This window comes from Duganella sp. Dugasp56 (assembly GCF_047304105.1).
Lineage (GTDB): Bacteria > Pseudomonadota > Gammaproteobacteria > Burkholderiales > Burkholderiaceae_D > Rugamonas > Rugamonas hordei.
The window spans coordinates 57,672-112,726 of record NZ_JBGLYQ010000022.1; the positions used below are offsets into that span (position 1 = coordinate 57,672).

The window sequence follows — 55,055 nt, forward strand, 5'->3', positions numbered from 1 at the left end:
TTCTAGAAGTCCAGCTGCGCCGAGACGCGGAAGGTGCGCGATGCACCCGGCATCAGGTAGCCGCCCAGGTCCGGCGTGACGTCGCGCCAGTAGAACTTGTCCAGCGCATTGTCGATGCCGGCGCGGAAGGTGGTGGCCATGCCGGCCACGCGCGTCGCATACGAGCCGCTCAGGTTCAGCACATGGTAGGCCGGCACGAACACCGTGTTGGCCGCGTCGAACGCCTTCTTGCCCGAGTACTGCCAGTTGGCGCCCAGCTTCAGGCCCGCCAGTTGCGGTACGGCGTAATCCGCGTACACGGACGACTTGAAGGCGGCGACGTCGGTCACCCGCTTGCCGTCCATGTCTGCGTTGCCGGTGTCGCGCTGCTGCGTGTTGAGCGCGGTGGCCGATACGCCCACCGTCAGGTCGCGCGTCACTCGTCCGTTCAACGCCGCCTCCAGGCCGCGGTTCTGCGCCTGGCCGTTACGCACATAGAAGTTCTGCGCGTCGGTGTATTCCAGGCCTTTGCGGATCTGGAACAACGCCACGGTGGCGCTCAGGTCCTGACGGATGTCGGCCTTGATGCCCAGCTCCACCTGCTTGGATTTGCCCGGATCGAGCGCGCGGCGTTCGTTGCCGGTGCCGATAGGCGCCACGCCGCCATGCTCCAGGCCTTGCGCATACGATGCGTAGACGGAGACGTTGGGACGCACGCTGTATACCAGCGCCACGTTCGGCAGCCAGAAGCCGACGTCGGTGTGCGCGTACGGCAGCACCGCGCCGTTGTCGTCGGTGCCGACGTATTCGTCGCGCTTGACCTGCACGTAGCGCGCGCCCGCGTGCAGCTTGAGCTGCTCGGTCAGGCTCAGGATGTCTTGTGCGAACACGGCCCGTTCGTTGTCGCGGCGGCGTTCGGAAACCGGACCGCTGGTGCCGGGCGCCGGCGCGACCACCACAGGATGGTAGATATTGCTGGTGCCCGACAGGTCGTACAGGTAGTCGCCCCATTTTTCGCTGTTCTTGAACAGCGATGCGCCGCCAGTGAACTCATGCTTCAGCGAGCCGGTGGCGAAACGGCCCTGGACCAGCGCCTGCACCGTCAGCGGCGATTTTTTCTCGCCCAGGCTGATGTAGTTGTAGACGTCGTAGTCGCCGTTGCCGCAGAAGCCGGGATACAGGTCCTGGGCGCCGCAGCCGTAAGGGAAGGCGGTGTAGTCGTCGCGCTTGAAGGTGTGCTGGTTGGCGCTGAGCGTGGTGCTCCAGTCGGGCGTGAACTTGTATTCGAAGCGCGCGCCGACGTTGCTGCTGGTGGTCTCCACCGGACGGCTCCACGGCTGGTTGTTCAGCATGTTGTCCGCCTCGATATTGGGCAGGGTCAGGTTGTTCAGCAGCTGGAAGCCGGGAGCGGTGGTCTGCGATTTTTTCTGGTAGTCGGCATCGACCTGCAGCAGCGCCTGCGGCGAGATGCGCCAGTCGAAGGCGGCCGAGACGAACTTGCGGTTGCCGTCGGCGCCCTTGATGTAGGAGCGCAGGCGCTCGGCGGCGGCGTTGATGCGGTAGCCGAAGCGGGTGTCCTCGAAACGGCCGCCCAGGTCGACGGCGCCGTAGACGGTGCCGCGCTCGCGCTCTTCCAGCACCACCGTGCGCAGCGGCGTATCGGTCGGGCGCTTGGTGACGTAGTTGACGATGCCGCCGGGCGCGGCCACGCCTGCCTGCAGGCCGGACAGGCCTTTGAGCACTTCCAGACGCTCCTTGTTTTCCAGCGGGATCTGGGTGTCGCCGGGGATGGCCATGCCGTCCTTGCGGTAGCTGGAGGCGTTGTCGAGCTTGAAGCCGCGGATCGAGAACTGTTCCGAGTAGCCGACCGCGTTGTAGGCGTCGCTGATGCTGGCGTCGTATCGGGCGGCGTCGGTGGTGGAGCGGATCTGCAGGTCCAGCATCTGCTCGGCGGTCAGCACGCTGACCGAGGCCGGCGTTTCCAGCAGCGGCGCGTTGGAGAAGCCGGCGACGGAGGCGCGCGTGGCCTGCGCCTTGGCGGCGGTGATCACCACTTCCGTCATGGGCTGGTCGGCGGCGGTTTCGGCGATGGCGGCGCCAGGAAAAGCCTGCAACACCGCGAGGGCGATGGTGGATACTGCGAATTTTGGGTTGTACATTGTCTGCTCTCTTCTTGTTCGGCTGGGGCCGCGGAAGAGAGCCATCAAAGGAGGGGAGAACCACTTTGCGCTTTCCTTCGCTGGCATTATCCAGATCAGGTACGAAGGGTATCTCTCACCCGGAAACAATGTCCCAGGACCCCTAGCGAAGCGGTAGTTTAGCACAAACCTGGCGCGACCCCGGCCGTAGCGATGGCGTGCGACGTATTCCGCGCCGCGCCGCTACACTTGCGATTTGCGCCCCAGGGCGCCAACGAAGCAGTCACAGCCAATAGCGGAGGCGCCATCATGTCAGTGCATTTTGGTGAATCGTTACTGCATCGTGCAAGTGAAAGGGTAGGAATGAGGCAGTCGTATCAAGAGGGAAGCTGGTTTGCGGTGCCGCTGCTGGATGGCGGGTATGGCTGGGGACTGGTGGCGCGTTTGTCGCCGGGAAGTAAGATTATGCTGGCGTATCTGTTCGGCCCCAAGCTGACGCGCCTGCCGACGCTGGAGGAGCTGGGCACCCTGCAGCCTCAGGACGCGGTGAAGATATTGCGGGTGGGCGACATGGCGCTGGCCAGCGGCCACTGGCGCGTGCTGGGCGACGCGCCCGACTGGGATCCCGCGCGCTGGCCGGTGCCGCAGTTCCTGCGCCGCGCCGACGCCCTCAAGCGCGCCTGGCGCGTGACATATTCGGATGCCGACCCGAGCCGGTCGGAACGCGAGGAGTCCGTACCCTATGATACACAAGGGCTGGAAACGGATTCGCTGTACGGCTACGGTTCGGCGGAGTTATTGTTGACCAAGCTGCTCGAGCCGGCCGACCATCCGATCAACCGCAGCGTCAACCGCAGCTGACGTTCCAGGCCGTGTATTCGCCGCGGCTCTTGCGCACGGCGACGCGGGCCACGGTGTCGCGGTCGCTGCTGAACACCAGGCCGAACATCACCGGCGCACCGGGCGTCGGCGCCGCCGGTTCCAGCGCGCTGAGGCGGAAGGTCAGCGCGCGCTGGCGGGCGCATTGCGAGTTGCCGGCAAACAGCAGGCGTGCGCGCAGCAGCAACTCGCGGTGCTGGCGCAGCAGCGCCACCACGTCCGCCGGCGGCAAGGTCTTATCCATCAGCACGGTGTAGCGGGCGGCGGTGCAGGCGGTGGCCGGTTTCGCCAGCCACACATACCATTCCGGCGGCTGGGCCGACTCGGTCCAGCGCCGTCCCTTGGGCGCGCCGGCGTCATAGATGAAACTGGAGCGTATCTGCCGGCACAGGTCGACGGCCGAGTGGCGCGGCGCCGAATCGACGCGGGCGATCACCTGCCACGGCTTGCCGCGCTGGCGTTCGATGTCGAAGGCGGGCGCGAACAGCGGCAGCACCGGCTGCGCGCCGTGGGCTTCGGCGGCGGTTTTTTCGCGGAAATAGTCGTCGAAGGAATCGCGCTCCTCGGCCGTGGGCTGGCGCTGTTCGATGCGCGGCGGCGCGGCTGCGGTTGCGGTTGAGCTTGCCTGCGCGACGACCAGCAGCGCTGCGGCCATCGATAAAGCTGCGCGCATCATGCCGCCTTCATCACGATCTGGATCTGCAGGCCGCCGCCTTCGCGGTTGCGCACATGGAGCTCGGCGCCGTGGCGCAGCAGCACGCGGTCGACGATGGCCAGCCCGAGGCCGGCGCCGTTGGCCTGGCCGCGCGCCGTGTCCAGCCGCGTGAAGGGCTTGAGCAGCTGCTCGATCTGGTCGTCCGGCACGCCGGCGCCGTGGTCCTGCACTTCGATGGTCACCCGCTTCGACGTGTGCATGCCTTTGACGCTGCACTTGATGTCGATCTCGGTGAACTCGGCGTCGGGCGTCCTGCCGTAGCGGCGGGCGTTTTCGATCAGGTTGTTGATGACGCGCTTGAGGTCGGTGGGATTGCCCATCACGTGGGCGTTGGCGGCGATGTCGGTGCGGATGTGCACGTCGGGCAGGCGCTCCGCTTCGCGCGCGGTGTCGCTCAGCAGTTCGCTGATGTCGACGTTGGTGAAGCTCGACGCCTCGGTCGGCTTGGCATAGTCGAGGAACTGGCCGATGATGGCGTCCATCTGGCCGATGTCGGACTGGATGCCCTCGCGCGCGTCGTTGGACAGGTTGGCCATCTCCACTTCCAGCTGCATGCGCGCCAGCGGCGTGCGCAGGTCGTGCGAAATGCCGGCCAGGATCACGGCGCGGTCCGACTCCACCTGCTGCAGCTGGTCGACCATCTGGTTGAAGCTGCGGTTGGCCTCCATGATTTCCAGCGGGCCTTTTTCCGGCAGCGGATCGGGGCGCTTGCCCTGGGCGAAGGCGCGCGTGGCCTGCGTCAGCCGGCGCAGCGGCAGGTTGATCAGGCTGGAGATGAAGGCCGCACCCAGCAGCGACACCACCGACACCACGCTGGCCCAGCCCAGCCACTGGATGCCGGTCAGGCCGCGGATGCGTTCGCGCTCGAGCATCAGCCAGTAGGCGTCGTCGTCGATCTTGAAGCTGACCCAGAAGCCGGACACGCCGTTGACCTGGGCCGAGAAGCGCGTGTCCTCGCCCAGCTTGGCCTTGACCAGCTTCTGGATGTCGGGCATCAGCGCGTTGTCGGGCGGCGGCTCGACCTTGTCGTCTTCCTCCAGCGGGAACACGCGGATGCCTTCGTTCGACACCAGGTCGAACAGCAGCTCGCGCCGCAGTTCGGGCGCGGAGTGGGTCAGGGCGGCGTGGGTGATGGTGACCACCGAGATCACCTGCGAGGAGATCTGCTGCACCTGCGGCTCGTGCTGCACCACGCTGATCATGCCGACCCAGGCCGTCATGCTGGTGGTGGTCAGCGCCCCCAGCAGGAAGAAGGTACGCCAGAACAGGCCGCTTTTCAGGCTGGCCACGCGAAACGTGAAGGGGAACTTCGATGGAAACTTCATGTGCGCTTCCGCGCCTTAGCGCGGCTGCCCCTCCGGAATGAACACATAGCCCAGGCCCCAGACGGTCTGGATGTACAGCGGGCTCGACGGATCGGGCTCGATCAGCTTGCGCAGGCGCGAGATCTGCACGTCCAGGCTGCGGTCGAACACCTCGTATTCGCGGCCGCGCGCCAGTTCCATCAGCTTCTCGCGCGACAGCGGCTGGCGCGCGTGGCGGGCGAATACTTTCAGTACCGAAAACTCCCCCGTGGTCAGCGGCACGGTTTCGCCGTTCTTCTTCAGCGTGCGCGTGCCCAGGTCCAGCACGAACTGGCCGAACTCGAACGATTGCGGGGTTTCCGACGGCGCGCCGGGAATCTCGTCCGGACCGCGGCGGCGCAGCACGGCGCCGATGCGGGCCACCAGCTCGCGCGGGTTGAACGGCTTGGGCAGGTAGTCGTCGGCGCCCATTTCCAGGCCGACGATGCGGTCCACGTCCTCGCCCTTGGCGGTGAGCATGATGATCGGCGTCTGGTCGCCGGCGCCGCGCAGGCGGCGGCAGATCGACAGGCCGTCCTCGCCGGGCAGCATCAGGTCCAGTACCAGCAGGTCGTAGCGCTCGCGCAGCCACAGCTTGTTCATCGCCGTGGCGCTCTCGGCGGTGAAGACATTGAAGCCCTGTTCGGTCAGGTAGCGGCGCAGCAGGTCGCGCAGGCGGACGTCGTCGTCCACTACCATAATCTTGGCCTGGTGGCCATTTTGATTAACCGGGGTGTTGCCGGATTCTGTCGTTGTGCTAGTCATTTGCCTGCCAGATTTGTCATATTCATGTTGCTATGGTAACGTCATAATCGTCTTGCGAAAACGTCTGTGACCACCCATTACAAAGTGTTACAAACTTTACCCAATTCGTCTTACCCCCTCAGGTAAAGCATCATACACTCTGGGCATAGATTCAGCTTTTTAGGAACGCCATGGGCATCGATCACAAAAAAATACACGCGGCAGCAAGCGCATCTTTTTGCGTTCGATCCTCCATGGGCGCCGCGCTGTTGTGCTGCGGACTGCTGGGCGCATCGCTGGCCCAGGCCGATTCCGGTGAGGGTCCGCGCCGTGAAGAGCAGCGCAATGCCCCGGTCCGGGAGCATGTGCAGCAGCAGGCACAACCCCGCCAGCAGGCCGAGCGCCAGGCCGACCCGCGCCAGCTCGATCCGCGCAGCTACGAGGCGCGCGCCGAAGAGCAGCGCCGCGCGATGCAGGAAGCCGGCCGCAATGCGGAGATGAGCCGCCGCGTCGGCCGCCTGACTCCCGACGAGCGCCGCGACCTGCGCCGCCAGATCAATGAAGTGGGCCAGGACATCTACGCCAACCCGCCGCGTCATTAATGTTATTGATTCAATATTGATCTGTAGCAATAAGTTCACACTCACCCCGTTCACGACACGAATTTCGCTTCCATTCGGCCACTCTGCGTGTAATATTAATTAATTACACGTAATTGCCTTTTGGCATTCCTGTTGTCCGGAGGATAAGAGTGGCTCACGATGCGGTACCTGCCGTCCCAGTACCTGGACAGGAGTCCCCGGCTCCGGGACGCGGCTTGCCCGTCGGTTTGCTGAGCCGGCCGGACGGCATCTACATCGACCTGACGCTGTCGCCGCTGACGCTGACGGCGGCCATCAACGAAGTCTTCCACTCGCACTATTATTTTGTCGGCCTGAACTATCCGGTGCTGATCAAGGCGCTGTACGGCGTCGGCCCCGACTTCGGCAACGCCAAGGTGGTGCGGCTGGCGGCCGAGATGCGCGCGATCGACGAGCAGCGCATCCCGCTGTACAAGAATCCCAAGATGGGGCGCGGGTACGCCGAATACTATTTCGAGCCGCTGTTCCTGGACGAGATGGTGCTGCCCGACGGCACCGTGATACCGGAGCGCCAGACCCGGCTCGACGTCGACGAGTTTGTCGCCGAGATGTGGAACAAGGGCATCCTGTTCGGCATCGAGGTGGCGGCGGTGGCGGCGGCGATCGCCTCCACCAAGGCCGACCGCATCACCTTCGCCACCGACCTGGAACCGGCGGCCGGCCAGGACGCGACCGTGGTCGAGGTGTCGTCCGACCTGCACCGCAGCGACGCGCCCAAGGCCAAGGCCGACGGCCGCATCGACCTGCAGAGTTTCCAGAACCGCTTCCCGCAGATCAAGCCCAATGTGCGGCTGCTGAAAAAGCTGCCGCCGGTGCCGGGCCAGCCGGGCTTCGACCTGGCCGGCAAGGTCACGGCGCCGGAGCCGCCCAAGGACCTGACGCTGCGCTTCTACGCCGGCGACGGCACCGAGGCCAAGATGCTGGAGGACGGCGAGTACCTGGTGTCGACCCGCGAGGGTTTCCTGAGCGTCGATCCGAAGTCCAGCCGCATCTCCATCACCGACAAGATCGTCAGCACGGAAGGCGTCAGCGGGCGCACCACCGGCAACCTGCAGCTGGCCGGCGCCTACGAGGAATACGGCGACGTACAGGAGCAGAAGGAAGTCACCGGCAGCGACATCACGGTGCACGGCAACGTCTACGGCCATATCAATTCGCGCGGCGGCACCGTGGTGCTGGACCAGAACCTGGTCAGCGGCAGCGTCAACAACGTGGCCGGCGACGTGACCGTGACCGGCGTCGCCTCCAATTCGGTGATCCACACCCGCAGCGGCAAGATCGTCATCGGCCGCGCCGAGAACTGCGTCATCTCCGGCACCAGCGTGACGGTGGGCGAGGCCTCCAACTGCGAGATCGTCGCCGACGAGATCCGCATCGAGGTGGCCGAGGGCTGCGCGGTGGCCGGCCGCAATGTCGAAATCGAAAATGCCGGACCGCGCCGCCGCACCGAAATGGTGGTCTACGTGCTGGTGCGCGACGTCAGCAAATTCGACGAGGAGATCGCCGAACTGGATCAGCGGGTCGCCGCTTTCGCGCAGGCCAACCAAGGCTTCCAGGAAGAGATCGACCGCATCGCCGCCGTGCCGGACGTGCGCCGCTACCTGGCGCTGGCGGCCAAGCTGCGCAACCAGGAACTGCAGCTGACGCCGGAGCAGGGTCTGCATCTGCGCAAGATCGCGGCGGCGGTTGCGGCCGAGCTGCAGGCCATCGCCAAGCTGCGCGAGGATCTGCAGGCCGGCCAGACGCAGCAAAAGCTGCTGGCCGACCGCCTGGCCCGCGTGATCGAACAGAAGCAGGAGGCGTCCGGCCATGCGCGCTGCGGCCTGCACATGGTCAGCGGCGAGACCACCGTGCGCACCATGCCTTATCTGGCCGACAGCGCCTCGCTGGCGCTGCTGCCGCCCAAGGACATCAAGCAGCGCCTGCGCGGCACGCCCAACGGCGGCGAGGTGCTGTTCTGCGACAGCGACGGCTCGCTGGACTGGCACTTGAGCGCGCGTCCGCAATGAGGCGCGCACAAGTTTCATGGTTCATGCTAATCTAGAATTAACATTAAAAAAGTGAAGGCGCGCCTGCTTGTTCACGCAATGAGCATGCAATGCACCGACGTACATTATCCTGGGGACTACTGTGTCAGACGACGCTACGGCGCTGGAACAAATTGCTGATGGCGAGCTTCCGTCGGCCATCGTCAAGCGTGCGGACGGAGTGTATTTCGAGACCGGCGCTTCGGCGGTATCCTGCCTGTCGGCGGTGAGCCAGATTTTTCTCAGCAGCGCCTATTTCTCCAACCTGGACTACGCGGTCTTCACCAAGCTGCTGTACAACTGCGGACCCGACCTGCCGGAGAACGTGGTCAACAAGCCGCTGATACGCTTCGCCAGCAGCATCGAGCCGTTCTATCCGCAGCGCCGGGGGCTGTACAAGTCCGTCAAGATCATCAACGGCGAGGCCGAATACTATTTCGAACCGGTGTTCTTCGAGGTGCCGGACATGCCGTCGCAGCCGGCCCGGCTCAACTTCGACGAATTCGTTTCCGACATGTGGGTCAAGGGCATACGCTTCGGCATCGACGCGCCGGTGGTGCGCGACGTTATCGTCACCGGCCGCGTGGCCCGCGTCATCGTGGCGCGGCGGCTGAACGCCACGCCGGGGCGCGACGCCACCATCGTCGAGGTGTCGCAGGACATCCATCGCAGCAACGCGCCGCGCGAGAAATCGGACGGCAAGCTCGATCTGCAGGCTTTCCAGAACCGCTTCCCGCAGGTCAGGCCCAACGTCAAGCTGTTGCGCAAGGTGCCGCGCACGGCCGGCGTGCGCGGCTTCGAGCTGTCGGGCATCGTGCTGGAACCGCCGGTCTCCAGGGACATCGAACTGAGTTCGGTGGCCGGCGAGGGAACGGTGATCGAGAACCTGCGCGACGGCGAGTTCCTGGTGTCGGCGGTGGAGGGCTTCCTCAGCGTGGATCCGGGCACCAAGCGCATTTCCATCGGCCCCAAGATCATCAGCCGCGAAGGCGTGAGCGCGCGCACCACCGGCAACCTGCTGCTGACCGGCGAGTACGAGGAGTTCGGCGACGTGCAGGAGCAGCGCTCCGTCGACGGCGGCAACATCACCATTCACGGCGACGTGTTCGGCATCATCAATTCACGCGGCGGCGATATCGTCCTGAGCCGCAACCTGATGGGCGGCACCTGCACCAACGTCGACGGCGGCATACGGGTGCAGGGCGTGGCCTCCGGCGCCGTGCTGCAGACGAAGCGGGGCGAGGTGACGCTGGCGCGCGCGGAAAGCTGCATCATCTCCGGCACGCGGGTGGTCATCGGCGAAGCGAGCAACTGCGAGATCATGGCCGAGGAGGTGATCATCAAGATGGCCGAGGGCTGCGCCATCGCCGCGCGCAAGATCGAGATCACCAGCGCGGGGCCGCGCAAGCAGCACGAGATGCTGCTCTATACGCTGGTGCCCGATACGTCCAAGTTCGACAAGAAGATCGCCGAGCTGCAGCCCAGGGTGCAGCAGGCGGAGCGCGAGGCCAATCTGCGCAAGGCGGAGATCGACGCGATCACAGGCCAGACCGAGGTGCGCAACTACCTGACGCTGGCCACGCGCGTGCGCAAGCGCGAGGTCACGCTGACGCCGGAGCAGGAGCCTCTGTTCCAGAAGATGGCGGCGGCCGTGGGGCCTTCGCTGAAGGCGGTGGCGAAGATTTCGCTGGCGATGAAGGCGGCGCAGGTGCAGCAGGAGCAGGCGCAGGAAGAGGTCAACCAGGTGCAGCGGCAGAAGACGTCCGTGATGCGCGGTTCGCGCTGCGTGGTGCATATGCTGACCGGCGACGTGCTGCTGCGGACCATGGCCTTCGTGCCGGAAGGAGCGGCGGCGCACGACCGGCCCGCCAAGGAGGTCAAGGCCAAGGTGCGCACCACGGCGGCGGGCATGACGACGATCTTCTCCGGCAGCACCGGTCCGATCGAGTGGGCGCCGGAGACTGACTAAGGGGTGGCCTGCCGCAGCGCCGAGACCAGCTCGCGCGCATGGCGTGGCAGCGCGGCCAGGTCGCGCACGCAGACCAGCAGTTTGCGCTTCGCCCAATCATCGCTTACTTTCAACACCAGCAGCTTGTCGGCGGCGGCGTTCCTGCGCGCGGCCGTCTCCGGCATCAATGCCAGGCCAACGCCGCTGGCCGCCATGCGGCATACCGCCTCGAAGCTGCGCAGCCTGATTTTGCAATGCATGCGCAATCCCAGCCGGGAGGCCTGTTCCGCCGCGTAGCGCTGGAAGGCGCTGTCGCCGGCCAGGCCGATGAAGTCGTACGCCAGCGCGTCGGCGTAGTTGATGCTGCGCCGGTTCCTGTTCTGCTTTGCCAGCGGATGGCTGCGCGCCATCACCAGCGCCAGCGCATCGTCGCGGAAAGCGAAGGTTTGCAGCGCCGAGGCGTCGACCGCGTCGCTGACGATGCCGATGTCGGCTTCGCCATCGGTGACGGCCTGCACGATGTCGCGGCTGAGGCGTTCTTCCAGGTCGATGCCGAGTTGCGGATGCGCGGCGAGGAAGGCGGCCAGCGCGTCCGGCAGGAATTCGGTCATCGCCGAGGTGTTGCACAGGAGCCGGATGCGGCCCTTCAGGCCCGACGCGAATTCCGCCAGGTCGGCCTGCATGCCGTCCACCTGGCGGGCGATGGCGCGGGCGTGGTGCAGCAGCGCGCGGCCGGCTTCGGTCGGTTCGGCGCCGCGCCGTCCACGCCGCAGCAGCGGCACTGCCAGCGCTTCCTCCATGCCGCGTATGCGGGCGCTGGCCGAGGGCAGCGCCAGATGCGCCAGCCGGGCGCCGGCGGTGATGCTGCCGCTTTCGGCGATATGGACGAACAGCTTCAGGTCGGTCAGGTCGAAGCGCATGATGTCAGCCTATGGTTTTACCTAAGTCTGACTGAGTATATTCCAGATTTTCAGGCGCCGCGCGCAAGGGCAGAATGGTGCGCATGGATACTTCGCTTATATTTGTCGCACTGGTGTTTGTGTTGGCCGGCATGGTCAAAGGCGTGACCGGCATGGGCTTGCCGACGGTCGCCGTGGCCTTGCTGACGCTGAAGATGTCGCCGCTGGAGGCCGCCGGCCTGCTGATTGTGCCTTCGTCGATTACAAATGTCTGGCAGCTGGCTGCGGGGCCGGCGCTGTATCCGCTGTGGCTGCGCATGCGGACCCTGCTGCTGGCGGTGTGCGCGGGTACTGCCGCCGCGGCATGGATCGCCACAGCGGTCCCGGCTGCGGAGGCATGGAGCGGGGCGGTGCTGGGGCTGGCGCTGGTGGGCTACGGCGTGCTGGGTTTGACCGGCTGGCGCTGGCATGTGGCGCCGCGCGCGGAAGCGTGGGCCGGGCCGCTGGCGGGCGCGGCGACGGGTGTGATGGCCGGCGTCACCGGGGTGTTCGTCATGCCGGCGGCGCCGTATCTGCAGGCGCTGGCGCTGGAAAAGGATGAGCTGGTGCAGGCGATGGGATTGGCCTTCACCGTCTCGACGCTGGCACTGGCCGTCATGCTGGCTTGCCGCAGCGAGTGGCACGCGTCGGTGGCGGGCAGTTCCCTCCTGGCGCTGCTGCCGGCGGGCGGCGGCATGCTGCTGGGGCAGTGGTTGCGCGAGCGCCTGCCTCCCGCCTTGTTCCGCCGCTGTTTCTTCGTCAGCCTGCTGGCGCTGGGCGCCCATCAGTGCCTGCGGACTTTTACAAACTGACTTTGCCGCGCAGCTGTTTGCGCTCGCCGTCCTTGGTCTTGCCGTCGAGCCGCTTGCGCTGCGAGCTGCGGGTCGGCCTGGTGGCGCGGCGCACGGTTGGCAGCACGGCCACGCTGTCGACCAGCTCCTGCAGGCGGCGCAGCGCATCTTCCTTGTTGGCTTCCTGGCTGCGCGACTGCTGCGCCTTCAGCACCACCACGCCATCCTTGGTGATACGGCTGTCGCGCAAGGCCAGCAGGCGTTCCTTGATATGCTCGGGCAGCGACGACGACGTGATATCGAAGCGCACGTGCACCGCGTTCGACACCTTGTTGACGTTCTGACCGCCGGGACCCTGTGCGCGGATCGCGGTGAACTCCACTTCATTCACGTCGATCACGGCTGGAACCTCACCGGCTGCGCCAGCGCCCACGATTCGCCCTCGGTCTCGTGGCGATGGCGCGCCACCATGCCGCGCGCGGCGAACAGCGGATGCAGCAAAGCTTCTTCCGTGCGCAGCACCGGCGACACGCAGCAATCGGCCGGCGCGAACGCCTCGGTCCACTGCGCCAGCGTGCGGGTGGCGAAGATCGCCGACAATTCATCCTTGAGCGCCATCGCATCCTCGCCGCCGACCTGCTGGCCCAGTTGCCAGTGGCGCGTTTTCAAATCCGGCCGGCCCAGCACATCGCAGCAACCCTGCCAGAATTTCAGCTCCAGCGCGCCAACGGCCATGTAGCGGCCGTCGGCGGTGCGGTAGACGTTGTAGCAGGGGACGCCGCCGCTCAGCAGGTCGCGTCCGGGTTGCGCCGCGGCGCCATTGTTCACCGCCACCAGCGGCATCAGGTTGTGCGCCAGCACCGCGTCGGTCATCGAGACATCGACGAAGCGTCCGGCGCCGCCCATCTTCACCGCCACCAGCGCCGCCAGGATGCCCTGCAGCGCCGACTGCGCGCCGCCCAGCAGATCGCCCACCTGCAGGTTCGGCAGCACCGGCACGCCGTCCGCGCCGGCGTTCTGGTCCAGCATGCCGGCATAGCCGATGTAGTTGATGTCGTGTCCCGCCAGCTGGGCAAAGGGGCCGTCCTGGCCATAGCCGGAAATCGCGCACATCACCAGCTTCGGGTTGCGCTGTTTGAGCGTCTGCCAGCCCAGGCCCAGCTTGTCCATCACGCCGGGGCGGAAGCTCTCGACCAGCACGTCGGCGGTTTCCACCATCGCCAGCAGCTGCTCGCGATGGGCCGCGTCCTTCAGGTCCAGCCGCATCATCCGCTTGCCGCGATTGACGGCGACGAAGAACTGCGACACCTCGTTGCGCACCGGCCCCATGACGCGCGCGTAGTCGCCGGCGCCGGGATCTTCGATCTTGATCACCTCCGCGCCCATGTCCGCAAGGTGCATGGTGGCGACGGGACCGGGCAGCAGCCGTGTCAGATCAAGCACGCGTATGCCGTTGAGGGGGAGTTGAGGGTTCATGTGCTGATTGTAGCAAACCTGCAACCGCGCTCCCGGTGATTGTTGATAAGGGTCAACGCTGGGCAAAGGGGGCGAAGGTAGGATGGCACATGCCTGTTACCGCACGTCCTGGACGAAAGGATCATCATGCCGTCATCGAAAAACCAATGCGCCAGCGCGGATTTCGCCACCAACGCCGTCAGCAGCGCCGGCCTGTGCGCGCCAGGCCAGTATCTGGTGTTCCGGCTCGGCGGTCTCGATTATGCGCTGGACTTCGGCAAGGTGCAGGAGCTGCGGCCGTTGAAGGCATTGGAGCGCTTCTCGTCGGAAGGCGAGATCGTTGAAGGGGTGGTGGTGTCGCGCGGCGTCATCATGCCGATCGTCGACATGCGTATCGCCTTCGGGCCGAGGCCGCCGCAGCACGATCCGCTGACGGACGTGATCATCCTCAAGCTGACCAGTTGCGTGATGGGGATGGTGGTGGATGGCGTGACCGACATCGTCTCGCTGTCGCTGGGGCAGATCCAGCCGATACCCGGTGCCGGCGCGGTGGATTACCTGCTCGGCATCGGGGAGGTGGACGGACGCCGTTTGATCGTGGTCGACATCGATAAGCTGATGTCGATCCGAAAGGTGCAATTCGGCGCCCGTCAGGCAGCTTAAGCCAGTGCTTCCAGCTGTTCCTGCAATTCCAGCCATTCCGCTTCCAGCTGGCCCAGGTCCTTGGTGAAGAAGGACTGGTCGGCCAGCAGCTGCTTCAGCTTGGCCTTGTTGGCCGCTTCGTAGATGGAAGACTCGCCCAGTTGGGCATCCACGTCGGCTTTCTGCGCGCTGCGCTTGGCGATCTGATCGTCCAGGCGCTTGATCTTCTGCTCCAGCGGCTTGCGCAGCGTGGCCAGGCGCTGGCGGTCTTCCGCCTGCTGGCGCTTCTGGTCCTTGCTGACCGCGACCGGCGCCGGGGCGGTCGGCGGCGCGACCGGCGAAGTCACCGGGAAATCGGTCTTGTTGGCCTTGCCCGCAGCCGGCAGCACGTCGGTGCCTTTCCCCAGCTTGGTCTTGAACAGCCAGTCCTTGTAGTCGTCCAGATCGCCGTCGAACGGCTGCAGCTTGCCGTCGGCGACGATGATGAATTCGTCGGTGGTGGCGCGCAGCAAGTGGCGATCGTGCGACACGACGACCAGCGTGCCCTCGAACTGCGCCAGCGCCTCGGTCAGCGCCTCGCGGGTTTCCAGGTCCAGGTGATTGGTCGGTTCATCGAGCAGCAGCAGGTTGGGGCGCTGCCAAACGATCAGCGCCAGCGCCAGGCGGGCCTTCTCGCCGCCGGAGAACGGCGCGATCGAGCTGGTGACCATGGTGCCCGGGAAGTTGAAGCCGCCCAGGAAGTTGCGCAGCTCCTGCTCGCGCACGGTCGGTGCGATCTTCGCCAGGTGCCACAGCGGCGATTCGTCGTGACGCAGCATCTCCACCTGGTGCTGGGCGAAGTAGCCGATGTTCAGGCCCTTGCCCATGGTGGCGTCGCCGGTCAGCGGCGACAGTTCGCCGGCGATGGTCTTGATCAGCGTCGATTTGCCGGCGCCGTTCACACCCAGCAGGCCGATACGCTGGCCGATCTGCAGCGAGAACTTGATCTTGTTGACGATGGTCTTGTGAGTGATTTCGCCGGTCGCGTCGTCTTCGATCTTGTAGCCGGCGTCGACGTTCTCCATCACCAGCAGCGGATTCGGCGCGCTGAGCGGCTCACGGAATTCAAACGAGAATTCGGCAGCGGCGCGCAGCGGCGCCAGCTCTTCCATCTTGGCCAGCGCTTTCATGCGGCTCTGTGCCTGGCGGGCCTTGGAGGCCTGCGCCTTGAAGCGGTTGACGAACGATTCCAGGTGGGCGCGCTTGCGCTGCTGCTTTTCCAGCGCGCCGGCGGCCAGGATCATCTGCGCCGCGCGCTGACGTTCGAAGGACGAGTAGTTGCCCGAGTAGCGTTTCAGCTTGCGCTCGTCGATGTGCACCACCACGTTCACCACTTCATCGAGGAAGTCGCGATCGTGGGAAATGATCAGCAGCGTGCCGGCGTAGCGTTTCAGCCAGTCTTCCAGCCAGATGATCGCGTCCAGGTCCAGGTGGTTGGTCGGTTCATCGAGCAGCAGCAGGTCGGAAGGGCACATCAGCGCCTGCGCCAGGTTCAGGCGCATGCGCCAGCCGCCGGAGAAGCTGGCGACGGGTTGCTGCATCTGGTCGATCGAGAAGCCAAGGCCCAGCAGCAGCTGTTCGCCGCGCGACTGCACGGTGTAGGCGTCGGCGTCGGCCAGCGCGCTGTAGATCTCGCCGATGGCGATGCCGTTCTCGGACGATTCGGGCTCCGCTTCCAGGCGCGCCAGTTCCGCTTCCAGCTTGCGCAGCGTGACGTCGCCGTCGATGGCGTAGTCGAGCGCCGCGCGGTCGAGCGGCGGGGTTTCCTGCGCTACGTAAGCGACGCGCCACTTGGCCGGGAAATCGATCTCGCCCTGGTCCGGGTGCAGCTCGCCGCGCATCATCGCGAACAGGCTGGATTTGCCGGCGCCGTTGGCGCCGATCAGGCCGATCTTGTCGCCGGGGTTGAGAGTGACATCGACCTGTTCCAGCAGCGGCTTAATACCGCGCATCAGGCTTACTTGAATAAAGCGAATCATTTGTTCTTGTTCTTTACAGAGGGGTTACAGCTTCAGCTGGTCGGCGGTCAGCAGGAAGACCATGTCGTCGCCATTGCTGGTGGTGAGCCAGGTCAGGCCCAGTTCACCGAAGGCGGCTTCGGCATATTCGCGCTCGTTGCCGATTTCGACGATCAGGATGCCGTCGTCGGTCAGGCGTTCGGCGGCGCCGGCGACGATCTTGCGCACCAGGTCCATGCCGTCCTTGCCGCCGTCGAGCGCCATTTCAGGCTCGGCGCGGTATTCCATCGGCAGCTTGCTCATCGACGCCGAGTTCACATACGGCGGGTTGGTGATGATCAGGTCGTACTTCTTGTCCGGCACGTTGGCGTACAGGTCGGACTGGATCAGCGTCAAACGGTCTTCCAGCTTGTAGGTGGCGACGTTCTTCTTCGCCACTTCCAGCGCGTCGGCCGACAGGTCGACCGCGTCGACATGGGCGTCGGGGAAGGCGTCGGCCAGCATGATGGCCAGGCAGCCGGAACCCGTGCACAGCTCCAGGATGTTGCCGACGTTTTCAGGCTCGTTGACCCACGGCGCGAAGTATTCCGGGATCAGCTCCGCGATGAAGGAGCGCGGCACGATGGTGCGCTCGTCGACGTAGAAGTTGTAAGTCCCCAGCCACGCCTCGTTGGTGATGTAGGCGGCCGGCACGCGCTCGTTGGTGCGGCGGTCGATCACGGCCAGGATGGACGCGACTTCCTCGGGCAGCAGCGTGGCGTCCAGGAACGGATCCAGGCGGTCCAGCGGCAGCTTGAGCGTGTGCAGGATCAGGTAGGCCGCTTCGTCGAAGGCTTCGACACTGCCGTGGCCGAAGAACAGCTTGGCGGTGTTGAAGCGGGTGACGGCGTAGCGCAACAGGTCGCGCGGCGTGGTGAAAGGAGTCGTGTTCATGGCTATCTCGGTAAAACAGTAATCGGTGCGCGCACGCCGCGCCGCTGGACCGCCGCCGGGCTTAGGCCAGCAGGTTTTCCAGCGTTCGGCGATAGATATTCTTCAGCGGATCGACAAAACGCAGCTCGATATGCTCGTCGATCTTGTGGATACTTGCGTTGGGAGGCCCGAATTCTATCACTTGAGGGCAGATCTGAGCGATAAAGCGCCCATCCGAGGTGCCGCCGGTGGTGGAAAGTTCGGTATCGACGCCGGTTTCGGACTTGATCGCGGCCGACAGCGCATCGCTCAACGCGCCGCGCGGCGTCAGGAACGGCAGGCCGCTCAGCGCCCATTTCAGATCGTAGTGCAGGTTGTGCTTGTCCAGGATGGCGTGCACGCGCTTCTTCAAGCCCTCGTGGGTGCTGGCGGTCGAGAAGCGGAAGTTGAAGTCGATGATCATCTCGCCGGGGATGACGTTGTTCGCGCCGGTGCCGCCGTTAATGTTCGACATCTGCCAGGAAGTCGGCAGGTAGTACTCGTTGCCTTCGTCCCAGCGTTCGGCCACCAGCTCGGCCAGCGCGGGCGCGGCCAGGTGGATCGGGTTCTTGGCCAACTGTGGATAGGCGATGTGGCCTTGCACGCCCTTGATCGTCAATTTGCCGGACAGCGAGCCGCGGCGGCCGTTCTTGATCATGTCGCCCAGGGTTTCGTCCGAGGTCGGCTCGCCGACGATGCAGTAGTCCAGCGTTTCGCCGCGTTCCTTGAGCATATTGCAGACGATGACTGTGCCGTCGGTGGCCGGGCCTTCTTCATCGCTGGTGATCAGGAAGGCGATCGAGCCCTTGTGGTCGGCGTGTGCGGCGATGAACTCTTCGCAGGCGACGACGAAGGCGGCGATCGAGGTCTTCATGTCGGCGGCGCCGCGGCCATACAGCTTGCCGTCGCGGTGGGTCGGATTGAAAGGCGCCGAGCGCCATTGGTCGACCGGGCCGGTAGGCACCACGTCGGTGTGGCCGGCGAATACCAGCACCGGCGAGGTCGTGCCCTTGCGCGCCCACAGGTTGGTCACGCCGTTCGATTCGATGGTTTCGCAGGCGAAGCCCAGCGGCGACAGCAAATCGATCAGGTGCTGCTGGCAGCCTTTATCGTCCGGGGTGACAGAGGAGAGGGCGATCAGCTTTTCGGTCAGCGCCAGGGTCTTGGAAGGAGTCATTGTTCAGAGGTCGAAGATTTGTTTGTACTGGGCGTCGGAGAAGGAAACGGCGAAGGTGCCGTCCTTGTCCAGCACCGGGCGCTTGATCACGGACGGATTTTCCAGCATCAGCGCGATGGCCGATTCGTCATCGACGATGGAAGCCTTGCGCTCGTCGGACAGCGCGCGCCAGGTCGTGCCTTTTTTATTGACCAGCACATCGCGCGACAGGTGCTGGAGCCAGCCGGCGACGATCTCGCGCGTCAGGCCCTGTTTTTTAAAATCGTGGAACACAAAATCCTGCTGCGCGCCGGCCAGCCAGACGCGGGCCTTTTTGACGGTGTCGCAGTTCGGGATGCCATAGAGGGTGGTAGTCATGTGCTTGAATTCGGATGAAGACGGCGGAAGGCCGACAGAATACCATGTCTGCGTCCCGAAATCCCGCCGGCAGCCCCATAACGGCCTCCAGCTATGTCGATTTGGTATCTCTGCTGATCGAAATGGCATTGGTGGCTGCCGTCTCCATTGCCTACCATGGATTGGGCGGCTTGATCCTTGCAAGGGACTGATGGCAGCCTTACAAGACATTTACCATGATCAGGAGCCGCAGGATGGAATTGCAGAAGAAACCGACCAAGGAACAGATCCGTAACTACCTGGGCGAGCGACAGGCGCAACACTGCCCGCCGCCGTCCACTGTCGATATCCGTCGGCAGCTGGGTTGGGGATTGGTGCAAACAGTGGAGGAGGAGCGGCGCGAGATTCCTGGCTAGGTATTTAACGTGAACTCGGTGAACGAGGCTTCGTCCGGCGAGGCCTTGGTTTCCGGCTCGGCCTGGGCGTTCTTGCTGTCCGGGCCATTATTGAGGAGCCACAGCAGGTTGGTGGCGGAATCGGCGTTGGCCAAGGCCTCGTCCTGGCTGATCAAGCCGTCCTGCACCAGCTTCAATAACGCCAGCTCGAACGATTGCGAGCCGGGCGACATGCTCTTCTCCATCGCTTCCTTGATCTGGCCGATTTCGCCTTTTTCGATCAGGTCCGAGATGTAGCGGGTGTTGACCATGATTTCCACCGCAGCCGTGCGGGTGCCGCCGTTGATCGAGCGGACCAGCCGCTGCGACACGATGGCCTTGACCGTCGACGACAGATCCTGCAGCAGCGCGGCGCGGTTCTCGATCGGATAGAAACTGATGATACGGTTTAGCGCGTTGTAGCTGTTGTTGGCGTGCAGGGTCGCCAGCACCAGGTGGCCCGACTGTGCGTAGGCCAGCGCCGCCGCCATGGTTTCCTTGTCGCGGATCTCGCCGATCAGGATGCAGTCCGGCGCCTGGCGCATCGAGTTGCGCAGCGCGGTGTAGAAGTCCTTGGCATCGCTGCCGATCTCGCGCTGGTTGACGATGGATTTCTTGTTCTTGAACAGATACTCGATCGGGTCTTCCAGCGTCAGGATATGGCCGGAGCGCAGTTCGTTGCGGTGGTCCAGCATCGAGGCGATGGTGGTCGACTTGCCGGAGCCTGTCGAGCCGACCAGCAGCAGCAGGCCGCGCTTTTCCATGATCAGGTCCGCCAGTACAGGCGGCAGCTGCAGGTCGGTCAGCGCGGGGATGGTGGCCGGCACGAAGCGGAATACGGCGGAGATGGTGCCGCGCTGCTTGAACGCCGACAGGCGGAAGCGGCCCATGTTCGGCACCGATACGCCCATGTTCAGCTCATTGGTCGTGGCCAGTTCTTCCATCTGCTCGGGCGAGGCGATTTCCGCCAGCAGCGAGTGGATGTTTTCCGGTTCGAGCTTTTGCTGGTTGATGGGGATCAGGTTGCCGTTGATTTTGATGTGTACCGGCGAATTCACCGCGAAGAACATGTCCGACGCGTTTTTTTCCTTCATCAGCTGGAACAGGCGATCCATGGCCATGGCACTCTCCTCAAAATCAAAAAAAACGGGGACTGCGGCCAGTCCCCGGTTCCCGCCGCTTAGATACCGCGCAACAGTTCGTTGATGCCGGTCTTGGCGCGGGTCTTGGCATCCACGCGCTTGACGATGACCGCGCAGTACAGCGAGTACTTGCCGTCTTCCGAAGGCAGGTTGCCCGACACGACCACCGAACCGGCAGGCACGCGGCCGTAGGTTACTTCGCCGGTGGCACGGTCGTAGATCTTGGTCGACTGGCCGATGTACACGCCCATCGAGATCACCGAGTTTTCTTCGACGATGACGCCTTCGACGATCTCCGAACGGGCGCCGATGAAGCAGTTGTCTTCGATGATGGTCGGATTGGCCTGCATCGGTTCCAGCACGCCGCCGATGCCGACGCCGCCCGACAGATGGACGTTCTTGCCGATCTGCGCGCACGAACCGACGGTGGCCCAGGTATCGACCATCGCGCCTTCATCGACGTAGGCGCCGATGTTGACGTAGGAAGGCATCAGCACCACGTTTTTGGCGATGAAGGAGCCGCGGCGCGCGACTGCTGGCGGCACCACGCGGAAGCCGCCCTTGGCGAAATCTTCGGCGGTGTAGTTGGCGAACTTGGTCGGTACCTTGTCGTAGAACTGCATGGTGCCGTCGGAAGGCATCTGCACGTTGTTCTCCAGGCGGAACGACAGCAGCACGGCTTTCTTGACCCACTGGTTCACAACCCAGTCGCCGCTGGTTTTTTCGGCCACGCGGATGCTGCCGGCATCCAGACCCGCGATCACGTGCGAAACCGCGTCACGCAGTTCGGCGGTGCCGTTGCCCGGGTTGATGTTGGCGCGGTCTTCCCATGCCTGGTCGATGATGTTCTGAAGTTGTTGGCTCATGATGTTCGATCTATTTATTTGTTAAGGGACTTGCAGAATTGGACGATGCGCTGCGCAGCTTCCAGGCCTTCTTCCGTCTCGGCGACCAGCGCCATGCGGATGCGGTTGCGGCCCGGATTGGCGCCGTGGGCGTCGCGCGCCAGATAGCTGCCCGGCAGTACCGTGACATTATATTCGGCGTAGAGGCGCTGGGCGAATTCAGTGTCCGACAGGCCGGTCTGGCTGACGTCGGCCCACAGGTAGAAGCCGGCGTCCGGCAGTTCCACTTGCAGCACCTCTTGCAGCAACGGCGTGATGGCGTTGAATTTGGCGCGGTATTTTTCGCGGTTCTGTTCGACGTGGGTTTCGTCGTTCCAGGCCGCGATCGAGGCAGCTTGCACGGAAGGGCTCATGGCTCCGCCGTGATAGGTGCGGTACAACAGGAATTTTTTCAGGACGTCGGCGTCGCCGGCCACAAAACCCGAGCGCATGCCCGGCACGTTGGAGCGCTTCGACAGGCTGCTGAACACCACCAGGCGCGCGTAAGGCTTCTCGACCGTGGACAGGCCCAGCGTGTGGGCCGCTTCCATCGCGCCCAGCGGGGCCTGGTCGCCGTGGTAGATCTCGGAGTAGCACTCGTCGGCGGCGATGACGAAGTTGTAGCGCTCGGACAGGGCGAACAGGTTCTCCCAGTCGGTCAGCGTCAGCACGGCGCCGGTCGGATTGCCCGGGGAGCACAGGAACAGCAGCGATACGCGTTCCCACACCGAGGCCGGGATGCTGTCGTAGTCGCAGCCGAAATTGCGGGCCGGGTCGGAATTGACGAAATACGGCTCGGCGCCGGCCAGATAGGCCGCGCCTTCATAAATCTGGTAAAACGGATTCGGGCTGATCACCAGCGACTTGGCCGCCGGGTCGATCACGGTCTGGGCCAGCGCGAACAAGGCCTCGCGCGAGCCGTTCACCGGCAGCACCTGGGTGGCCGGATCCAGCTTGGGGATGCCGTAGCGGCGTTCCAGCCAGCCGGCGATGGCGCCGCGCAGCGCGTCCGAGCCGATGGTGGTCGGATAGCTGGCCAGGCCGTCGACATTGTCGATCAGCGCCTGCTGGATGAATTTCGGCGTAGGATGCTTCGGTTCGCCCATGCCAAGGCTGATCGCCTTGTGTCGCGGACTGGCGGTGACCTGCGCGAACAACAGGCGCAGTTTTTCGAACGGATAGGGTTGCAGCTTGTCGAGATGTGGATTCACGTGGCGGACCGGAGGCGGATCGTTGGAAAAAATGACGGTATAGCCTGTCATTATAGCGCCTCGGCCCGGGGAAGGGCAGGTAGTGGACAATGTCAAATTATCAAAGTAACCTGATTGATAATTGAGCCTATATAGAGTAAGGATGACCATGCAACCATCGGACGTGGACAAGGACGAACTGGCGCCGGGCGTGAGCCGGCGGGTGATGGCCGCGCGGCTGGCGACCGGCCTGGTGCAGGGCCTGCTGCTGTATTGGCTGTACAACGCCAGCAAGAGCGTGCTGTGGCCCGCCACGGCGCCCTACGTGATGGTGCCGTTGACGCTGCTGGCCCTGATCCTGCCGGTGCTGCTGATCTCCAGCCTGGGCCATCTGGCGCCCCGCAAGGCGGGAGCATGGCTGCTGGCGGCGCTGGTCGTGCTGCTGGTGATGTCGCTGCACGACGCCTGGCGCGGGCAGTATGCCCGTCCCTTCCTCGGCAACCTGGATGGCAAGGCGGTGTATTCGCCGTCGGAGATACTGGTGTTTTTCAGCGTGGTGTTCTTCTTCATCGCGCACGCGCTGGTGCTGTCCGGCGTGCAGGATCGCCGGCGCGTGGCGAGCTACGGCACATATTTCGAGACCGCGTGGAAGCTCGGCATCCAGCTGATGTTCTCGGTGTTCTTCGTCGGCGCGATGTTCATGGTGCTGTCCATGGGGGCGGAACTGTTCATGCTGGTCAAGCTCGATTTCCTGCGCAAGCTGCTGCGGGAATCGTGGTTCGTGGTGCCGGTGGCTTGCTCGGCCTTCTCCTGTGCGATGCACATCACCGACGTGAAGCCTGCCATCGTGCGCGGCATCCGCAGCCTGGTGCTGGTGCTGATGTCGTGGATATTGCCGGTGGCGGTGCTGATGGTGGCCGGCTTCCTTTGCAGCCTGCCCTTTACCGGGCTGACCGCGTTGTGGGAGACCCGTCATGCCACCTCGGTGCTGCTGGCCGCCGCCGCCGTGCTGGTGGCGCTGATCAACGCGGCGTTCCAGAACGGCGACGCCACCGTGCCCCTGCCTTTGCGGGTGAGCGCGCGCACGGCGGCGATCCTGATCTTGCCCATCACGCTGATCGGCATATACGCGCTGGGCCTGCGCGTGGGGCAGTACGGCTGGACCTCGGACCGCGTGATCGCCGCCGCCTGCCTGCTGGTGGCGTCGTGCTACGCGGTCGGCTACGCCTGGGCGGCCTACAAGTACGATACCTGGTTGCAGCCGATCGCCATGGTCAATGTCATCGCAGCATTCCTGGTGCTGGCCGTGCTGCTGGCGCTCTTTACGCCGATTGCCGATCCGGCGCGCATCGCCGTCAGCAGCCAGATGGCGCGGCTAGCGAAGGGCAAGACCAAGGCCGGCGAATTCGATTTCCGCTACCTGCGGTTTGAAGGCGGGCGTTATGGCCAGGCCGCGCTGGAAGAGCTGAAGCAGCGCACCACCGGGCCGGATGCCGAACTTCTGCAGCGCGAGGCCGCGGTGGCGCTGGCCCTGGAGCCGAAAGATCGCTGGCGCAAGCCGGAACGCTTTACCGCGCCGGTCTCGATCGCCGACAATCTGAAAGTCTGGCCGGCCGGGACGCAATTGCCGGCCAGCTTCCTGGAGCAGAAATGGGATGCCGTGGCGGACAACGAAAAGCCGGACTGCCTGACCAGGAAGGAAGGCAAATGCGACGCGTTCATCGTCGACGTGGACGGCGACGGCAAGCCGGAAATCCTGGTGGTGGAGTTGCAGCCCTCCTATAGCGACGGCGTACTGTTTTCGGAAAGCGCCGATGGCAAATGGGGCGTGATCGCGACCATGGCACCTCACGATCCGAGCTGCAAATCCTTGATGGACAAGTTGAGACAGGGCGAATTCAAGATCGCCGAGCCGCGCCTGAGGGAATTGGACATAGGCGGGCGCCGGGTGGCCTTTGTGCCGAAGTTCTCCATGAAGGACGCCTGCGAGTCGATCAAGTAGCATCAAGCAGCATCAAGCAGCCGGCGCGGCCTGCAGCGGACAGTCCTGCATGTTCTCGCCAAGGCGGCGCGCCAGTTCGCCGCGCAGCGCGTGCAGGCCCTCGATGCGCTGGTCGATGTCCTCCAGCTTGCGCTCCAGCGCCGCCCGCAGCTGGGGCGCGGAGGATTCCGGTTCTGCCAGCAGCGGCAGGTCGGCCTCGATTTCGGCCAGGCTGAAGCCCAGCGTCTGCGCCAGGCGGATGTAGCGCAGCCAGTCCACCGCCTCGGGCGGATAGTCGCGATAGCCGTTGGCGCTGCGCCGTGCGCGCAGCAGGCCGCGCTTCTCGTAAAAGCGCAAAGTGTCGCGGCTCAGCCCCGTGGCGCTGGCGATTTCCCCGATTTGCATGCTCCGGCTCCAAATATCGTTTGACCCTGGAGTGTACTCCAGGCTTTAGCATGGCTGTACCTTATCACAGGAGCCAACATGCTTGCAGCGACCACCTTCCGCAAAATCGTCCTCGGCAGCGCCATCTACGACCTGGTCGTGACGGCGCCGTTTGCCACGCCGTGGAGTTTCGCCTACGCCCACGCCCATCTGGACGACATCAACCGGCAGCTGGGCGGCGCGGCGCTGCCCGCGTTCGCGCCGTTTCACGTGCTGTTCGCCTGCCTGCTGGGCAGCGTGGTGCTGGTGTGGGCGCTGCTGCGCATCACCGATCCGCAGCAGCGCTTTGGCCGATTCGACGGCGTTGCGCGGCTGCTGTTCTCCACCTGGATGATCTGGACGCTGACCGTCACCGGCGCGCCGCTGCTTTGGCTGTTTATCGTGCCGGAGATGGCTTTTTGCGTGGCGCAGTGGCTGCCGGTACGTTCTTGCGGCGCGATGCCGCCAGCACCAGCAGACCTGCCAGCAGCATCGCCGTTGTCGCCGGTTCCGGCACGGGACTGAGCAGGAATCCGTGCAATATCCCGGTCCCGGTGTTGATGGCCGAGCCGACGATCTGCCCCTGGTCGTTGACGCCGTAAGCGTAGTTCAATACCCATCCCTCAGCGGCCAGGGGGGAAGGCAGCAAGGCATTCAGGTCGATCGTCGCACCGCCGTCCCACAGCGTGGCGTGTATATTGCTGTCCCCCGCGATGCTGGAATAGCCGACGACCTGGCCGCTGTTGTTCAGCGCGTAGGCGCCGCTGAAATTGCCCAGCGCGCCAAGAACCGTAGCGGTTCCGTGGTCCCAGACAACCGCACGGCTGTTGTCGGTGCCCGGCAATCCGGAAAAGCCGGCAACGATGCCCGCCTGGTTAATCGCGTTGGCGACGCTGTAGCTTCCACCCAGGGTGTCCAGGTTGACTACTGAGCCGTTGTTCCATAACGTGGCGCGCAATTGTCCGTCGGCGTCGCTGGCGGCGCCGACGATCATGCCGGCGTCATTGATGCCGCGGGCGTAGCTGGTACTGCCTCCCAGCGTACCCAGGTCAGTAATGGAATGGGCGGTCCACATCACGGCATGGACCGCGTTGTCGCCGGGACCCAAGGCCTCGCCGGCCATCAGCCCGGTATGGTTGATCGCGAAGGCCGCTCCACCGCTGCCGCCCAGCGTGCCCAGGTCCACCGCCGTGCCGCCAACCCATCGCACCGGACGGAACGCGCCGGCAGCATTGGCCGAATAGCCGACCATCTGGCCGACGTCGTTCAAGCCGAAGCCCTGGCTCCAGGCGCCGCCGAGCGTGCCAAAGCTGGTCTTGTTATTGCCGTCCCAAATTGTGGCGCGGTAGGTGTTGTCTTCCGCGCGGGCGGCATAGCCGGCGATCTGGCCATTGTTGTTGATCCCGGTGGCGACGGAATAGGTGCCGCCCCAGGTGCCGAGGTCTGCGTAGGTATAGCCGTTGGTGGCGCTGGCCAGGCAGGAAGTGCACGCCAGAAGCCAGCCGGCGCAAGAGCGCAGGTATGAGTGAGGCACGGTATCTCCTGTCGGTTCGGTGGTCGATGACGGTCGGGATAGATGAATGCCTGACGGTGAGCGTGCGCCGCCATTGATGATATCTTAAAGATAAATTTATAATTTTGCTCATCAAATTGGCTATCGTGCGGCCAACTATCAATAGTTGCGGCGGCGCCGGCTGCCGACGTCGGCCGGTATGCTCGCCGCCAGGAAGTCGATGAAGGCGCGCACGCGGGCCGGCTGTTGCTGGCGGCTCGGATAGTAGGCGTACAGGTCGGCCGGGGGGAGGGTGTAGTCGCCCAGCACCACCTGCAGGCGGCCGCTGTCGAGGTACTTGGCCGCGTCCCACTCGGAACGCAGCAGGATGCCGTGGCCGTCCAGCGCCCAGCCCAGCACCACGTCGCCGTCGTTGCTGGACAGGCCTCCGTGCACCTTGACCGTTTCGGCCTTGCGGCCTTTCTCCAGCTTCCACGTGCTGTGGGTGTCGTTGTTCTGGCGGTGCAGGATGCAGCGGTGCTGCAGCAGATCCTGCGGCAGGCGCGGCACGCCGTGGCGCTTCAGGTAGGCCGGCGAGGCGCACAGGAAGCGCTGGTTCGACATGATCTTGCGCGCGCCCAGCCGCGTATCCGGCAGCTCGCCGAAGCGGATGCCGAGATCGTAGGCGTCTTCCACCAGGTTGATGGCGCGGTCGGTCAGCTGCAGCTGCACCTCCACATCCGGATAGCGGCGCGCGAAGGCGGAGACCAGCGGCGCGATGGTCGTGCGGCCGAATCCCAGCGTGGCGTTCACCCGCAGTAGGCCCTTGGGCGCGGCGCGGCTGCTCGATACCGATTCCTCCATGTCGCGGATGTCGCCCAGGATGCGCGCCGCCTGCGACAGATAGGTCTCGCCTTCGCTGGTCAGGCTGACGCGCCGCGTGGTGCGGTTCAGCAGTCGCACACCGAGGCGTTGCTCCATCAGCATCAGGCGCTTGGTGACCGCGGGCGGCGTGATGCCCAGCTCGCGCGCGGTGGCGGCCAGGCTGCCCAGCTTCGCCAGCAGCACGAAGAAGGACAATTCGGAGACGATGTCATTATTCACTTGAAGTATATAAAGGAATTAATATCGGTGAATTATACGATTGTATTTCAAGAGTAAGCTTGGGTTCATTCTTAGCCCACCGGAGACAGCAGCATGAAAATCGTCGAAATTCGCGAAAAGACCATTCCGATCAGTTCCCCTATCCGCAACGCCTACATCGACTTCAGCAAAATGACGCTAAGCCTGGTGGCGGTGATCACGGACGTGATCCGCGACGGCAAGCCTGTGGTGGGTTACGGTTTCAACTCGAACGGCCGCTATGGCCAGGGCATGCTGATGCGCGAACGCTTCATCCCGCGCATCCTGGACGCCGATCCGGTCTCGCTGATGAACGACGCCGGCACCAACCTCGATCCGCACAAGGTGTGGAACTGCATGTACACCAACGAAAAGCCCGGTGGCCATGGCGAACGCTCGGTCGCCATCGGCACCATCGACATGGCGATCTGGGATGCGGTGGCCAAGATCGAAGGCAAGCCGCTGTTCCAGTTGCTGGCGGACCGCTACGGCAACGGCACGCCGGACAAGAAGATCTTCGTCTACGCCGCCGGCGGCTACTACTATCCCGGCCAGAGTCACGACGCGCTGAAGGATGAAATGCGCAGCTATATCGACCGCGGCTACACGGTGGTGAAGAAAAAGTTCGGCGGCGCCTCGCTGGACGAGGATTTGCGCCGCATCGACTCCATCCTCAGCGTGCTGGGCGACGGCCAGAAGCTGGCGGTGGACGCCAACGGCCGTTTCGATCTGGACACCGCCATCGCCTACGCCAAGGCGCTGTCGAAGTACGATCTGTTCTGGTACGAGGAGGCGGGCGATCCGCTGGACTTCGAGCTGCAGGCCACGCTGCGCAACTACTACGACAAGCCGATGGCCACCGGCGAGAACCTGTTCTCGATGCAGGACGCGCGCAACCTGATCCGCTACGGCGGCATGCGCGCCGACCGCGACTGGCTGCAGTTCGACTGCGCGCTGAGCTACGGCCTGGTCGAGTACCTGCGCACGCTGGACATGCTGCACGAGCATGGCTGGTCGCGCAAGCGCTGCATCCCGCATGGCGGCCACCAGATGTCGCTGAATATCGCGGCCGGCCTGGGCCTGGGCGGCAACGAGTCGTATCCGGACCTGTTTCAGCCGTTCGGCGGCTTCCCGGACGGCGTGAAGGTCGACAACGGCTATATCACGATGCCGGACCTGATCGGCATCGGTTTCGAAGGCAAGGCCAACCTGTACGCCGAAATGAAGGCGCTCAGCGCCTGATCACAGCGCCGCCAGTACCTCGGCCGTACTGCGTACATGGCCGAGGATGGGGAATATGCCTTGCACCGAAAATTGGTGCATCTCCGCTTTGATGCTGGACATCGCGTCGTGCGCGAACACCAGCGCATAGCCCTGATCGGACGCCGCGCGCGCCGTCGATTCGACGCCGAAGTTGGTGGCGATGCCGCCCATGATGATGGTGCGGATGCCACGGCGGCGCAATTGCAGATCCAGATCCGTTCCATGAAACGCACCCCATTGGCGTTTGGCGATCACGATGTCTCCCAGTTGCGCGCCGGCCTGCGCCACCAGTTCCGAGGCTTCCGGTGGCAACGGCGGGGCGTTTGGATCGCGGGCCACCGAGATATCGGCCGGCAGGCGCAGTAGCTCGTTCACCAGCACCCGCACGTACACCACCGTGCCGCCCTTGGCGCGCAGCGCTTCCGCCAGCCTGGCGCTATTTTCCACTACTACCTGAGATGAATGCGGCGCCAGTTCGCGGCCGACGTTGCTGTTTTGCAGATCGATCAACACCAGCGCGGTGCTGGATGGGTGTATGGTCAACATGGTATTACTCCTAATGTGAGGATGCCCTCAGATAATTATAAATCGAATTCGGATATAATGTGAGGATGCCCTCAGATATTAAAGAAACCTCAAGGCGCAAGCCGCAGCAACTGCGCGGCGAGCAGCGCATGGCCGCCATGCTGGACGCCGCGGCCGGCGTCTTTGCCGAATCGGGATTCGACGCCGCCACCATGACGGCCATCGCCGAGCGTTCCGGCTCGTCCATCGGTGCGCTGTACCAGTATTTTCCGAACAAGCTGACACTGGCGCGTGCGCTGCGGGAACGCTACGGTGACGAGATGTCGCGACGCTGGACCGGCCTGGTGGCCGATGCGGCGCAATTGAGTATCGTGGCGCTAGTGGATCGCATCTTTGATTTGATGATCGGCTTTTTCGACGAGCACCCGGCCTATTTCACGCTGTTGAACGCCACACTGGGCTATCAGCGCGATGCCGGAGCGCGCCAGCGCCTGCGGGCTAAACTGGGCGCCGTGTTAAGGGAGAAGAAGCCCGAACTGGACGAGGCGGAGGCGCTGCGACTGGCGAACGTGTCGCTGCAGATCGTCAAGGGGCTCAATCCTCTTTACGAACAGGCCAGCCCCGCCGAACGGCGGGAACTGGTGGCCGAATTCAAGCTGGCGCTGGCCAGCTACCTGAAGGTCCGGTTGCACAGATAGCCGCAGCAACATCAGGCGGCTTTTTGCAGGGCCAGCGGCCGGCTCCACACCTGCTGCGCCACGCGCATCATGTTGCGGCCCATGACCAGCTCCGCCTCGGAGTCGGTCATGCCCACCTTGCGCAGCGCGGCGGCCAGCTGGCGCCAGACTTCCGGCGGCGTGAAGGTCGGCGGCCGGTCCGCGCTATAGCCGGCGGAAGCCGGCCACCAGTGGCCAGGATCGAAGTCGCCGGGCGGCGTGTCGTCCAGGGCCGGCTGCTGGAAGCAGATGTCGAGGCCGATGCCGGCGTGCGATACGCCGACCAGGTCGGCGATGTAGGCGGCATGGCGCGCCACGTCGTCGGCGCCGGGATTTTCCTTGCCGAGGAACCAGGACAGGCCCGATACGCACACCACGCCGCCGGTGGCGGCGCAGGCGCGGATTTGCTCGTCGGTGACGTTGCGGCCGTGCTCCACCAGCGTGTAGGGATTGGCGTGGCTGAAGATCACCGGCTGCGTGGAGGCGGCCATGATCTCGAGGCTGCACAGCCGGCCCGTGTGCGAGCAATCCATCAGGATGCCGGCATCGTTCACCGCCGCCACCATGCTGTGGCCCAGCGGCGTCAGGCCGCGCGGCACGTCGTGGCAGCCGCCGGCGACGCTGTTGTTGCGGTTGTAGGCGAAGTGGATCTGGCGCACGCCCAGCCGCGCGTACAGCGCCACCATTTCAGGCTGGTCCAGCAGCGGCATCGAACCCTCGAGGTCGAACGTGATGGCGATGCGGCCATCGGCGGCGGCCTGGATGATGTCGTCCACGGTGGAGACCAGCACATAGCGGTCCGGGTCCGATTCGATGGTGGCGCGGTAGCCGGCGATCACCGACATCACCTGGGAAATGGGATTCATGTCGGCGCCGACGTTGAGCGAAACGTAGTTCACCCCGGCGGCATGCAGGCGCCGGACCGGCGTGAAATCGGCCTGCGGGTGTTGCGGCAGGCAGGCGTGGGCGTCCCAATTGATCATGTCATTTTTCTTTATCAAAAAAGCTATGTTCCCACGAATGGCTGTCCAGGGCAAATCCCGTTCGGTGCATGCTTTATACTGTCGGCAAATTCATACTATTTAAGGCCGACATGTCTTTTTCTTCGCTGGGCCTTGCTCCCTCACTGATCAACGCCGTGACCGAAATCGGTTACCAGGAGCCGACCGCCATCCAGAGCGCCGCCATTCCCGCCATTTTGCGCGGAGAGGATGTGCTGGGCGCGGCGCAGACCGGCTCCGGCAAGACGGCCGCCTTCGCGCTGCCGCTGCTGCAATCGCTGCTGGACAACCGCAACGGCCCGCGCCAGCTGCACAGCCTGATCCTGGTGCCGACGCGCGAACTGGCGGCGCAGGTGGGCGAGTCGATCCGCAAGCTGGTGGCCCATCTGCCGATGCAGGTCAAGGTGTCCATCGTATTTGGCGGCGTGTCGATCAATCCGCAGATGATGGCCCTGCGCGGCGGCGCCGATATCGTGATCGCCACGCCGGGACGGCTGCTGGACCTGATCGACCACAACGCGCTGAAGATTTCGCGCACCGCGATACTGGTGCTGGACGAGGCGGACCGCCTGCTGGACCTGGGCTTCAGCGAAGAACTCAACCGCATCCTCGAGCTGCTGCCCAAGCAGCGCCAGAACCTGTTCTTCTCGGCGACCTTCCCGCCGGAGGTGCAGGCGCTGGCGGACGGCATGCTGCACCAGCCTGCGCGCATCGAGGTACTGTCTGAGCCGGTCAGCAAGCCGGACATCGCGCAGCGCGCGATCATGGTCGACGTGCCGCGCCGGACCATGCTGCTCAAGCACCTGATCCAGGAGCACAAGTGGAGCAGGGTGCTGGTGTTCGTGGCGACCAAGTATGCGGCCGAGCATGTGGCCGATAAGCTGAACCGCAACGGCATCCGCGCCGGCGCCTTCCATGGAGAGTTCAGCCAGGGGGCGCGCACCGAGGTGCTGGGCGACTTCAAGGCCAGCCGCCTGCAGGTGCTGGTGTCGACCGACATCGCCGCGCGCGGCATCGATATCGCCCGTTTGCCGGCGGTGGTCAATTATGATTTGCCGCGTTCGGCGGTCGACTACACGCACCGCATCGGCCGCACCGGCCGGGCCGGCGAGAGCGGAGTGGCGATCAGCTTCGTCAGCGCGGAGACGGAGCAGCATTTCCGCCTGATCGAGAAGCGCCAGGACATGCTGCTGCCGCGCGAGCAGATCGCCGGCTTTGAAGCGGTGGAGACGCTGCCGCCGGCGCCGGCCAATTCAGTCACCGATACCGTCAACGGCGGCATCAAGGGCAAGCGCAAGAGCAAGAAGGACAAGCTGCGCGAAGCGGCGGCAGCCGGAAAATAAGGCGCCGCGCCGTCAACCCGGCGCGGCGGACCGGTACAGCTTGCGGTACTCCGACGGCGAGGTCCGCAGCGCCGCGCGGAAATGCTGTCGCAGCGACAGCGCCGATCCAAATCCAGCCTGCTGCGCCACCATCTCGATCGATACCTCGGTGCCCTCCAGCAGATGCTGCGCGTGCGTCAGCCGCTGATTGAGCAGCCATTGCTTGAACGAGGTACCGGTAGCGTTGCGGAAGTGGCGGGTGAAATTCCGGCGGCTCATCAGCGCGCGTTCGGCCAGTGCGTCGATGCTGTGGTTTTGCGTCAAATCCTCGCCGACCCAGCCCAGCACCTGCGCGAAGCGGTCGTCGCTGCCGGTCACCGGCAGTGGGCGTTCAATGAACTGCGCCTGTCCTCCCTGCCGGTGCGGCGCGACCACCAGCTGCCGGGCCACGCGGTTGGCGATCTCCGCGCCGCACAGCTGGCGCAGCAGGTGCAGGCAGCAATCAAGCCCCGCCGCGACGCCGGCCGAGGTGACCACTTTCCCTTCATCGACATACAGGACTTCGCGGTCTACCTTGACCTTCGGATAGCGGGTGGACATCGTGTCGGCGCAGGCCCAGTGCGTGGTGGCGGTGCGGCCGTCGAGCAGGCCGGCTTCGGCGAGTGGAAATGCGCCTATGCAGAGCCCCACCACTTGCGCTCCGCGCTGATGGGCGCGCCGCAGCGCTTGCAACAGCGTAGGTGGCGCAGGGCGGCAGTCGGCATGCCAGGACGGCATGATGACGATGTCGGCGCGGCCAAGCGCCGCCAGGCTGTGGGTGGCGACGATGTCGAAGCCGGCGGTGGTGCTCAGCGATGTTGCTGGATCTTCCGCGCACACTTTGACGTCGAAGGTGGCGCTGCCGCAGTCGGCGCGCTGGGCGCCGAATACCTGGCACGGTACCGACAAATGAAAAGGGTTGATGCCGTCGAAGGCGATGACGGCGATGCGGTATTTCTGGATGGGAGATGCGCGCGTAGACATGGCCTGATTATATCGCATGGTGGCCTTCGGGCCACTTTTGGATAACGGCACGGCGACGGACAATATCCATCACCGGGCGCTTACGCCTTCATCCCACAGGAGAAAACCATGACCGCCACCCCACGCCGTGCCCTGATCGTCATCGACGTACAAAATGAGTACTTCACCGGCCAGATGAAGATTGAATATCCGCCGGTGGAGACCTCGTTGCCGAATATCGGCCGTGCCATGGATGCCGCGCGCGAGGCCGGCATCCCCGTGGTGGTGGTGCAGCATGATGCGCCGGAGGCCTCGCCGATATTTGCCCTGGGGTCGGACGGCTGGCAGCTGCGCCCGCTGGTCGCGCAGCGGGCGGCCGACCATCGCATCAACAAAAAGATGGCCAGCGTGTTTGTCGGGACCGACCTGGCCGAGTGGCTGGCGGCGAACGCCATCGACACGTTGACCATCGTCGGCTACATGACGCACAACTGCAATGCTTCGACCATCTACGAGGCGATGCACCGCGGTTTGCAAGTAGAGGTACTGCAGGATGCCACCGGCGCGCTGCCGTATGAAAACGCCGCCGGCAAGGTCAGCGCGGAAGAGATTCACCGCGTTTTCAACACGGTATTCCATTCCAACTTTGGCGCGGTGGCGAGCACCGAAGAATGGCAGTCTGCTGTACGCGATGGCCGCAAGCTCGAGCGCGACAACATCTACCTGTCGAACCAGCGGACCCGCCGCTAGCCGCCCGTGCGCTTGGGCTGGTGGCCCTGTTTCTTCAGGGCTTCCATCACCAGGTCGCAGTGGTCGCCCTGGATTTCGACGACGCCGTCCTTGACGGTGCCGCCGGAACCGCAGGCGCTGCGCAGCTGCTTGCCCAGCAGGGCGAGGGCGGTCGCGTCGAGCGCCAGGCCTTTCACCAGCGTGACGGTTTTGCCGCCACGCCCCTTCGACTCGCGCGAGACCTTCACCACGCCATCGCCGACAGGCTTGGTCTTGGCTGCGGCCTTGCAGCCGCAATCGGCGACCGGCAGGCCGCAGTCAGGGCACATGCGGCCGGTTTCGGTGGAATAGACGAGGCGTGTTTTCATAGTGAGGCGAGATTCTAGCATTATGGTTTCTCGCTGACGAGGTCAATGCGGCGCTTGAGGCGCTGGGCTTCGGCGGTGTCGCCGGATTTTTCGGCGCGCATCGCCTGGACGCCCAGCCAGGCCAGCAGCGGGCGGCGCCAGCCTTGGGCGGACGCGGCGTCCACGGCGTCGCGAAGGACTTCCGGCGTGGCTCTGCCCGCGCGCAGCAGGACGCCGCTGGCCACCAGCTTGGACATGGGATCGGCGATCGCCTGCACGGCGCCGGTTGCGGCCGCGTCGCCGGACGCTGTGGCGACCGGCCGGTGCTGCGCCGGCAGCAGCGCGGCGTCGGCCGCGGTGGCACGGCCGGACAGGTAGGCGGCGTAGGCGCGGTCGGCCGGGCCTGCGTCCTGCGACAGCTTGTCGTAGCCGGCGCAGTCTTCAAACACCAGCGAGGCGACGCGCGCGGCGCAGCGTATCAGTTCGGCGCGTATCATCAGATCGACTTTTCCGGTGCTGGCCAACGCCTCGCGGGCGCGCTGGTATTCGGCCGCCTCAACGCGGGCATTGCCGGACATGTAGGCGGCGGTCGAGCGTTCGATGGAGCTTTGCGCGTTCATCTGCCAGTCCGGTACCGGCGGGTTGTTGCCGCAGGCTGCGAGCAGCAGCGTAGCGGACAGCGCGAACAGCGGGGCGATAGTCTTCATGGCAGCTTGATCTCCGTGTCGCGCTTGAACGGCCATTTGCGGTTGATTTCGTTGACCAGCTGTTCGACCCGGCGCAAGCTGCTTTCCACTTCGCCGCGCAAGGTGCCCAGGTCGGCCGTGGCTTCCTTGGCGTTGGCGCCGACGGCCTGCGCCTCGACCAGCACCGCGTCCATTTTCTTCAGGCTGCTGCGGGCATCGGCCAGCAGGCCGTTGAGCTGCGCGATGGTCGCCTGCGCGTCCGTCATCACGCCTTGCTTGCCGAAGACTTGCGTGTCGGCGTGACCGATCAGGCTGTCGGCCTTGGTGGCCAGCGCGTTCACGGTGATCAGCAGCTTGTTGGCGCGCTCGGTCAGTTCCTTCGCGTTCTTGTCGTCGCCCGCTATCAGGCCCATGGCGCCGCCGGGGCCATTCAGCTTGCCGGTCACGCCCTGCACGTTGGCCAGGCTGGCCGCCAGCGCGGAGTTTTCCGCCGTCAGCGTGCTCAGGTTGTCCAGCAGCTCCTTGGCCGAGGCCAGCAGGCGCGGTATCTCCGCTGCCGGATCGCCGACCAGTATCGGACGCAGTGCCCCGTCCTCCAGTGCAGGATCGGTGGGAATGCCGCTGAAGGCGCGCAGCTTGGCGCCACCCACCAGCCCCCGTTCCAGCGTGAAGATGCTGGAGCTGCGCAGCCAGTGCGCGTCCTTGCGCGGTACGTCGACGATGACGCGGGCCTTGCCGTCCTTGCCAAGTTCGATGAGGCGCACGCGCCCGATCGGGAAGCCGGCGAAGGTGACGTCCATGCCGACCACCACGCCTTCCGAATCGTCGGCCTGCAGCACCAGCGTCTGCGTCGCCTCGAAGGCGCCGCGCGCGTACATCAGGTACAACGCCGCTCCGGCGACCAGCACCACCATCAGTATCAGCAGCAGTGCCGCCTTGAGTTCCGCATTGCGCACCGGCGCCGCTTCGGTTGTTTGGTCTGCCATGTCAGTAGTAGTTACCCATGAGTGATGCGACTTCGATGAGGAGTATCACGGCAAACAGCCGTACCATGTCGTGCAGGCCGTGCGTGACCTTGTTGCGGTAGCTGGCGCCGAAGTAAAACGAGGACGCCATCGGGATCAGCCCGACCGCAAAACTGAAGAAGACGATTTTCAGCACCAGTATCAGCGCGACCGCCGGGTTGAAGACCTGGCCGACCACCCGCGTGTAGCCCTGCAACGCCCACGGCGTGAAGCCGTACAGCGACAGGTAGGCGAGGATCAGCGTCAGCACGCAGCTGACGGCGGCCAGCATCCATACCGCGAACACGCCGGCCACCACGCGCGGGAAAAATTCCTGGTGCAGTTCGGCCTCGGTGACCGTGTTGCCGGCGCCGCGGCCCTGCGCGAACTCGAGGCCGGCCGGCAGCGTGGTGCGCAGCGCCACGAAGGCGGCCGCGCACAGCGGGACCAGTTCCAGCACCAGCACGCGCACCACCATTTCCAGCGCGAAGCGCGACAGGCCGTAGCTTTGCGAAGTGACGAAAACGATGCGGATCAGGACCACGCTCACCAGCGCCGACAGCACGGCGAACCATGCGAGGTTGGGCGCGGTGTCGCGCACGATGTGGCGCGCCAGCTTGTTGCGGTTGGCGCGGCCGTAACTGGCGGGCGTGACGGCGAGCGACAGCATCAGCACCGCGAACAGCAGCAGCCTCCACCAGCTATGCAGCCAGGCGAGGGTGGCTTGGTTCAGGCGCCGCAGCGCGGCGGGTACGGATGCTTCGAGGTTCATATTGCCATATTAGCACCGCGACCGCGCGGGCAGGCGTCCGGCTCGCCAGCCGCGACCCTACTTGTCGGGGAAGCTGGCGATGATGGCGTCCGCCGCCGCGCGCACGCGGGCGCTGCGACTGAGGTCGCTGTGCATCACCAGCCAGACGTCGTAGTGGTCGGCCCGCTCGGGCCAGATGCGCGTCAGCGCCGGATCGCCGTCGGCCATGTGGCAGGGCAGCTCGGCCACGCCCATGCCTTTGCGGGCGGCGTCGATCAGCAGCAGGCCGCTGTTGACCTCGATCGCCGCGCGCGCGTTGTGGATCGGTTCCAGGCACAGCTTCTCCTGGTGCCGCGGCGCGACGCTGGCCTGGTAGCGGACGATGTCATGGCCGGACAGGCCGTTGCCCGCCACCGGCATGCCGCGTTCGGCCAGGTAGGCTGGCGTGGCGTACAGCCCCATGCTGCGGCGGATCAGGTGGCGCGAGATCAGGTCGGGACTGGTCGGCTTGAGCGTGCGCACGGCGAGGTCGGCCTCGCGCCGCGTCAGGCTGGTGATTTCGGTGCTGGCGCTGAGGACGATGCGGATTTCGGGGTGCTGCACGTGCAGCCGCTGCATGGCGTCCAGCACGAAAGCGGCCGCCATGGTGTCCGACGTGGTCACGCGCACGATGCCGGACAGGCGGTTGTCGATGCCCTGCATCTCGCGCTGGAACTGCAGCGCCGCCTGTTCCATCAGCTCGGCGGCGGTGACGGCCAGTTCGCCGGCCGGCGTGGCCAGGTAGCCGGACGGCGTGCGCAGGAACAAGCGCGCCCCCAGCGATTTTTCCAGCGCGTTGAGACGGCGTCCGACGGTGGCCTGGTCGATATCGAGCAGCCCGGCGGCCGCGCGCAGCGTGCCCTTGCGGTAGATGGCGAGGAAGATCCTGGCGTTGTCCCAATCCATGCGGTTTTCCGGTGAAATGCATTTTTGCATCAGAGTGCCGATGTTATGCGTATTTACTGCATTGCGCAAGCGGCCTAACATCGCGTCATGAATACTCAAACCACTACCGCCGCCGTGCCTGACCGCCAGGTGCCGCCCCTGCTGATGCTGATGACGCTGGCCATCGGCTTCGTGATGGCGATGATCGATGTCACCGCCGTCAATACCGCCTTGTCCGACATCTCCGTCAGCCTCGCCGTGCCGCTTGCCGGCCTGGTGTGGGTGGTGGACGGCTACACGCTGACCTTTGCCGCGCTGCTGATGGCGGGCGGCGCGCTGGCCGACCGCTACGGCCCCAAGAACGTCTACCAGGGCGGCTTGAGCGTCTTCATACTGGGTTCGATACTGTGCGCGGTGGCGCCCAGCGGGAACGCGCTGATCGCCGCCCGCTTGCTGCAAGGCGCCGGCGCCGCGCTGTTCATGCCCAGCTCACTGAGCCTGATGACCCACGCCTACGAGAACCAGGCCACCCGCGCGCGCATGCTGGGCACCTGGTCGGCCATCGTCGGCTGTTCGTCGGCGGCCGGTCCGCTGGTGGGCGGCCTGCTGGTGCATGAATTTGGCTGGCGCAGCGTGTTCTGGGTGAACGTGCCGATCGGCCTGGCCGGCATCGTGCTGACGCAAGTGCTGGCACCGGCCACGCCGCGCCATGAGCGCGCGCTGTCGATGTTCAGCCATTTGCTGGGCGTGGCCGCGCTGGCCGCGCTGAGTTTCGTGCTGATCGAAGGCCCGGTGCTGGGCTGGGGTTCGGTGCCGGTGCTGGCCGCCGCCGCCGCAGCCATCGGTGCCGCATTCCTGCTGGTGCGGCGCGAACGCACCGGCGCGCATCCCTTGCTGCCGCGCGCCTTGTTCGAGACGCCGGCTTTCGCCGCGGCCAACGGCGTCGGCTTCCTGATTAACTTCGCGGTGTTCGGCCAGTTGTTCCTGCTTAGCCTGTACATCCAGCAGTCCGGAGCCGACGCGCTGCATACGGGCTTGAAGCTGATACCGATGATGGCCGCTTTCGCCGTCGGCAACCTGACGTCGGGCCGCATCACGGCGCGCGTCGGCACGCGTCCGCCGATGATGTATGGTTTGCTGGTGGGGTTGAGCATGGCGGTGCTGATGCTGGCCGGCCTGTCGCCGCAGACGCCATACTGGCTGCTGGTGCTGGGCACCGTGGTGATGAACGTCGCCATCGGCATCGCGATTCCTGGCATGACGGCGACGGTGATGCTGGTCGCCGGCAAGGCCCACGCCAACAGCGCCGCCGCCGCGCTGAACGCCAACCGCCAGATCGGCGCGCTGGTCGGCGTGGCGATGATGGGCACCGTGCTGCACATGGTGCCCGACTGGGCCTGGCGCTTGCCGCTGGCCTTCGGCCTGATTACGTCGGCCTATGCCGGCGCCTTGTGCCTGGTGTACCGATACGTCAAGCTGGGCAAGCCGGTTTAGGAGTTGTGGCCTGCCGGCTGGCAGGCGAGGAAGGAATCTAGCCCAAACTAAGAATTTCGGTGTAAGGTAGCTCCCTCGTTCATTTTTACGCAACTTGTATGAAGCTGATGATTTCGCGTAGCGCCTCCGCCGCCATCCTGCTGGCGTGTTCCCTCATGGCGCAAGCCGATAATCCGCCGCCGCTGAAACTGAGCGATCCGATTCCGGTAGGTCCGCAGGTCAAGGTTGGCAAATTGGCCAACGGCCTGACCTACTACGTGCAGAAGAACGGCCGCCCCGAGAACAAGCTGGAACTGCGGCTGGTGGTCAAGGCCGGCTCCATCCTCGAAGACGAGGACCAACTGGGCCTGGCGCACTTCACCGAGCATATGGCGTTCAACGGCTCGACCCATTTCAAACGCAACGAACTGGTGTCCTACCTGCAGTCGATAGGCGTGAAGTTCGGCGCAGACCTGAATGCCTACACCAGCTTCAACGAAACCGTCTACATCCTGCCGATACCGACCGAGAAGCCGGAGATCGTGGAGCAGGGCTTCCAGGTGCTTGAGGACTGGGCCCACGGACTGTCCTTCAACGACGCCGACATCGACAGCGAGCGCGGTATCGTGCTGGAGGAACTGCGCATGGGCAAAGGCGTGGACGACCGCATGAACAAGGTGTTGTTGCCCAAGGTGCTGAACGGCTCGCACTACGCGCAGCGGCTGCCGATCGGTAAAGAGGATATTCTCAAGAGCTTCAAGTACGACGCGATCAAACGCTTCTACCGCGACTGGTACCGCCCGGACCTGATGGCGGTGGTGGTGGTCGGCGACATCGACCCGGCCAAGGCGCAGGCGCTGATCGAGCAGCATTTCGGCAAGCTGAAAAATCCGCAGAACCCGCGTCCGCGCGAGTACGCGACGATACCGGAACGCGCCGCGTCGGAAGGCGTGGTGTTCACCGATAAGGAAATCGGCGCCAACTCCATCTATATCCGCTACCCGATCCATCCATGGCCGGCCGGCACCACCGTCGCCGACTATCGCCAGAAGCTGATCGAGAACATGTACAGCTTCATCCTCAGCCAGCGCATGTATGAGCTGACGCAGCAGGCCAATCCGCCGTTCCTGCAAGGCGGCAGCGGCATGAGCGGCGTGGTGCGCGGCTATCGTTCGTTCGGCGCCGGCGCGGTGCTGGGCAAGGGCGGCGCCACGCCGGCCATCAACGCGCTGGTGCAGGAAGACCAGCGCGCGCGCCAGTACGGTTTTACCGCTTCCGAAGTGGAGCGCGCCAAGAAGGGCATACTGCGCAACTACGAACGCATGTACAACGAGCGTGACAAGTCCGATTCGAGCGGCTACGCGGCGGAATACATCCGCAACTTCCTGGAACAGGAAACCATCCCCGGCATCGCGGCGGAGTACCGCTATGCCACCGAGCTGATTCCCGATATCTCGCTGAGCGAGGTGAATGCGGCGGCGCGCGTGGCGATTCCGGTCGATCAGAACAAGCTGGTGATCTACACCGGTTCGGACAAGGCCGGAACGCCGGTGCCGAAAGCCGACGAGCTGCTGGCCATCGCCAGCGCGGCGGAAAAAATCGGCGTCAAGGCGCAGGAGGAGAAGCTGTACGCCAGCCAGCTGATGCCGGTGCCGCCCAAGGCCGGCAGCATCGTCGGCCAGACCGTCAATGTCAAGCTGGGAACGACGGAGCTGAAGCTCAGCAACGGCGTCAAGGTGGTGCTCAAGCCTACCGACTTCAATAACGACCAGGTGATGATGGGCGGCGTGCGTTACGGCGGCTGGTCGCTGTTCGGCGACCGCGATATCTTCAACGCGCACTACGCCAGCAGCATCGTCGGCCAGATGGGCGTGCTCAATTACACGCCCAACGACCTGGGAAAGGTATTGGCCGGGAAGAGCGTCAGCTCCACCGCCAGCGTCAGTTCGCTGAATGAATCCGTGGGCGGCAGTTCGGGCAGTTCGGACATCGAATCGATGTTCCAGCTGGCCTATCTGCAGATGACGCAGCCGCGCAAGGATGCGGCCATCTACAGCGCCTACGTTGACCGCCAGCGCGAACTGGCACAGAACAATCTGGCGCGGCCGGAATCGGTGTTCTACGACACCGTCACCGCCACGCTGTACAACAACAATCCCCGCGTGCTGCGCGCGGCCAAGCCGGCCGACTTCGACCAGCTGGGACTGGACCGGGTGCTGGATATTTACAGCAGCCGCATGTCCAGCGCGCGCGACTTCACGTTCTTCATCGTTGGCAGCTTCGACGTGGAGAAGATCAAGCCGCTGGTCGCCACCTATCTGGCCAGCCTGCCGACGGGCGAGATTCCCGTTGCGTTCAAGGACGAGGGCGTGCGTCCTGTGAAGGGCGTCGTCAAGAAGGAAGTGCATGCGGGTTCTGAGCCCAAGAGCACGATCTCGCTGTCGTTCACCGGCGACGTGGAATACTCGCGCACCGAACGCCTGCGCATGCAGGCGCTGGTCGAGGTGCTGAACATCAAACTGATCGAGGTGCTGCGCGAGAAAATGGGCGCGATGTACAGCGGCGGCATGAACGGCACGATGAACCGCATCCCCTACGGTAACTACACGATCAACGCCAACCTGCCGTGCGCGCCGGAGAACGTGGACAAGGTGATCGCCGCGACCTTCGCCGAGATCGACAAGATCAAGCAGAACGGCGCCGAGGAGGCGGACCTGAACAAGGTGAAGGCGGCCTGGGTCAAGAGCTACCGCAAGGGCCTGCGCGAGAACGGCTACTGGCTGGCGGTGCTGCAGAGCACCTTCTTCAACAATTCCAATCCAGACGATATACTCACTTATGAGTCGCGTGTCGACGAGATCAAGCCGGCCGACCTGAAAGCGGCGGCCAGGCGCTACTTCGACATGAACAACTATGTACAGGTCGTGCTGTATCCCGAGAAATAAGAGAGGTCAACCATGGCAAAGAAAAAAGAAGAACTGGATCCGGAAACCCTGGAATTGATCAACTGGTGCATCGAAGTCGAGGGTTTCCTGGTCAAGGGCGGCGCCACGCAGGAGCAGGCGCAGGAACATATCGAAGAACAGGTCGAGTGGTTCACCGACCAGTTCTACGAAGGCCTGACGCCGGAGGAAGCCGCGAAGGAAGCGCTGGCTTAAGATTGAACAGCACGCTCAAGCCTGTTCGGCGTCATGACAGACGACGCATAATTTATTCCCCTCCGGATCGCGGAAGTAGGCGCCGTAGTAGTTGGCGTGATAATGCGGCCGCAAGCCCGGGGCTCCTTCGCACTGGCCGCCATGCGCCAGCGCGGCCGCATGGGCACGGTCGACCGCCGCGCGCGATGGCGCCATGAAGGCGAACATCTGGCCGTTGCCGCATCCCGCCGGCTGGCCGTCATACGGTTTCCCGATCACGAACAAGGGCCGCGCGGTTTCCGCCGGCATCCACGCCGCCCAGGGCTTGCCGGCGTCCTTGAAGCGCGGCCGCGTGCCCAGCTCCGCCATCAGCGCGCTGTAGAAGGCGTAGGCCGGCTCAAAGTCGTTGATCCCTATGTAGACATGCGAAAGCATCAGCTTCTCCAGTAAGTGAGTATAAAGTCAACATTTCGGGGTATAGTGTAAGCGGAGACCAAAATAAATGGAAAAAAACACGCTGCGCCGTATCGCCGATCTGCCCGGACCCAAGGGGCGCCCTTTGCTGGGCAATGTACGCGACATCAATGTCAGGCCCATGCACCAGGTGCTGGAGGGCTGGGGCCGCGAATTCGGGGCGATGTACCGCTTCCGCATCATGCGCAAGGAGTTCGTCGTGACGGCGGACCGCGACGTCATCGCCACCCTGCTGCGCGACCGTCCCGACGCGATGCGGCGCTCCAGCCGCACCGCCGAGATGCTGAACGAAGTCGGCACGCGCGGCCTGTTCACGGCCGAGGGCGAGGATTGGCGCCGCCAGCGCAAGCTGGTGATGCGGGCGCTGACGCCGGAGGTGATCCACAATTTCTTCCCGACGCTGACGATGCTGACCGAGCGCCTGCGCGCGCGCTGGGATGCCGCCATCGCCGCCGGCAAGCCGGTCGACGTGCTGCGCGACCTGAAGGCCTACACGCTGGACGTGACCATCGGCCTGGCGATGGGGCAGGACATCAACACGCTGGAGCTGGAGGAGCATCCGCTGCAGCGCGATATCGAATTCCTGTTCAAGCTGGTGGCCAAGCGCCTGACGTCGCCGTTCGCCTACTGGCGCGTGGGGCTGCTCAAGCGCGCCGACGACCACGAGGCCACCGCCGCCGCCGCGCGCATCCAGCGCGCCATCTTCGGCTTCATCGCCGAGGCGCGCAAGAACATCGAGCGCAATCCGGCGTTGCGGCAGAAGCCGTCCAACATGCTGGAGGCGCTGATCATCGCGCGCGACGAGCCCGACTCCGGCCTGACCGACGAGGCGGTGGTCGGCAACGCGATCACGATGGTGTTCGCCGGCGAGGATACGACTTCGAACACGGCCGCCTGGCTGATCGATTTCCTGTCCATGCATCCGCAAGCGGCGGCGCGCATGGCGGAGGAGGCCGGCCAGGTCCTCGGCGACGGTGCGGTGCTGTCCGACTACCATCTGCTGGACCGCCTGCAGTACATCGACGCCGCCACGCGCGAGGCCATGCGGCTGAAACCGGTCGCGCCCCTCATGGCGGCCGAATCGAACGAGGATGCGGTGGTCGGCGATCTCGCGGTGCCGGCCGGCACGGTGATTTTCCTGTTGCTGCGGCACGCGTCCGAGCGCGGTTGCGAGCTGGCGCAGCCGGAGCGCTTCCTGCCCGAGCGCTGGCTGGAGGCGGCCGGCGGCGGCGGCGACGATCCGGGCCGCAAGCAGTTTCCCTTTGGCGGCGGGCCCCGTTTCTGTCCCGGCCGTTATCTGGCGATGGCCGAGATCAAGATGGCGATGTCGATGCTGGTCAAGAACTTCACGCTGGTGCGCGAACCGGACGCGCCGCAGGCCGAGGAGCGCTTCACCTTCACGATGACGCCAGACTCCTTGCCGGTGCGACTGATCAAAAAAACATGATAGGCTAGAGGCGCTTTTCACAAAACAGGGGATAAAACATGTTGAAGAAAATCGCAATCGGCGTTGTCGTACTGATCCTGATCGTCCTGGGCCTGGCCGCCATGCAGCCGGACAGCTTCCGCGTGCAGCGGAGCATCGCCATCAAGGCGGCGCCGGAGAAAATCCAGCCGCTGATCAGCGATTTCCACAACTGGCCCGCGTGGTCGCCGTGGGAGAAGCTGGACCCGGCCATGAAGCGCACCTATAGCGGCGCGCCCAAGGACCAGGGCGCCGTCTATGCGTGGGAGGGCGACGACAAGGTCGGCGCCGGCCGCATGGAGATCACCGGGCTGGCGCAGCCGACCAAGGTCGACATCAAGCTCGACTTCCTCAAGCCGTTCGAATCGCACTGCCTGACCGAGTTCGCGCTGGAACCCAAGGGCGAGCTGACCACGGTGACCTGGACCATGTCCGGCCCGAGCAATTTCATGACCAAGCTGATGGGCCTGGCCGTCAGCATGGACAAGATGATAGGCAAGGACTTCGAGACCGGCCTGGCCAACATGAAGGCGGTGGCTGAAAAATAGCGGAGGCGGGCGATGAGGATGGGTCCAGTATTGTGCGCGGCGGCGTTGGCGATGGCGGCCGTGGCTCATGCCGCGCCGCTGAGGCACGACCATCCGGTCATCGGCACCTGGCAGGTCACGCTGCCCGACGGCTCCTGCAGCGAAACCTACCGCATCCGCGCCGACGGCAGCACGCTGGTGTTCAGCAACGAGGAGGTGGCCGAGTCCACCTTCTCGATCAGCGACCAGCCCGACAAGGACGGCTTCTATGAGGAAGTCGACACCATCGTCAAGGACAACGGCAAGCTCGATTGCCTCGGCGACGTGACCGAGGTGGGGCGCGCGGTCACCAGCTACCTGCTGTTCCATCCCACCGGCGACATGTTCCTGATGTGCGTCGAGCGGCGCATGGACAAGTGCATCGGCCCGTTCATACGGGTCAAGGGCAACGAGATCTAAGTCCGGTAGGCGCCGGGATTGACGCCGGCCCATTCCCTGAACGCGTGGTTGAAGGCGCTCTGCTCCTGGTAGCCCAGCAGGAAGGCGATGTCGACCAGGCTCAGTTCCGGCTGGCGCAAATAGTCCTTGGCCAGGGCAAAGCGCGCCTGGTCCAGTATCTGCTGGAAGGTGGCGCCGGCGTCGCTCAGCTTGCGCTGCAGCGTGCGCGGCGACAGTTTCAATTCTTCGGCGATGGACGCCAGCCGCACCTGCCCGTGCGCCAGGTTGCGGACGATGGCCGCGTGGACCTGCTGCGCGATCGAGTTGTCGCTTTGTACGCGCTGGCGCAGCAGCTGCTCCGCGTGCTGCTGCAGCACCGGATACAGGCTGACGTCGGCGTTGGGCACGGGCCACGCCAGCAACTGAGCGTCGAACGTGGCGACATTGGCCGGCGCGCCGAAGTCCGGCATCTCTCCCAGCACGCGGACATATTCATCGCGATTGGCCGGGTCGCCGCCGTCGTGGGTCAGCGCCAGCCGCGCGGCCGGCAGCGTCACGCCGGCCAGCCAGTTGCCGAACACGCGGATGCCGGCGAACACGCTGTCGGCGAGGTGGCGGTGGACGGGGCTGTAGTTGCTGTGCCAGGTGTAGCGGGCCACGCCGTCTTTCACAGTCAGCTCCGAGCGGCCCAGGTCGTGGGCCAGCTGCTCGTAGCGCATGGTTTGCTCGAAGGCCTGGCCGAAGTCGCGGCAGCTCAGCAGGATCAGGCCGTAGACGCTGTAGGTTCCCATCTTGACGCGCTCGCCCACGTGCAGGCCGAAGTGCGGGTCGGCCGCCAGCGCGGCGCCGGCATCGAGCAGGCGCACGTAGTCGTCGGCGGGCAGCGAATCGGGCGGCGGCTGCAACGCACCGGCGGCCATGCCGGCGGCGCGCTCCAGGACTGCGGGCGTGACGCCGCGCGCCGCCGCCGCTTCCAGCAGGGGCTGCAGATACGACCCGGCGACGCGGCGCGACAGGTCAGCGTGCGGGCTTGGCATAATCGAACAAGGCGGTTGTCATGAAAGCGCAATACCTCTGGCGGGCGTTATCTTATTCTGATGTCATTGAAACTCGGTGCGCGCCAGTATAACAAGCGCTCCGCTACGCAGACAGGAAAACAATGAGACGCTGGAACGGTTGGGGTGACGATACGATAGAGTTTGCGCTGAACGAGGATGCGCTGGCGTTTCTGGCGCAGCGCATCGGGCACGGCTCGCCGGTGGCGGATGCGGCTTACGAGCAGGCTTGCGCGCAGATCGCGCCGTCCCGGTTGGCGCCGCATCCCCTGATCGATACGGCGCCGGAGGTCCGGCTGCGCAACGCGCTGGGCCAGAGCCTGCCGGATTGGCTGCGCCTGCGCCATGGCGTGATCGAGACGGCGCCGGACGGCGTGGCCTACCCGGAAAGCCCGGAGCAGGTGCGGGCGCTGCTGGAGTATGCGCGGCAGCACGGCGTGGTCGTCATACCGCAAGGCGGCGGCACCAGCGTGGCCGGCCATTTGACGGCGCCGGCCGGCGACCAGCCGGTGCTGGCGGTGAACCTGACGCGCCTGCGGCAGCTGCACTATCTGGATACCGAGTCGCAGCTGGCGACCTTCGGTGCCGGCGTGTTCGGTCCCGATCTGGAGGCGCAGCTGCGGGCGCGCGGCTATACGCTGGGGCACTTCCCGCAATCGTTTGAATATTCGACGCTGGGCGGCTGGGTGGTGACACGGTCGTCCGGCCAGCAATCGCTGCGCTACGGCCGCATCGAGCAGATGTTCAAGGGCGGCAAGGTGGAGACGCCGGCCGGCACGCTGGATATTCCAACCTTCCCGGCGTCCGCCGCGGGCACGGATCTGCGCGAGATGGTGCTGGGATCGGAGGGCCGCATGGGCATCCTGACCGAAGCCACGGTGCGCGTGACGCCGGTGCCCGAGTATGAGGCGTTTCATGCGGTGTTCTTCCCGGACTGGCAGGCGGCGGAGACGGCGGTGCGGCATGTCGTGCAGGCCGGCCTGTCGCTGTCGATGCTGCGCTTGTCCAATCCGCTGGAGACCACCACCATGCTGGCGCTGGCCGGCCACAAGAAGCTGATTTCGGCGCTGGAGCGCTACCTGGGCTGGCGCGGCTGCAAGGACGGCAAGTGCATGCTGATGATAGGCGTGAGCGGCCGCCAGGGCGCGGCGAAGGCGGCGTTGAAGGATGCGCTGGAATTGACACGGCCACATGGCGGCGTGCATATCGGCCGCGCCATGGGCGACAAGTGGAAGCAGAACCGCTTCCGCAACGTCTACCTGCGTAATGCGGCGTGGGCGCACGGCTATGCGATCGACACGGTGGAGACGGCGGTGGACTGGCCGCGCGTGGGGACCATGATGCGGGCGGTGGAGGCCGCGGCGACGGCGGCGCTGGCCGAACACGGCGAGCAGGTACACACCTATACGCACCTGTCGCACCTGTATGCGCAGGGGGCGAGCGTTTATACGACGTTTGTGTACCGGCTGGCCGGCGACTATGAATCCGACCTGGCGCGCTGGCGATCGCTGAAGCAGGCGGCCAGCATGGCGATTGTGGAGAATGGCGGCACCATCAGCCATCAGCACGGCGTCGGCAGCGACCATGCGCCTTACCTGGTGGCGGAGAAGGGCGAGCTGGGATTGGCGGCGATGCGCGCGATGTTTGCGTATTTCGATCCGCAGCAGATCATGAATCCCGGGAAGCTGCTGCCATGACGGCCTGGTGGCGCAGCGGCGGGCGGACAGGCTTGCCGGAACTGCTGGCGAGAGACTGGGATTTGATCGTGATCGGCGGCGGCATCACCGGCGCTGGCATATTGCTGGAGGCGTCGCGGCGCGGCCTGAAGGCGCTGCTGGTGGAGCAGCGCGACTTTGCCTGGGGCACGTCGAGCCGGTCGTCAAAGCTGGTGCATGGCGGCTTGCGCTATTTGAAGGAAGGGCAGTTTGCGCTGACGCGCGAGTCGGTGCATGAGCGGGAGCATCTGCTGCAGCAAGCTGCGGGATTGGTGGAGCCGCAGAGTTTTGCCTTCGGCGAGTACGAAGGCCGCAAGCCGGGCAAGCGCATGTTCCTGCTCGGACTGGCGATATACGACCGCATGGCGGGGCAGAAGGCACGCCATTACTTCAGCCGCGAGGAGTTCGGGGCGCTGGCGCCGAACGTGTCGTCCGCTGGCCTGAAGGGCGGCATGGTCTACACCGACGCCAAGACCGATGACGCGCGGCTGGTGCTGCGCGTGCTGCAGGAGGCGCAGCGGCACGGCGGCGCCGCGCTGAACTACATGGCGGTGGAGTCGCTGCTGCGCGGGGACGCCGGGCCGGCGGCGGGCGGTGTCGTGCGCGGCGCGCGCTTGCGCGACGGTCTGACCGGCGAGTCGCACGAGGTACGCGCCCGGCTGGTCATCAGCGCCACCGGCGCCTGGGCCGACGGCCTGCGCATGCAGGGCAGCCGGGGGACGTCGAACGGCGCCAAGCCCCGGTTGCGGCCTTTGCGCGGCAGCCACCTCGTGCTGCCGGCCTGGCGCCTGCCGCTGGCGCAGGCCATCAGCCTGATGCATCCCGCCGACGGCCGTCCGGTGTTCGCGTTTCCATGGGAAGGCGTCACGCTGGTCGGCACGACGGATGTCGATCACAGGGAGGACATGGCGCTCGAAGCGTGCATCACCCGTGCCGAAGTCGATTACCTGATGGCCGCGCTGCACGACCAGTTCCCTCAATTGAACTTGAGCGAGAGCGACGTCATCGCCAGCTATGCCGGCGTGCGGCCGGTGATCGACAGCGGCAAGGCCGATCCGTCGAAGGAGGGGCGCGACCACGCCTTGTGGCTGGAGGAGGACCTGTTGACGGTCACCGGCGGCAAGCTGACCACGTTCCGTGTCATCGCGCTCGATGCGCTCAAGCTGGCGGCGACGCTGCTGCCGGGTTGGCACGACAAGCTGGAGCCGCAGCCGGTGTTCGGGGCGGCAGCGGCGCCTATCTTCCAGCGCGGACTGCCGGCTGGCCAGGCGCAGCGCCTGCAGGGCCGCTATGGCGCGCTGGCGCGGCAGCTGCTCGATGCGGCGCAGCCGGGGGAGCTGGAACTGATCGCGGGGACGGAGACCATCTGGGCGCAGTTGCGCTGGGCGGCGCGTTGCGAATCCGTGCAGAAGCTGGAAGACCTGCTGCTGCGCCGCAGCCGCATCGGCATCCAGTTGCGCGGTGGCGGCATCGAGATCATGGACCGCGTGCGCGCCATCTGCCAGCCGGAACTCGGCTGGAGCGACCAGCGATGGGACGCCGAACTGGCCGCCTATCTGGCATTATGGAATACCCATTACAGTTTGCCCGCATAAGCCCGGGCGGCATCAGGACACACATGGCTGACCAATACATCCTCTCCATCGACAACGGCACCCAGAGCGTGCGCGCCTTGCTGTTCGATTTGAACGGCAACCTGGCGGCCAAGGCGCAGGTCCATCTGCAGGCCTACTTCTCCGACTACCCCGGTTGGGCCGAGCATGACGCCGATGGCTATTGGCGGGCGGTTTGTTCTGCATGCCAGCAGTTGTGGGCCTCGACAGATATTCCGCGTTCCGCCGTCAAGGGCGTGGCGGTGACGACGCAGCGCGGCACCGTGGTCAACGTGGACAGCGACGGCAAGGTGCTGCGGCCCGCCATCACCTGGCTGGACCAGCGCCGCGTCGGCAAGCAGAAGCCCCTGAGTTTCCTGTGGCGCACCGCGTTCAAGCTGGCGCGCGTGTCCGGCACCATCGAATACTTCCGGCGCGAGGCGGAGATCAACTGGATCGCCGAGAACCAGCCCGGGATCTGGGCCAGGACCGACAAATACCTGCTGCTGTCGGGCTTTCTGAACTTCCGCCTGAGCGGACGACACGTCGACTCGATCGGCTCGCAAGTGGCCTATCTGCCGTTCGACTACAAGAAGCACCGGTGGGCCGGCGCGCGCGACTGGAAATGGGAGGCACTGGCCATCAGGCCGGACATGCTGCCGGAACTGGTTCCGCCGGGTACCGTGATCGGCGCGGTGACGGCTGCCGCGGCCGAAGCGACCGGCATCCCGCAAGGCACGCCGCTGGTGGCCGCCGCCGCCGACAAGGCTTGCGAGGTGATCGGCTCGGGCGGACTTGAGCCGCACATCGCCTGCCTGAGCTACGGCACCACGGCGACCATCAACACCACCACCAGGAAGTATGTCGAAGTCACGCCGCTGATACCGCCTTATCCGGCGGCCATTCCAGACGCCTACAACACCGAAGTGCAGATTTTCCGCGGCTACTGGATGGTCAACTGGTTCAAGGAGCAGTTCGGCCACCTGGAGCAGATGGCCGGCGCCGAGCAGGGCATGGCGCCGGAGGCGATGTTCGACCTGCTGGTGAATCAGGTGCCGCCCGGTTCGATGGGCCTGATGCTGCAGCCGTATTGGAGCCCCGGCATCAAGACCCCCGGTCCGGAAGCGAAGGGCGCGATGATCGGCTTCGGCGACGTCCACACGCGCGCCCATATGTACCGGGCGATACTTGAAGGCCTGGCCTACGCGCTGCGTGAAGGGAAGGAACGTATCGAAAAGCGCAGCGGCGTGCCGGTGACTGAACTGCGCGTGGCGGGCGGTGGCTCGCAAAGCGACGCGGCGATGCAGCTGACGGCCGACATCTTCGGCCTGCCGGCTGCGCGCGCGCACATCTACGAGACTTCCGGCCTTGGCGCCGCGATCGCCGTGGCCGCCGGACTGGGGTTGCACAAGGACTTCGACAGCGCCACGCGGGCCATGACGCGCACGGGCCGCGTGTTCCATCCGATCGCCGCCAACCAGCAGATCTACGACAGGCTGTACCGCCGCGTCTACCTCGGCATGTACCAGCGCCTGCAGCCGATGTACCAGGAGATCGCCGACATCACCGGCTATCCCGAGCAGCTGTAGACGCGTCTACAGGCTGCCCTTCAGTTCCAGGCCTATGGTGCGCGGCGGCGTCACGCTCGCATAGGGCATGCCGACCTGCTTGGTCTGTCCGTCCAGGTTGTAGACATAGCGCTTGTTGAACAGGTTGTTCACCAGCAGGCCCACGCCGAACTTGCCGCTGGCGTTGTCCCAGCCCAGCCGCAGGTCGGCCTTGCCGCCCGCTTCGCCCGTTCGGAAGGCCGGAGCGTTGAGGCATTGCAGTGCGCGCGTGTCGTCGTTGCAGCGGGTCTTGCTGTGATAGGTGCCTTGCAGCGTTGCGCTGATCCGGCCGTCGAGCGCTTCCCAGCTGGCGTTCACGCCCGCCATGCCGGTGAAGGAGGGCGTGCCGACCGGTTGGCCGGACAGGTCCAGCGTCGCACCACTGGTATCGGCGGTGCGATAGCTGCGGTAGGTCTGGTCGATCAGCTCCATGCCGCCGAACAGCGTCACGCCCGGCGCGATGCGCAGGCGGCCGTCGAGGTCCAGCCCCTTGGCCTGCTGGTCGCTGTTGATGACGTTGTAAGTCGCGATCGGGCCGGTGCCTCCCAGCTTGATGTCCTGAAGATTCTTGAAGCGATAGGCGAACAGGCTGCCGTTCAACGTGGCGCGGATGCCTGGGAAATACCATTTGAAGCCCAGTTCGAGGTTGGTCATCTTTTCCGGCGCGAAGCTCGGGTCGCGCTCCGCGTCGACCGCCGATGCGGCATTGGGCGGCGTGAAGACGTTGAAGCCGCCCGCCTGGTAGCCCTGCGACAGCGACGCGAACAGCAGCAGGTCCGGCGTCAACTTGTGATCCAGCACCAGGCGCGGACTCCAGTCGCTCCAGCTGCGCGTGGCCCGGACCGGCGTGGCCGCCAGCCGGCCGGCCGCGTAGAAAATCTGGTTGGACGGCAGGGCCGCCGCACTCAGGCCGGCGGCGCCGCCGTAGGTGTCGAGCAGCGTGTCCAGTGCCGGCGAGCTGCGGCCGGGCACATACCACTCCATGTTTTTGCGGTCCCGGCTCCAGCGCACGCCGACGGTCAGGTTGGTGGCCGGCGTGACATGCCAGATCACGTCCTCATACAACGATACCGCGCGGGTTTGCAGATAGTTGTAGCTGGTCTCGCCCCAGCCAAAGCTGGATGCGCCGTCGACGCCGGGCACGCCCGCCTGTCCCAGCCCGCCGAACAGCGCGGCAAAGTCGGCGTTGCCGCCGCCGAGCAGGTTGACGGTGTCCAGCGTGGCGGTGGTGAGCAAGGCGGTCGAGGCCTGGCGCTCGCGGTTGTCGTAGAAACTGGCGCCGGCGATCCAGTCCAGCTGCGCGGTCCTGCCCGAAAGCTTGAATTCCTGCTGCCAGTTATAGGCGCGCTTTTGGTCCGTGTTGGACAGGGAGACATCGACGCGGGCGGTGCCGTCGTTGTCGGTCTGGTTGAACGAGGAGAAGGTGCGGTAGGCGGTGGTCGAGCGCAGCGTCATGCCGCCGAGCGGCAGCTCCGCGCGCAGCGTGACGCCGTCGAAATTGCGCCGCTCGCCGCCGGAGACGTCGTTTTCCAGCGGCGCCGTGCGCGGATCGGTGAAGTTCGCCACATAGGCCGCATCGTAGACACCGCGATAGCCGGCCAGCGGCTGCGAACCATCCTTGACCACGCCGAAAGCCGGCCAGCCGGCCTGGCGCAGCTGCTCGTGCTCCCACGACAGGTTGAGCGTCGCGTCTCCCAGCTTGTGCTTCAGCGACAGCCGCGTCGCCCACGACTGGTCGCCGCCGGCATGGGCGCCGTTGGCGGCGTTGCGCACCCAACCGTCGCTGGCGGCGCGCACCACGACCAGGCGTGCCGCAGTGTCCTGACCCAGCGGCAGGTTGATCATCGCGTCCAGGTTGGCGCGGCCATAGTCGCCGACCTTGATATGGCCGGCCATGTCGAAGCTGTTTTCCGGCTCGTTGGTGACGACGGAGATCGCGCCGGCGGCGCTGTTGCGGCCGAACAGCGTGCCTTGCGGGCCTTTCAGCACCTCGACGCGTTGCAGGTCGATGAAGTTCATCAGCGCGCCGCCGGTCTTGCCGGTGTAGACGCCGTCGACGTAGATGCCGACCGGCGTGTCGGTGCCGATGCCGAAATCGCCGGGCTGCACGCCGCGTATGCCGAACACAGGCTGCGTCGGCTGGGTGGCGTCCACCTGCAGGCCGGGCAGGTATCCGGTCAGGTCGCCGAGATTTTTGGCCCCCAGGTTTTGGATGTCCCTGGCCGTTACGACCTCCATCGAGATCGGCACTTCCTGCGCCGACTGTGAGCGCGATTGAGCTGTGACCACCACTTTCTGGATGTCGTCGGCAGCGCTTGCGCCATAAGGAACGAGGGCCGCGCCGCCCGCCAGGGCGAGGGCGATGGATGTTGTCGTTGCTGGTGTCTTCATGATATCTCCCGGTGATTGTTTTGATCGAATGTAGTCGGGAGGTTGCGTGGAGCGGGGGCTGGATCGGACAGCGGAGGATGCCCGCGTGGCCAAACCGGCGCCGGTGTTGCGCTGCCGCCCGTCCGCGGCGCTTGGCCGGAATTGCTCCCCGCGTGTCCTTTTGGACCCCGTGCGCCGCCGTCTTTGTTTGCACAATGAACTCCGGATTTTCATAAAAATGGGAGAGTGAACATGTCATACCAACAGCAGGATGAAATTATCGATTGCGGCAACGCGGTATGCGTGGTGGGTGCCGGGCCGGGCGGCCTGTCGGCGGCGCGCGCATTGAAGGGCATGAAGCTGGCGTACGAGCAGTTCGAGCGCCATTCGGATGTGGGAGGAATCTGGGACATGAGCAATCCCGGCAGCCCGATCTACGAATCGGCCCACTTCATTTCGTCGCGCGACCTGTCGGGCTTTATCGGCTTCCCGATGCCGAAGTCCTTTCCCGACTACCCCACCAACAAACAGATACTGAGCTATGTTCGCAGCTACGCCGACGCCTTCGGCCTGCGCGACGCGATCCGCTTCAATACGTCGGTGCGGAACGTGCATAAGGAGGACAGCGGAAAATGGCTGGTGACGCTGGGCGATGGCAGCCGCCGGCGCTACCACGCCGTCATCTGCGCCACGGGCTGTAACTGGGATCCCAACATGCCGGAGGTGAAGGGCCAGTTCAATGGCGAGATCCGTCATTCCGTCACTTACAAGAGCAGCGACGAATTCGCCGGCAAGCGCGTGATGATCGTCGGTGTCGGCAACTCGGGCGCGGACATCGGTTGCGACGCGGCGGCGCGCGCCGACAAGGCTTTCATCAGCATGCGGCGCGGCTACCATTTCATTCCCAAGCATCTGTTCGGACTGCCGGCGGACCAGGTCGGGGAAAGCGGACCGCAGCTGCCGATGTGGATCGCGCGGCCGGTGATGGGACTGCTGCTCAAGATGTTCACCGGAGACCTGACCCGCTTCGGCCTGCCGAAACCGGACCATAAGCTGTTCGAAAGCCATCCGCTGCTTAATTCGCAGCTGCTGCACAATCTCCAGCACGGCAATATCTCCGTCAAGCCGGACATCGCCTATTACGACGGCGACGAGGTGGTCTTCAAGGACGGCAGCCGCGAGCGGCTCGACCTGGTGGTCTACGCCACCGGCTACAAATGGAGCTGCAAGTATGCGGCGGAATATTTCGAGTGGCGCGGCGGCAGACCGCAGCTGTACCTGTCGATGTTCAGCCGCGACCACCGCAACCTGTTCGGCATCGGCTATGTCGAAACCAACTCCAGCGCCTACAAGCTGTTCGACACGGAAGCGTTCATGATCGCCGCCTATCTGCGCGACCAGTTGAACAACCCCGGCGGCGGCAGCCGGTTCGACGCGCTGATCGCCAAGGACGATCCGGACCTGTCGGGCGGCCTGAAATTCGTGAAGTCGCAGCGGCATGAGGTCTATCTGGAGGCGCATGCGCTCAAGTCCTACCTGAAGCAGCTGCGCAGGAAGATGGGC

51 protein-coding genes, 1 pseudogene and 1 riboswitch (2 of these 53 cut by a window edge) are annotated in these 55,055 nt (G+C 65.0%); of the genes and pseudogenes, 24 read left to right on the plus strand and 28 right to left on the minus strand.

The genetic code is table 11. The annotated features are described in order from the left end of the window. A protein-coding gene (locus ACCD07_RS16735; protein ID WP_353402951.1) for a hypothetical protein crosses the window boundary here: on the plus strand, nt 1–6 show its 3' portion. It extends 717 nt beyond the left edge of the window; the window shows 6 of its 723 coding nt (coding positions 718–723); the start codon falls outside the window, past its left edge; it ends in the stop codon at nt 4–6. On the opposite strand, the gene ACCD07_RS16740 is transcribed toward ACCD07_RS16735, so the two are convergent. Next, on the minus strand, nt 3–2,138 hold the full coding sequence (locus tag ACCD07_RS16740) for a TonB-dependent siderophore receptor (RefSeq protein WP_413447998.1): 2,136 nt from the start codon (nt 2,136–2,138) through the stop codon (nt 3–5). The two genes, ACCD07_RS16735 and ACCD07_RS16740, sit on opposite strands and share 4 nt — an antisense overlap. A gap of 55 nt (nt 2,139–2,193) precedes the next feature. Continuing rightward, nucleotides 2,194–2,292, minus strand: a riboswitch (TPP riboswitch). 188 nt (nt 2,293–2,480) lie between these two features. Between ACCD07_RS16740 and ACCD07_RS16745 the strand changes: the two genes are divergently transcribed. After that, the gene (locus ACCD07_RS16745; protein ID WP_176651746.1) at nt 2,481–2,978 is read left to right on the plus strand and encodes an Imm26 family immunity protein; all 498 of its coding nucleotides are present in this window, start codon (nt 2,481–2,483) and stop codon (nt 2,976–2,978) included. Here ACCD07_RS16745 and ACCD07_RS16750 read toward each other — a convergent pair. Genes ACCD07_RS16750 through ompR form a run of 3 tightly spaced genes read right to left on the minus strand, consistent with a single transcriptional unit; the run spans nt 2,965 to nt 5,753 of the window. Continuing rightward, nucleotides 2,965–3,672: a hypothetical protein gene (locus ACCD07_RS16750; protein WP_413447999.1), complete on the minus strand. Its 708-nt coding sequence runs from the start codon at nt 3,670–3,672 to the stop codon at nt 2,965–2,967. The two genes, ACCD07_RS16745 and ACCD07_RS16750, sit on opposite strands and share 14 nt — an antisense overlap. Continuing rightward, nucleotides 3,669–5,036, minus strand: coding sequence for an ATP-binding protein (locus ACCD07_RS16755; protein WP_176651745.1), 1,368 nt, complete (start codon nt 5,034–5,036; stop codon nt 3,669–3,671). The genes ACCD07_RS16750 and ACCD07_RS16755 overlap by 4 nt, the downstream gene beginning before the upstream one ends. Nucleotides 5,037–5,051: 15 nt before the next feature. After that, a complete protein-coding gene (ompR, locus tag ACCD07_RS16760) occupies nt 5,052–5,753 on the minus strand; it encodes a two-component system response regulator OmpR (protein ID WP_353402978.1) in 702 nt (233 codons plus the stop codon). Nucleotides 5,754–5,989: 236 nt separating this feature from the next. On the opposite strand from ompR, the gene ACCD07_RS16765 reads away from it, so the two are divergent. From ACCD07_RS16765 to ACCD07_RS16775, 3 genes are all read left to right on the plus strand, one after another. Beyond that, nucleotides 5,990–6,400, plus strand: coding sequence for a hypothetical protein (locus ACCD07_RS16765; RefSeq protein ID WP_413448000.1), 411 nt, complete (start codon nt 5,990–5,992; stop codon nt 6,398–6,400). 215 nt (nt 6,401–6,615) lie between these two features. Further along, complete coding sequence (locus ACCD07_RS16770; protein ID WP_413448001.1) at nt 6,616–8,448, plus strand: flagellar assembly protein A; 1,833 nt, start codon at nt 6,616–6,618, stop codon at nt 8,446–8,448. A 121-nt stretch (nt 8,449–8,569) separates the two neighbouring features. Continuing rightward, entirely contained in the window at nt 8,570–10,435 is a 1,866-nt protein-coding gene (locus ACCD07_RS16775) for a flagellar assembly protein A (RefSeq protein WP_413448002.1), read from the plus strand. Here the strand turns inward: ACCD07_RS16775 and ACCD07_RS16780 are convergent. Then, complete coding sequence (locus ACCD07_RS16780) at nt 10,432–11,334, minus strand: LysR family transcriptional regulator (protein WP_413448003.1); 903 nt, start codon at nt 11,332–11,334, stop codon at nt 10,432–10,434. The genes ACCD07_RS16775 and ACCD07_RS16780 overlap by 4 nt on opposite strands. Nucleotides 11,335–11,417: 83 nt before the next feature. On the opposite strand from ACCD07_RS16780, the gene ACCD07_RS16785 reads away from it, so the two are divergent. After that, nucleotides 11,418–12,164, plus strand: coding sequence for a sulfite exporter TauE/SafE family protein (locus ACCD07_RS16785; protein WP_413448004.1), 747 nt, complete (start codon nt 11,418–11,420; stop codon nt 12,162–12,164). On the opposite strand, the gene arfB is transcribed toward ACCD07_RS16785, so the two are convergent. Both arfB and ACCD07_RS16795 read right to left on the minus strand, forming a co-directional pair. Next, nucleotides 12,154–12,543, minus strand: a complete 390-nt coding sequence (gene arfB, locus ACCD07_RS16790) for an alternative ribosome rescue aminoacyl-tRNA hydrolase ArfB (RefSeq protein ID WP_413448005.1) — start codon at nt 12,541–12,543, stop codon at nt 12,154–12,156. The genes ACCD07_RS16785 and arfB overlap by 11 nt on opposite strands. Beyond that, nucleotides 12,540–13,619, minus strand: coding sequence for a CaiB/BaiF CoA transferase family protein (locus ACCD07_RS16795; RefSeq protein ID WP_413448006.1), 1,080 nt, complete (start codon nt 13,617–13,619; stop codon nt 12,540–12,542). The genes arfB and ACCD07_RS16795 overlap by 4 nt, the downstream gene beginning before the upstream one ends. A gap of 126 nt (nt 13,620–13,745) precedes the next feature. Between ACCD07_RS16795 and ACCD07_RS16800 the strand changes: the two genes are divergently transcribed. Further along, a complete protein-coding gene (locus ACCD07_RS16800) occupies nt 13,746–14,261 on the plus strand; it encodes a chemotaxis protein CheW (RefSeq protein WP_413448007.1) in 516 nt (171 codons plus the stop codon). Here ACCD07_RS16800 and ACCD07_RS16805 read toward each other — a convergent pair. The 4 genes from ACCD07_RS16805 to ACCD07_RS16820 all read right to left on the minus strand — a co-directional run bounded on the left by ACCD07_RS16805 (nt 14,258) and on the right by ACCD07_RS16820 (nt 18,722). Then, nucleotides 14,258–16,231: an ATP-binding cassette domain-containing protein gene (locus tag ACCD07_RS16805; RefSeq protein WP_413448008.1), complete on the minus strand. Its 1,974-nt coding sequence runs from the start codon at nt 16,229–16,231 to the stop codon at nt 14,258–14,260. The two genes, ACCD07_RS16800 and ACCD07_RS16805, sit on opposite strands and share 4 nt — an antisense overlap. Nucleotides 16,232–16,282: 51 nt before the next feature. Next, nucleotides 16,283–17,170 carry a 50S ribosomal protein L3 N(5)-glutamine methyltransferase gene (prmB, locus tag ACCD07_RS16810; RefSeq protein WP_176651737.1) on the minus strand — a complete coding sequence of 296 codons (888 nt, stop codon included), beginning with the start codon at nt 17,168–17,170 and terminating at the stop codon, nt 16,283–16,285. Nucleotides 17,171–17,231: 61 nt separating this feature from the next. Then, nucleotides 17,232–18,365, minus strand: a complete 1,134-nt coding sequence (dapE, locus tag ACCD07_RS16815; RefSeq protein ID WP_413448009.1) for a succinyl-diaminopimelate desuccinylase — start codon at nt 18,363–18,365, stop codon at nt 17,232–17,234. A 3-nt stretch (nt 18,366–18,368) separates the two neighbouring features. After that, the gene (locus ACCD07_RS16820; RefSeq protein WP_176651735.1) at nt 18,369–18,722 is read right to left on the minus strand and encodes an arsenate reductase; all 354 of its coding nucleotides are present in this window, start codon (nt 18,720–18,722) and stop codon (nt 18,369–18,371) included. A 233-nt stretch (nt 18,723–18,955) separates the two neighbouring features. Here ACCD07_RS16820 and ACCD07_RS16825 point away from each other — a divergent pair, with 233 nt between their 5' ends. After that, the gene (locus tag ACCD07_RS16825; RefSeq protein ID WP_176651734.1) at nt 18,956–19,117 is read left to right on the plus strand and encodes a hypothetical protein; all 162 of its coding nucleotides are present in this window, start codon (nt 18,956–18,958) and stop codon (nt 19,115–19,117) included. On the opposite strand, the gene ACCD07_RS16830 is transcribed toward ACCD07_RS16825, so the two are convergent. The 3 genes from ACCD07_RS16830 to dapC are packed head-to-tail and all read right to left on the minus strand — an operon-like array spanning nt 19,114 to nt 22,372. Next, nucleotides 19,114–20,256, minus strand: a complete 1,143-nt coding sequence (locus ACCD07_RS16830; protein ID WP_176651733.1) for a PilT/PilU family type 4a pilus ATPase — start codon at nt 20,254–20,256, stop codon at nt 19,114–19,116. The genes ACCD07_RS16825 and ACCD07_RS16830 overlap by 4 nt on opposite strands. 59 nt (nt 20,257–20,315) lie before the next feature. Next, entirely contained in the window at nt 20,316–21,143 is an 828-nt protein-coding gene (gene dapD, locus ACCD07_RS16835) for a 2,3,4,5-tetrahydropyridine-2,6-dicarboxylate N-succinyltransferase (RefSeq protein ID WP_176651732.1), read from the minus strand. A gap of 14 nt (nt 21,144–21,157) precedes the next feature. Then, nucleotides 21,158–22,372 (minus strand): succinyldiaminopimelate transaminase, encoded by a 1,215-nt coding sequence (dapC, locus tag ACCD07_RS16840; protein ID WP_176652130.1) that lies wholly within the window; start codon nt 22,370–22,372, stop codon nt 21,158–21,160. 142 nt (nt 22,373–22,514) lie between these two features. Here dapC and ACCD07_RS16845 point away from each other — a divergent pair, with 142 nt between their 5' ends. Next, nucleotides 22,515–24,353 (plus strand): DUF4153 domain-containing protein, encoded by a 1,839-nt coding sequence (locus tag ACCD07_RS16845; RefSeq protein ID WP_413448010.1) that lies wholly within the window; start codon nt 22,515–22,517, stop codon nt 24,351–24,353. 12 nt (nt 24,354–24,365) lie between these two features. Here the strand turns inward: ACCD07_RS16845 and ACCD07_RS16850 are convergent, their stop codons facing one another. Then, entirely contained in the window at nt 24,366–24,737 is a 372-nt protein-coding gene (locus ACCD07_RS16850; protein ID WP_176651731.1) for a MerR family transcriptional regulator, read from the minus strand. 78 nt (nt 24,738–24,815) lie between these two features. Here ACCD07_RS16850 and ACCD07_RS16855 point away from each other — a divergent pair, with 78 nt between their 5' ends. After that, complete coding sequence (locus ACCD07_RS16855; RefSeq protein ID WP_413448011.1) at nt 24,816–25,280, plus strand: hypothetical protein; 465 nt, start codon at nt 24,816–24,818, stop codon at nt 25,278–25,280. Here ACCD07_RS16855 and ACCD07_RS16860 read toward each other — a convergent pair. Both ACCD07_RS16860 and ACCD07_RS16865 read right to left on the minus strand, forming a co-directional pair. Beyond that, a pseudogene (locus ACCD07_RS16860) lies at nt 25,234–26,289 on the minus strand (hypothetical protein); the annotation flags it as partial. The gene ACCD07_RS16855 and the pseudogene ACCD07_RS16860 overlap by 47 nt on opposite strands. A 138-nt stretch (nt 26,290–26,427) precedes the next feature. After that, on the minus strand, nt 26,428–27,351 hold the full coding sequence (locus ACCD07_RS16865; RefSeq protein WP_353402964.1) for a LysR family transcriptional regulator: 924 nt from the start codon (nt 27,349–27,351) through the stop codon (nt 26,428–26,430). A 93-nt stretch (nt 27,352–27,444) separates the two neighbouring features. Here ACCD07_RS16865 and ACCD07_RS16870 point away from each other — a divergent pair, with 93 nt between their 5' ends. Continuing rightward, nucleotides 27,445–28,611, plus strand: a complete 1,167-nt coding sequence (locus tag ACCD07_RS16870) for a mandelate racemase/muconate lactonizing enzyme family protein (RefSeq protein ID WP_413448012.1) — start codon at nt 27,445–27,447, stop codon at nt 28,609–28,611. Here ACCD07_RS16870 and ACCD07_RS16875 read toward each other — a convergent pair whose 3' ends face one another. After that, the gene (locus ACCD07_RS16875) at nt 28,612–29,178 is read right to left on the minus strand and encodes an isochorismatase family protein (RefSeq protein WP_176651727.1); all 567 of its coding nucleotides are present in this window, start codon (nt 29,176–29,178) and stop codon (nt 28,612–28,614) included. Nucleotides 29,179–29,243: 65 nt separating this feature from the next. On the opposite strand from ACCD07_RS16875, the gene ACCD07_RS16880 reads away from it, so the two are divergent. Beyond that, nucleotides 29,244–29,855, plus strand: a complete 612-nt coding sequence (locus ACCD07_RS16880) for a TetR family transcriptional regulator (RefSeq protein WP_176651726.1) — start codon at nt 29,244–29,246, stop codon at nt 29,853–29,855. An 11-nt stretch (nt 29,856–29,866) separates the two neighbouring features. Here the strand turns inward: ACCD07_RS16880 and ACCD07_RS16885 are convergent, their stop codons facing one another. Next, the gene (locus tag ACCD07_RS16885; RefSeq protein ID WP_176651725.1) at nt 29,867–30,856 is read right to left on the minus strand and encodes a membrane dipeptidase; all 990 of its coding nucleotides are present in this window, start codon (nt 30,854–30,856) and stop codon (nt 29,867–29,869) included. 110 nt (nt 30,857–30,966) lie between these two features. Here ACCD07_RS16885 and ACCD07_RS16890 point away from each other — a divergent pair, with 110 nt between their 5' ends. Then, nucleotides 30,967–32,217 (plus strand): DEAD/DEAH box helicase, encoded by a 1,251-nt coding sequence (locus ACCD07_RS16890; protein ID WP_176651724.1) that lies wholly within the window; start codon nt 30,967–30,969, stop codon nt 32,215–32,217. A gap of 12 nt (nt 32,218–32,229) precedes the next feature. Here ACCD07_RS16890 and ACCD07_RS16895 read toward each other — a convergent pair whose 3' ends face one another. Next, on the minus strand, nt 32,230–33,219 hold the full coding sequence (locus ACCD07_RS16895) for a helix-turn-helix domain-containing protein (protein WP_176651723.1): 990 nt from the start codon (nt 33,217–33,219) through the stop codon (nt 32,230–32,232). 108 nt (nt 33,220–33,327) lie between these two features. Between ACCD07_RS16895 and ACCD07_RS16900 the strand changes: the two genes are divergently transcribed. Beyond that, nucleotides 33,328–33,948, plus strand: coding sequence for a cysteine hydrolase family protein (locus ACCD07_RS16900; protein ID WP_413448013.1), 621 nt, complete (start codon nt 33,328–33,330; stop codon nt 33,946–33,948). Here the strand turns inward: ACCD07_RS16900 and ACCD07_RS16905 are convergent. The 5 genes from ACCD07_RS16905 to ACCD07_RS16925 are packed head-to-tail and all read right to left on the minus strand — an operon-like array spanning nt 33,945 to nt 37,660. Next, the gene (locus tag ACCD07_RS16905; RefSeq protein ID WP_176651721.1) at nt 33,945–34,295 is read right to left on the minus strand and encodes a translation initiation factor Sui1; all 351 of its coding nucleotides are present in this window, start codon (nt 34,293–34,295) and stop codon (nt 33,945–33,947) included. The genes ACCD07_RS16900 and ACCD07_RS16905 overlap by 4 nt on opposite strands. Nucleotides 34,296–34,315: 20 nt before the next feature. Next, nucleotides 34,316–34,981: a hypothetical protein gene (locus ACCD07_RS16910; RefSeq protein ID WP_176651720.1), complete on the minus strand. Its 666-nt coding sequence runs from the start codon at nt 34,979–34,981 to the stop codon at nt 34,316–34,318. Continuing rightward, entirely contained in the window at nt 34,978–35,946 is a 969-nt protein-coding gene (locus ACCD07_RS16915; RefSeq protein ID WP_413448014.1) for an MlaD family protein, read from the minus strand. Before ACCD07_RS16915 ends, ACCD07_RS16910 begins: the two co-directional genes overlap by 4 nt. Nucleotide 35,947: 1 nt before the next feature. Next, complete coding sequence (locus tag ACCD07_RS16920; protein WP_413448015.1) at nt 35,948–36,736, minus strand: ABC transporter permease; 789 nt, start codon at nt 36,734–36,736, stop codon at nt 35,948–35,950. A 57-nt stretch (nt 36,737–36,793) separates the two neighbouring features. Next, complete coding sequence (locus ACCD07_RS16925; protein WP_413448016.1) at nt 36,794–37,660, minus strand: LysR family transcriptional regulator; 867 nt, start codon at nt 37,658–37,660, stop codon at nt 36,794–36,796. A gap of 87 nt (nt 37,661–37,747) precedes the next feature. Here ACCD07_RS16925 and ACCD07_RS16930 point away from each other — a divergent pair, with 87 nt between their 5' ends. The 3 genes from ACCD07_RS16930 to ACCD07_RS16940 all read left to right on the plus strand — a co-directional run bounded on the left by ACCD07_RS16930 (nt 37,748) and on the right by ACCD07_RS16940 (nt 42,270). After that, nucleotides 37,748–39,133, plus strand: coding sequence for an MFS transporter (locus ACCD07_RS16930; protein ID WP_413448017.1), 1,386 nt, complete (start codon nt 37,748–37,750; stop codon nt 39,131–39,133). Nucleotides 39,134–39,231: 98 nt separating this feature from the next. Beyond that, complete coding sequence (locus tag ACCD07_RS16935) at nt 39,232–42,057, plus strand: M16 family metallopeptidase (RefSeq protein ID WP_413448018.1); 2,826 nt, start codon at nt 39,232–39,234, stop codon at nt 42,055–42,057. 12 nt (nt 42,058–42,069) lie between these two features. Then, nucleotides 42,070–42,270 (plus strand): hypothetical protein, encoded by a 201-nt coding sequence (locus tag ACCD07_RS16940; protein WP_072780462.1) that lies wholly within the window; start codon nt 42,070–42,072, stop codon nt 42,268–42,270. Nucleotides 42,271–42,285: 15 nt separating this feature from the next. Here ACCD07_RS16940 and ACCD07_RS16945 read toward each other — a convergent pair whose 3' ends face one another. Continuing rightward, on the minus strand, nt 42,286–42,684 hold the full coding sequence (locus ACCD07_RS16945) for a VOC family protein (protein WP_413448019.1): 399 nt from the start codon (nt 42,682–42,684) through the stop codon (nt 42,286–42,288). 67 nt (nt 42,685–42,751) lie between these two features. On the opposite strand from ACCD07_RS16945, the gene ACCD07_RS16950 reads away from it, so the two are divergent. Genes ACCD07_RS16950 through ACCD07_RS16960 form a run of 3 tightly spaced genes read left to right on the plus strand, consistent with a single transcriptional unit; the run spans nt 42,752 to nt 45,174 of the window. Beyond that, a complete protein-coding gene (locus ACCD07_RS16950) occupies nt 42,752–44,170 on the plus strand; it encodes a cytochrome P450 (RefSeq protein ID WP_413448020.1) in 1,419 nt (472 codons plus the stop codon). A gap of 38 nt (nt 44,171–44,208) precedes the next feature. Beyond that, nucleotides 44,209–44,736, plus strand: coding sequence for an SRPBCC family protein (locus tag ACCD07_RS16955; RefSeq protein ID WP_176651712.1), 528 nt, complete (start codon nt 44,209–44,211; stop codon nt 44,734–44,736). Between the two features lie 18 nt (nt 44,737–44,754). Then, on the plus strand, nt 44,755–45,174 hold the full coding sequence (locus tag ACCD07_RS16960; protein WP_353402987.1) for a hypothetical protein: 420 nt from the start codon (nt 44,755–44,757) through the stop codon (nt 45,172–45,174). Here ACCD07_RS16960 and ACCD07_RS16965 read toward each other — a convergent pair. Continuing rightward, a complete protein-coding gene (locus ACCD07_RS16965; RefSeq protein WP_413448021.1) occupies nt 45,171–46,190 on the minus strand; it encodes an AraC family transcriptional regulator ligand-binding domain-containing protein in 1,020 nt (339 codons plus the stop codon). The genes ACCD07_RS16960 and ACCD07_RS16965 overlap by 4 nt on opposite strands. 122 nt (nt 46,191–46,312) lie before the next feature. Here ACCD07_RS16965 and ACCD07_RS16970 point away from each other — a divergent pair, with 122 nt between their 5' ends. Genes ACCD07_RS16970 through ACCD07_RS16980 form a run of 3 tightly spaced genes read left to right on the plus strand, consistent with a single transcriptional unit; the run spans nt 46,313 to nt 51,104 of the window. Then, a complete protein-coding gene (locus ACCD07_RS16970) occupies nt 46,313–47,905 on the plus strand; it encodes an FAD-binding oxidoreductase (protein ID WP_176651709.1) in 1,593 nt (530 codons plus the stop codon). Further along, nucleotides 47,902–49,518 (plus strand): glycerol-3-phosphate dehydrogenase/oxidase, encoded by a 1,617-nt coding sequence (locus ACCD07_RS16975; protein ID WP_413448022.1) that lies wholly within the window; start codon nt 47,902–47,904, stop codon nt 49,516–49,518. The genes ACCD07_RS16970 and ACCD07_RS16975 overlap by 4 nt, the downstream gene beginning before the upstream one ends. A 23-nt stretch (nt 49,519–49,541) precedes the next feature. Further along, nucleotides 49,542–51,104: an FGGY-family carbohydrate kinase gene (locus ACCD07_RS16980; RefSeq protein WP_176651707.1), complete on the plus strand. Its 1,563-nt coding sequence runs from the start codon at nt 49,542–49,544 to the stop codon at nt 51,102–51,104. A 6-nt stretch (nt 51,105–51,110) separates the two neighbouring features. On the opposite strand, the gene ACCD07_RS16985 is transcribed toward ACCD07_RS16980, so the two are convergent. Next, complete coding sequence (locus ACCD07_RS16985) at nt 51,111–53,513, minus strand: TonB-dependent receptor (protein ID WP_413448023.1); 2,403 nt, start codon at nt 53,511–53,513, stop codon at nt 51,111–51,113. A 231-nt stretch (nt 53,514–53,744) separates the two neighbouring features. Here ACCD07_RS16985 and ACCD07_RS16990 point away from each other — a divergent pair, with 231 nt between their 5' ends. Then, on the plus strand, nt 53,745–55,055 hold the 5' portion of the coding sequence (locus tag ACCD07_RS16990; RefSeq protein ID WP_176651705.1) for an NAD(P)-binding domain-containing protein. It continues 87 nt past the right edge of the window; 1,311 of the gene's 1,398 nt are visible here — the first part of the coding sequence; it begins with the start codon at nt 53,745–53,747; the stop codon falls past the right edge of the window.

What these genes read in the sequence shown, in the direction of transcription:
- ACCD07_RS16740 (WP_413447998.1), bottom strand. Translation starts at nt 2,138, where the DNA reads ATGTACAACCCAAAATTCGCAGTATCCACCATCGCCCTCGCGGTGTTG.
- ACCD07_RS16745 (WP_176651746.1), top strand. Translation starts at nt 2,481, where the DNA reads ATGAGGCAGTCGTATCAAGAGGGAAGCTGGTTTGCGGTGCCGCTGCTG.
- ACCD07_RS16750 (WP_413447999.1), bottom strand. Translation starts at nt 3,672, where the DNA reads ATGATGCGCGCAGCTTTATCGATGGCCGCAGCGCTGCTGGTCGTCGCG.
- ACCD07_RS16755 (WP_176651745.1), bottom strand. Translation starts at nt 5,036, where the DNA reads ATGAAGTTTCCATCGAAGTTCCCCTTCACGTTTCGCGTGGCCAGCCTG.
- ompR (WP_353402978.1), bottom strand. Translation starts at nt 5,753, where the DNA reads ATGGTAGTGGACGACGACGTCCGCCTGCGCGACCTGCTGCGCCGCTAC.
- ACCD07_RS16765 (WP_413448000.1), top strand. Translation starts at nt 5,990, where the DNA reads ATGGGCATCGATCACAAAAAAATACACGCGGCAGCAAGCGCATCTTTT.
- ACCD07_RS16780 (WP_413448003.1), bottom strand. Translation starts at nt 11,334, where the DNA reads ATGCGCTTCGACCTGACCGACCTGAAGCTGTTCGTCCATATCGCCGAA.
- ACCD07_RS16785 (WP_413448004.1), top strand. Translation starts at nt 11,418, where the DNA reads ATGGATACTTCGCTTATATTTGTCGCACTGGTGTTTGTGTTGGCCGGC.
- ACCD07_RS16795 (WP_413448006.1), bottom strand. Translation starts at nt 13,619, where the DNA reads ATGAACCCTCAACTCCCCCTCAACGGCATACGCGTGCTTGATCTGACA.
- ACCD07_RS16800 (WP_413448007.1), top strand. Translation starts at nt 13,746, where the DNA reads ATGCCGTCATCGAAAAACCAATGCGCCAGCGCGGATTTCGCCACCAAC.
- ACCD07_RS16805 (WP_413448008.1), bottom strand. Translation starts at nt 16,231, where the DNA reads ATGCGCGGTATTAAGCCGCTGCTGGAACAGGTCGATGTCACTCTCAAC.
- prmB (WP_176651737.1), bottom strand. Translation starts at nt 17,170, where the DNA reads ATGAACACGACTCCTTTCACCACGCCGCGCGACCTGTTGCGCTACGCC.
- dapE (WP_413448009.1), bottom strand. Translation starts at nt 18,365, where the DNA reads ATGACTCCTTCCAAGACCCTGGCGCTGACCGAAAAGCTGATCGCCCTC.
- ACCD07_RS16820 (WP_176651735.1), bottom strand. Translation starts at nt 18,722, where the DNA reads ATGACTACCACCCTCTATGGCATCCCGAACTGCGACACCGTCAAAAAG.
- ACCD07_RS16825 (WP_176651734.1), top strand. Translation starts at nt 18,956, where the DNA reads ATGGAATTGCAGAAGAAACCGACCAAGGAACAGATCCGTAACTACCTG.
- ACCD07_RS16830 (WP_176651733.1), bottom strand. Translation starts at nt 20,256, where the DNA reads ATGGCCATGGATCGCCTGTTCCAGCTGATGAAGGAAAAAAACGCGTCG.
- dapD (WP_176651732.1), bottom strand. Translation starts at nt 21,143, where the DNA reads ATGAGCCAACAACTTCAGAACATCATCGACCAGGCATGGGAAGACCGC.
- ACCD07_RS16845 (WP_413448010.1), top strand. Translation starts at nt 22,515, where the DNA reads ATGACCATGCAACCATCGGACGTGGACAAGGACGAACTGGCGCCGGGC.
- ACCD07_RS16850 (WP_176651731.1), bottom strand. Translation starts at nt 24,737, where the DNA reads ATGCAAATCGGGGAAATCGCCAGCGCCACGGGGCTGAGCCGCGACACT.
- ACCD07_RS16855 (WP_413448011.1), top strand. Translation starts at nt 24,816, where the DNA reads ATGCTTGCAGCGACCACCTTCCGCAAAATCGTCCTCGGCAGCGCCATC.
- ACCD07_RS16870 (WP_413448012.1), top strand. Translation starts at nt 27,445, where the DNA reads ATGAAAATCGTCGAAATTCGCGAAAAGACCATTCCGATCAGTTCCCCT.
- ACCD07_RS16875 (WP_176651727.1), bottom strand. Translation starts at nt 29,178, where the DNA reads ATGTTGACCATACACCCATCCAGCACCGCGCTGGTGTTGATCGATCTG.
- ACCD07_RS16880 (WP_176651726.1), top strand. Translation starts at nt 29,244, where the DNA reads ATGCCCTCAGATATTAAAGAAACCTCAAGGCGCAAGCCGCAGCAACTG.
- ACCD07_RS16885 (WP_176651725.1), bottom strand. Translation starts at nt 30,856, where the DNA reads ATGATCAATTGGGACGCCCACGCCTGCCTGCCGCAACACCCGCAGGCC.
- ACCD07_RS16890 (WP_176651724.1), top strand. Translation starts at nt 30,967, where the DNA reads ATGTCTTTTTCTTCGCTGGGCCTTGCTCCCTCACTGATCAACGCCGTG.
- ACCD07_RS16895 (WP_176651723.1), bottom strand. Translation starts at nt 33,219, where the DNA reads ATGTCTACGCGCGCATCTCCCATCCAGAAATACCGCATCGCCGTCATC.
- ACCD07_RS16900 (WP_413448013.1), top strand. Translation starts at nt 33,328, where the DNA reads ATGACCGCCACCCCACGCCGTGCCCTGATCGTCATCGACGTACAAAAT.
- ACCD07_RS16905 (WP_176651721.1), bottom strand. Translation starts at nt 34,295, where the DNA reads ATGAAAACACGCCTCGTCTATTCCACCGAAACCGGCCGCATGTGCCCT.
- ACCD07_RS16910 (WP_176651720.1), bottom strand. Translation starts at nt 34,981, where the DNA reads ATGAAGACTATCGCCCCGCTGTTCGCGCTGTCCGCTACGCTGCTGCTC.
- ACCD07_RS16915 (WP_413448014.1), bottom strand. Translation starts at nt 35,946, where the DNA reads ATGGCAGACCAAACAACCGAAGCGGCGCCGGTGCGCAATGCGGAACTC.
- ACCD07_RS16920 (WP_413448015.1), bottom strand. Translation starts at nt 36,736, where the DNA reads ATGAACCTCGAAGCATCCGTACCCGCCGCGCTGCGGCGCCTGAACCAA.
- ACCD07_RS16925 (WP_413448016.1), bottom strand. Translation starts at nt 37,660, where the DNA reads ATGGATTGGGACAACGCCAGGATCTTCCTCGCCATCTACCGCAAGGGC.
- ACCD07_RS16930 (WP_413448017.1), top strand. Translation starts at nt 37,748, where the DNA reads ATGAATACTCAAACCACTACCGCCGCCGTGCCTGACCGCCAGGTGCCG.
- ACCD07_RS16935 (WP_413448018.1), top strand. Translation starts at nt 39,232, where the DNA reads ATGAAGCTGATGATTTCGCGTAGCGCCTCCGCCGCCATCCTGCTGGCG.
- ACCD07_RS16940 (WP_072780462.1), top strand. Translation starts at nt 42,070, where the DNA reads ATGGCAAAGAAAAAAGAAGAACTGGATCCGGAAACCCTGGAATTGATC.
- ACCD07_RS16945 (WP_413448019.1), bottom strand. Translation starts at nt 42,684, where the DNA reads ATGCTTTCGCATGTCTACATAGGGATCAACGACTTTGAGCCGGCCTAC.
- ACCD07_RS16950 (WP_413448020.1), top strand. Translation starts at nt 42,752, where the DNA reads ATGGAAAAAAACACGCTGCGCCGTATCGCCGATCTGCCCGGACCCAAG.
- ACCD07_RS16955 (WP_176651712.1), top strand. Translation starts at nt 44,209, where the DNA reads ATGTTGAAGAAAATCGCAATCGGCGTTGTCGTACTGATCCTGATCGTC.
- ACCD07_RS16960 (WP_353402987.1), top strand. Translation starts at nt 44,755, where the DNA reads ATGGGTCCAGTATTGTGCGCGGCGGCGTTGGCGATGGCGGCCGTGGCT.
- ACCD07_RS16965 (WP_413448021.1), bottom strand. Translation starts at nt 46,190, where the DNA reads ATGCCAAGCCCGCACGCTGACCTGTCGCGCCGCGTCGCCGGGTCGTAT.
- ACCD07_RS16970 (WP_176651709.1), top strand. Translation starts at nt 46,313, where the DNA reads ATGAGACGCTGGAACGGTTGGGGTGACGATACGATAGAGTTTGCGCTG.
- ACCD07_RS16975 (WP_413448022.1), top strand. Translation starts at nt 47,902, where the DNA reads ATGACGGCCTGGTGGCGCAGCGGCGGGCGGACAGGCTTGCCGGAACTG.
- ACCD07_RS16980 (WP_176651707.1), top strand. Translation starts at nt 49,542, where the DNA reads ATGGCTGACCAATACATCCTCTCCATCGACAACGGCACCCAGAGCGTG.
- ACCD07_RS16985 (WP_413448023.1), bottom strand. Translation starts at nt 53,513, where the DNA reads ATGAAGACACCAGCAACGACAACATCCATCGCCCTCGCCCTGGCGGGC.